Source organism: Bacteroides sp. OM05-12, from assembly GCF_003438995.1.
In the GTDB taxonomy this organism is placed as follows: Bacteria; Bacteroidota; Bacteroidia; order Bacteroidales; family Bacteroidaceae; genus Bacteroides.
The window spans coordinates 403,699-461,369 of the sequence record NZ_QSUN01000001.1 but is presented as its reverse complement, the minus strand read 5'-3'; the positions used below and the strand labels follow the sequence as shown (position 1 = coordinate 461,369).

The window sequence follows — 57,671 nt, the reverse complement described above, 5'->3', positions numbered from 1 at the left end:
TGTCGAGAATTTTGCAGTATCAGTAAATAATTTCATGGCACTTTCCATCTGCTCTTTACTCGCAATACCTGTCCAAAAAGGTATATATGCTTCACTTCCTTCCTCTTCTACAAACTTTCCATTTAATTTTCTATCAAAGAAGAATCCCAAATCTTTATCATAAAAATAAGCACTGATCTCTTGTGTATAGTCAGGTTCATTGAAAGGTTGCTCCGCAATCACTGCCAAATCTCTCAAGATCGAATATTCATAAGCAAGAAAGGCATTCAAATCGACAGACTCCTGGTCAAAGCTCCAGGCTGTTTCACTATTCTTCACCATTTCTGCATCATCAAAACGAATCGCATTATCCATCCCACTTTCCCAAGCTGCTGCTTCCAATGTACCATCTACAGAACCAAATTCACAGATTCCATTCGAATCATGGTCACGGTCAGTATACCACCAACGATAATAATTCAGCAACTGAGGATACATTTCTTTAACAAATGACGTATCTGACGTTTCCTTAAATATTTCATTCACTGCCCATGCTGCTAATGGAGGTTTACTGTCGCGTGCATTATTTTCCCGAATATCCGGATAAATACAATCAATGATCATTCCATTATCCAACTGATAGTCAAACATCGCACGAACCTGATTCTTTGCTAACTCCGGAGCAAAACTTGCCAAAGCAACAGCATGCTTCCATGAATCCCAAGCCCAAAAGCCCATAAAATATCCCACAGCATGAGAAGGGACAACACCATCATGCAATAGGCCACCTTTACTACTTCTCCAGTTTGCAATTAGAGTAACAACCGCTTTAACAGCTATTCTATTATATTCTTTCGGCATATCCGGCCTCAAAACATTCTTTAAATAATTATCCCAACATTGATAATGTTTATCAATATATTTAGTTGGCTGTGATTGTATATCTTTAATCGCATTGACATCAAAGACCTGTCCTTTCGGATTGTTCAAAAAAGATATTACCACATAAAAATGCTTTCCTTTCGGAGTAGTGGCTTCATATCCACCATCATAAATACGGATCTTTGTATCTTCAGGAAAAGTAAGTAAACACTGGTCACCGGAAGGTAAAGAAAACGTATATGAATTATTCATAACATTCTGAGAGACCTTATCAGCCAATACTTGACCATAAAAGCACAAAGGTTTATTGTCTTCCGATGTACATTCCAACAATGCATTAGATTTATCTACAAAAAGTAAACGTTGCGCAATTGTACCTGCATCCGAAAATGACTTCATATATAACTCTCCCGGGAAATAGCTTACAGAATCCGGATGAAAAACAGCATCCATATGTCCTGCAAACCCAACAGATACCAATGACGGAGAAAGCCAATACCGACTCTCTAAATTAAATGGTCCGCAAAAGCCATTTACCCATTGTTCTTTCTGAGGAATAGTGAATCCCATCCATGATCCCTGATCAGAGAACCAACCACGACAATAAGTTGAATCACTGGGAGTATAAGATATATCCAATATATCTCCATACTCATGTACTAATGAAGAACGTTCTTTATGACTGCAATCAGAGCAATAATTAAAAAGTGCAATTATTACAACGATTAGACAAGTTGCTACTATATATTTTCTCATAGTTACTATTTTTATAATTAAAACCATCTCTGACGAGCTTGTTCATCTATTCTTTGGGAAGCATTTATCGGTTGTATCGTAAAACTGTATTTCCTGGCTTCAGGGGTAATGGTATATTCAGGATGTACTTGAGCACCCCAACTATTATCTCCTCCAACTCCCATTTGCAACAAATCAATGTTTACCCAAACCAGATCTTCTTTTTCTACACTTCCGCCATGCTTACGTTGCACACTGAAAGGAACATATTCTATGGCATCCATTTTAAAGTTCCATGCGCTTACACTCAACGGTTGCGTACCTACGATGAGTAAACCGCTTCCATCTTTATCACAAAGAGACATCCAACGTGTATCACATTTATTCGCTGTTTCTTGTGCACGGACATACGGATGGAATTGTTCCCAAACGCTTGCCTGATACAGACCTATTGCAGCCGACATCTTACGATCTGCATAATTCTCATGCGGTCCTCGCCCGAACCAAGTCATCCTGTCATATTCTTGCGGCATAATCATACGCATTCCAAAGCGAGGCATTTCCGGCAATTCTTTAGAACCCGGGATGAATGACATTTCCACTTTGATCACTCCACTTCCCAATATCCGGTAGTTCATTTCGAGATAAGCATCTTGCTCATCCAAACGATATTCTGCTATCACATCTGCCGAGAAATTATCAGATGCAGGCAACATATCTATCTTTACCAGTTTTGCTCTATCCATTGTTCCTTTCCATTGAGCACAACGTACCGGGGTGCCATTAGGAACATCATTATCAGTCAAGCCTCTCCAGAAATTAGGTTGGAAACCTGCTTTAAGCATTTCTCTATCACCATATTTTAATGAAGTCATTTCACCCGACTCTGTCGAGAAATTAACAGTGAACAGATTATTTCTAATTACAATCTCATCATTTATACGAGACGTCTCCAATTTCTCCTTTACTACTTGTTTTGCCAATTCAACCTTTTCTATCGGAAGCTCCCACTGATCCATAGCTACCACAAAATCTTTAGAAGTATAAGGCAGATCATGCTTTGTCAGAGTTTCAACCTTCAGAAAATATTCTTTTGAAGAAGGAGCTATTTCCCGGAAAGGAATTGCTATTTCTTTAGAAGTACGCGCAGGAATAAGAGGGAAATCCATTTCACCGGACTGAACCTTTTTCCCATCAGCTTCTATTGTCCATCTCAAATAATAATCTGACAAATCAATAAAGTCATGACGATTCGTGACATTAATTCTATTTTTAGTGAAACCGATCGGTTCGCAATGTACATATTGATATACTTTCTTCACTTCCCAAATATGAGGATGAAGAGAACGATTGGCAGCAACTAATCCATTCGCACAGAAATTAGAATCATTGGGAACACCGACATAACCCATATCTCCACCATAAGCCCAGATATCATGTCCTTTTTCATCTTTCTTAGCAAAAGTCTGATCTACCCAATCCCAAATAAATCCGCCTTGCAGGTTATCATACTTATAAATTAAATCCCAATAATCTTGCAAATTTCCGGTACTGTTACCCATTGAATGAGCATACTCACACATTATCATAGGACGAGGCTGACGTATATTGACAAATTCACGCAACCACCATATCCTTGCATACATCGGACAATAAATATCGGATAATCCTTCCCTACGAGCTGCCTCATATTGAACCGGGCGAGTCGGATCAAAGTTCTTTGCCCAATGATATAGTGTTTCAAAGTTCTTGCCATATCCCGATTCATTTCCCAAAGACCATGTAATGATAGCCGTAAAGTTACGGTCACGCATCACCATTCTGCTCATTCGTTCCATGAACGGATGTTCCCAATCCGGATAGTTTGCTAAAGTTTCATCCTTATGATATTCCATGCCATGCGACTCAATATTGGCCTCATCAACCATATAAAGCCCGTATTCTTCACATAATTCATACCATTCGGGTCTATTCGGATAGTGGCTGCAACGAACGGCATTGATATTAAATTGTTTCATCATCTTAATATCCTTTATCATTGCCTCCAAAGACAAGGTACGTCCGTGATGAGGATCATGTTCCTGACGATTCACTCCCCTGATTAAAACGGGCACATTGTTTACCAGCAATTGTCCGTTGCGCATTTCAACCGTGCGAAATCCTAAACGATGACGGAATGATTCTAAGGTTCTACCCTCTTTATTCTGCACATTCACCACCATTGTGTAAAGATTAGGCACTTCTGCACTCCACGGCCTTACATTTTTTACTAAATAATCGAAATTTAGTAGCGTATCCGATAAAGAAGAGATCACACGTTTATCTGCATATACTGTTTTCTCTCCATCCAACAGTTTCAACTCCACTTGATTCCCAACCGGATCGGCCGACATATCCATCGACAAATCCAATTTAAAATCTCCATCTTTATAATCATTAGCCAGTTGAGCCAGCATTTTGAAGTCTTTTACCTTAAATTGAGGGCGGGCTACTAAATATACACTACGCTCAATTCCACTATATTTCCAATAATCTTGTCCTTCCAAATAAGAACCGTCACTATATCTGAATACCTGAACTGCCAGTTTGTTCTTACCCGGTTTCAACAATGATGTCACATTAAAATGTGCCGGCAGACGGCTATCCTCACTATATCCGGCAAGTTTACCATTTACCCAACAATAATAAGCAGACTCCACTCCTTCAAAATCCAGTGTTACATCCATACCCTTAAATGATTCGGGCACTGTAAACTCTCTTACGTAAGCACCTACCGGATTATAATCAGCCGGGACAAACGGAGGATTCGGTGGGAAAGGATACTTCACATCCGTATAGATAGGAGCATCAAACCCTTGCAACTCCCAGCTTCCCGGTACCTGGATATCTTTCCACTTCTTAACATTAAAACCCGGTTTATAAAAATCCGTTGGACAAGCCTCAATATTCTTCGAATAAAGGAATTTCCAAGTTCCATCTAACGAAACTCGTCTTTCATTCCCGGAAAGATCATTTGACAATGCCTTTGCTTCTGAAGAAAACGGGATAAAATGAGCACAAGCCGGTTCTCTATTGATTCCATTAACCGATGGGTCTTGCCATGGCACTTGTTGGTCTGCAAATAACGATGCGGAGCACAACAAACCACCGGTTATCAGATATAAAATTTGTCTTTTCATATATATTAGTTTTTTACAATAATACTACCTAAATAGAACACAGCAACGTTACCAGGAATGGTACTGAAAAATCTACCAAACAGCCGTGAAATATGGATATAACTATAAATTCTTTTCCGGAACAACGAGTTATAATCGGTAAAGTAGTGTCCATCGTTGTAGCTCCTCCTACAGAAATCGGAGCCAACTTCCCAAACCACTTGACCAATAGAGGTGCAGCAAGCAGTGCTATAATTTCCCTCATTATATTAGAAAGCAGAGCGATTGTTCCTAATTCCGCTCCTTTATATTCGGTAATGATTATACTTGATAGAGAATAATATCCGAATCCTGCTCCTACTGCCATACAATCAGTTGCAGAATGTCCTTTTAAAAAGAAACTAACTACAAAACATCCGGTTAAAGTTCCGACTATAGTCAAAACCGGAAGTAAAAAGAATCTAGGATTTATCCGACGAAAACTCAGCAAAGTTTTAGAATCACTCCCCACACTGATACCTACGCAAAACATTAAGGCGCAGAGTGCATAAAAGCTCAAGTTATATTCTTGCGGATCAAATGGGAATAAACCATACAAACTTACGAGAATTCCCAAGACGAAGAATGAAACAATAATTATACTACCTTTCATCACTTCCTCCTTCCATCTTTTTCCCGGAAATAACAGCCCATAATCCCCAAGCACCCAATACGCTGCCCACTACTGCTGCCAACGTAATTATTAATGCTTCAAGTCCAATGGTGTGAAGTCCTTTTATAATTGCCTCATTGTTACCGACCTCCACTCCTAGAAGAAATAGAAGAATCCATATCAATAAAGTGATTATCCGATGTACGAAACTTAACTTACGATTACGCATAAGATAGCCGACAGCAACCCCACTAACCATTAATCCTATAATAACGAATATGAACATATTATATCTTGCTACAAATTACTGAACCATTACTTTATGATATTCCGTTGTTTCCAAATCTCCCTGTCCGAAGTTTATTTTAAGAACATAACTTCCACGCGGATAGGAACTCATATTTATCTTTTCTACGTTACCCGACTGTTTTAACAGTATACTTCCATCCATCTTGTAAAGAGTACACCCATTTACATTCTGATAATCTTTAATGTATAGATAATCAACCACCGGATTCGGGAAAACAGAAACTTTCATCTCCTGCTTACCGACCGATACAATATCAGAAATACCATACTCACGATAAAGCATCAACAAATGCGCTGCAGACCAACTGAAGTTAGGAGATTTCAAGCGTCTTCCCGTCTTCGTGTCATAGTTTTCATGAATAGGGGCATCCGCTTTTAATCCGTTCAAACGGTCAAATACTTGTGTTGTATAAAGGTCTGCCAGTTCATTGTAACCGTAATTTCTTAAACCACGAATGCCAAAGTATACCTGATCCAACCAAATAGGCCCTCTCCAATAACCATTCGGAGAGAAAGAAGGATGATCTGCCGTAACAGTCGGGAAAGGTATATAAGTAGCAAACTTTGCAGGATCAATAAAATAGTCTAATGCCTGTTCTGCCTGTTCAGGAGTTGCAATACGTGCCCAAAATGGGATATAGGCTTCACACCCCTCTACCGTAACGAAACTACGATCGCTAAGTCTCTTGTCATAAAAGAATCCTTTCTCTTTATCAAAGAAATAGTCCGCCACATTCGCACTCTTATCCGGTTCATCAAACTCATTACCTGACACTTTTGCCAGTTCTTTTAACAATACATACTCATAAGCCAGATAGGCATTCAGATCGACAGATTCCTGATCAACGCTCCATGCTTTATTCTGATTCTTCACCATAGATGCATTGTCAAAACGAATGGCATTATCCATTCCGCTTTCCCAAGCCGCAGCTTCCAATGTTCCGTCTACTGATCCGAACTCACAAATACCATTACCATCATGATCTCTATATTGATACCACCAACGGTAATATTTCAGTAACTTAGGATATATCTCTTTCACGAATTCAACGTCCGCAGTTGCTCTATAAATCTCACTGACAGCCCAAGCAGCCAACGGCGGTTTACTGTCACGTGTATTATTCTCTCTTTTATTTGTATAAATGCAATCGATTACCATTCCTTCCGGCGTTTGATAATCAAACATGGCACGTACTTGATTCTTTGCAAGTTCGGGTTCAAAAACGCTGAGTGCAACTGCATGTTTCCATGAGTCCCATCCCCAGAAACCTATAAAATAATCCATTGCATGAGAAGGAATGACTCCATCGTGCAATAAGTCTCCTCTGGATGCACGCCAGTTCGTTAGTAACGTAACCACAGCTTTGACTGCGATACGATTATATTCTGCCGACATATCCGGACGCAATACCGATCTCAAATATTGCTGCCAATGTTCTGTATGCGCTGTTGTGTATACATCCGGGTGTAATAATATATCTTGAACCGATTCTATATAGTTGACCGGTTGTTTATTTTCATTTTCATATAAATAGGATATTGTCGCATATCCTTTAGTCCCTTCAGGAACTATTGCTTGAAACTTGGAATTTTCATAAGATAACTGTATTCCGGCAGAGAACGATATTCTATAAGTTTCTCCCGTTGAAGTTTCCATTACCCATGAGTTATTTTCCAGTTTCGATGTTTTCATACCTCTTATTGAACCTGTAACGACGTACAAAGCACGTTGCGCACTTGTTTCGCAACTCCATAAAGCGGTATATTTATCTACAAAAAAGAGCTTTTGTTGTATATTCCCCAAATCGGAAGAAGAAGAAATAAATAACTCTCCCGGATTATACGTAGTGTTATCAGGAGTAAACTTTTCAGTCCTGACATCAGAAGTAAAACCAACCTGCAATATAGCGTTTGTCACCCATTGCCGGCGATCCAATTCAAACGGTCCGCAAAAACCGTTTACCCAATCATTATTTGAAGGTAAGGTAAAACACATCCATGATCCCCGGTCGGAGAAACCTCCGGTAAAATCATCATAACCAAACGGGGTACAGTGAATATTTAGTATATTTTCGTAAGTATTTGTGTCATAAATATCTTGAGCTGCAACCGATACTGACATAGAGAAACAGCCTGTGCACAACACAAGTAATAATTTCATGATTTGTACTTTAAGATTTTTCATGGATATATCAGTATTGTTGTTTTAACTATGAATTAAAATTATTGCTGTAGGAATAAGAAAAATAAAGCTGTCCGACTTTCAATTCAGTTCTCCGGTCAATCGATTCGTTTGCCCTAGGTGATCCTTGCGTTTCACCTAGGCTAAACGACTGGCTTCCTTTGGGGAAACGCAAGGCTTCCTCCGGTGAAACGATTCAATCGTAAATAAGAACCTGATCAATCACTCCTGTCTTCTAGCCAAGACAGCTTTACATCGAGAGATAAGGAATTAATTACTTAATAACAACAGTTGTTTGTTTTACTCCGTTGCCAGTTTGTACTTTCAAGATATACATTCCCGGTTGATTAGCAGCTACATTGATAGCTCCACCCATTACCATACCTTTTTGAACCATTTTTCCATCAACGCTGTAAAGCATATATTCACCTGCTTCTTCTGCATTAACATATAAAGTTCCTTCTGTTGGGTTCGGATATACAGAGAAAGATTCTGAAGATACGTTTGCGATAGAGATAGGAGCATCACCTGTTACGACTTTGTAGTCTTTCAACATACCACCGTCTTGATCACAGCAAGGATCATTTTCATCATAAGGAACAGCAGGTGTTTTATAATGTAAGTAAACACGCATAGTAGAAGTTGCAGCAGCATCTGCCGGAACCTGAACTTTTATACTCTTAGCAATGAAAGAATTTTGACCCGGAGCCGAAAGAGTCAGAGTCTCTTGATAGATAGTCTCTGCTTTTGTAAGTTCATAGTCACCATTCCAATCAAAATAAACAGTTAAATAATAAAGGTCACCTTCACCAGAAGAGAAATTACAAACTGTTACATTCAAATCATATTCTTCACCCGGTTTCAAATTAACAACTTTACTAGCGTCAGCTGTAAGATCACCATATTGAGTAGGTTCATCATATGAATTACTACCTATCTTACCATTCCATCCGTCAGGTGTAGTAGAAAATTCACTTACCATACCATTGATCTCAACTTTTGAGATACATGCATAAAATCCCCATTCCAAGAAAGGCTGACATAACTGAGATTGAGCCATTGCTTGACTACCCATTAGAAGAGCGAACAAGCCAAAAAGTAATTGCTTTTTCATAATTGTAAAAATTAAAAATTAATAAAATGTTAAACTATTGATCAATCAATAGAGAACTTTCATTCTCTATTGATTACTTTTTCTATTTATTCTAATATTATTATTTCCCGTGAAGAACCTGTTTCAGTTTCTATCTGCAAAATATACATACCCTTTGCATTCGCAGTAATATCTATTTGATCTACCGATGCATCAGAATGTTGTACCAATTGTCCGTCAATGGTGTACAAAGAATATCCGGTCATAGAACTCTGATTGCCGATTGATAAAATCCCTTTTGTCGGATTCGGATATACAACAGGAGCATTAACCTTATTAGATTCTATATTCGTTCCATCTCCTACGTACGCATAATATTCTTCTATTTGTCCGTTCTCTACCGTGCCACAAGGTAACTCGCCGGCCATACTATTTATCTTTCCAAAGTGCAAGAACACACGCATATGAATAGGAGTATTTTCTACCGCATCATCAGGAACGACTACCGTAAACTCTGCCAAATATGGATTTCCCGGTTCTCCGATATGTTCTATATTCACAAGTTGGGCTTCGTTCTTTTCCAATATTTTATTATTATTCCAGTCAAAATAAACACGAGCTTTATACGGGTCATCTTTATGTGAATCTAGATTGCTACATAAAACTTTCATTTTGTATGTGCCACCTTTGTCTAAGAAAACATGCAATTTTTCTACATCTCTAAAATCTTCAACTATATTCGTTTTGCTAACACTGGCAGTAGTCTCATTAACCATTCCATTCAACTCAACTTTACTGATATGAACATTAGATCTATAAGAGAATATAGGTGTACAAACGTCTTCCGGTTCCGGAATTACAGGCTTTTCGATATGACCTTTTCCTATAACTGCACCATAATCCTCCACATCACCACCGTCTATAACTCCACAAGGATCATCACCGTCGGTTGCAGGAACATCTTTGCCTGCATAGTGAAGCATTACACGGAAACTAAATTCATGATCCTTATTCACAGTTTCCGGAACTGTAAAGTCAAACGTTACTTGGTTAGTTGCTCCAGGATTTCCTATACGACTTATGGTACGTGTACCTACCAATTCGTCATCCTGCAATATATAATCTCCATTCCAATCAATCCAAAGACGCACTTTATAGCGATCATTTGCTCCGGATGACCAATTCTGAACAGTTGCTGTTAACTGACAGGTTTCTCCAACAGCCAAACCAACTACTTGCGTCTTAGAAAAGTCTTTCCATTGTTGCCCGTCAAACTCCGTCTCATTATCAAGTTCTTTAAATACAATTCTGGAAATATGTGCACATGGTCCAAATCTCGGACTGAAAGAACAAAGACTTGTATATTCATCTCTAAAACTAATATCGAAAACAAAATCCGCATCTTTTACTGTTGTTCCAGCAGCTTTCAGACAGGTAGATTTAAGTACTGCCTTAATCCCTTTCTTGCTGTTTATTGACTCATGCTCTTTTGCCTTACCTGTCAATTTTAGGACTGCAGAAGTTGAAGTTATTACTGAGAACTCAGGAGTCAGTCCTTCCGGTATAGCTGTTAATGTATAATCTGTACCAAGAGTTAAATTACCGGTCTTAGCAAATTCCATTCCGTAATATGCCTCAACTTTAATTTCACCGGCCAAAACACCTTGATTCTCTATCGTTTCAGAAAGAACTCTTCCACTTGCTATAATAGCAGGTTGAGTAACATACCCATCATTCGTACCTGTTGCTGTCAAATTAGATTCCTGCCATAAAGTGCTACGAGCTGATTCATGCAAGTATTGCTCCATAAGATCCACCTGTCCTTTTGTAAAGTGACGATAATGATCCGTATAATTCATGAAGTTTTCCCAATCCGTATACTCATCATAACAGTTCTTTGTATCCTTATCCCAATGAGACTTCTCTACAGCGGGAGTATCCTCTACGCCATCATTAGGCATAGAACAACCTCCTTCAAAAGTATGATGCAAGCCCATGAAGTGCCCGAACTCATGTGTCAAAATACGACGGAAATTATCATTACTGCGTTGAGTTACATCTGCATTATCTCCTAAATAGCTTCCGTTATAGACAACACGTGCCAAGTTGTTATTAGTCATCCAATCAAGAGGCAACCAAGATACACCGGAGTTATATAAATCACCATCAGCATATAAATCATTCATAATATAAACATTCATATACTTTTTATTATCCCAAGCATATTTCTGTATTTCCGTATCAAAAGCACTGGCATCACCAAAACCGGATTTGTCTTCAAAGAACTGAACACCTGTCGTCGGACGGCCATCCGGATCAATTTGTGCCAATCGGAATTCAATATTCAAAGGCTTTTTTATCAATTCAAACCTACTACTTGGATCACTTTGATTATAGTCTGCAGTTAATCCTTTAAAATCCTCATTTGTTCTTTTTAGTGCATCCTTTACTAATGCTAGATCGACAGTTGTATTCCCATTAAATTTTGTTCCAAAAACATGAAATACAACAGGAATAATATATCTATCCTCATGTTGAACTGCCGCTTTAGTCATCCTTTTTTGAACTTTCATGTGGCTAGCCTCTGCTTGGGGATGAGCTTTAAAAAAAGCTTCTTGTTGATGTTCAAAGCCACAATGATCTTGCTGAGCATAAGTATTGCCCATTCCAAACAAGAATAAAGAGCTCAAAAAAATCGAAATTATCTTCTTCATAATTTATATTTAAAAAGTATCTTAATCATCAAATCTACAGGTATAAGAATGGCTTTATCATAAGGACTTTTATCCATTTTAACATAAAATACCTCGTGATAAAATTTCTATTATAAGGAGCTTGCCTAATTACAAGCTCCTTTTATAAATACCTATGAATCAATCTATTTCATTATTAGCTTGCACCTCCATTAATGGAATTGGGTAGAAAGAATTTCTCTCTTCATTGAAATTTATACGACCTGCCGCCTTCATTGCTGCATCCAGTTTTCCCCAGCGACGCAAATCATACCAACGAAGGTTTTCCATTGAGAACTCCATCAAACGCTCATGCTCTATCTGTGCACGTACATCATCCTGTGATGTTCCTACCATTGCCGGCATATCACCATGCACTTCTCTAATTTCATTGATTAATGGAATAGCCTGTTCCGGATGGCCCAGTTCATTTAAAGCCTCGGCTTTCATTAACATTACATTTGCATAACGCATTAAAGGAACATTCGTTGAACATAAGTCATTTCTAAGTGCAGTATTATTATCCGGTAAATACTTACGGAAACAAGTATAAGATGTTCCTGTCTTTTTATCTACCAATATCTGACTATAGTTGTAATTATAAACTTTCTTACCTGTTTCAAAATATGGATCAGCAAAAAAAGCAGTTGCATAAGCACGAGAATCTAAGAAATCTCCGGTTGTAGCAATACGTCCTTCTTTCTTTAATTCATTCAAGATCATTTCACTCGGACGTATTTCATCCCATCCACCTAACTTATATCCTGATGCGATCCATTTATGTAAAACATGCTTATGACGAGTCCCATCGGCAGTTGTTTCTATAAATTGAACTTCAAAAATAGATTCTTTACAATTCTTGTTTGTACCATTGAACATACTTAGGAAGTCTTTCTCCAAACCGTAATCTTTTATTTCATCAAATGCTTTAACAGCAGCATCCAAATATTCATTTTTCTTTTCCGGAGTTTCATAAGCACGTGTTAAATATGCCCATCCAAGATATGCATATGCTGCAGCCGAGGTAGCACGTCCCACTTCTTCCGGTTTACGAACAGAAGGAAGCGCCGTTGCTTTTTTAAATTCAGAGATAATAAAATCCCATGCATCTTCACGAGTAGAGAGTGCTTTGTGTGTCTGCTCTTCTGTTGTCATATATGCATCTCTAATAACAATCTTCTCCCAATTGAGAATTAACTTCATGTGATAATAACCACGCAAGAAAGAAGCCTCTCCAAAAAGCATATCATGAGTCTCTTTTGTCATCGGATGTTCTGATTGCTGTACCTTATTAATGCCAAACAATACGTTATTCACATAATTGATACCATTATAATTGTTCATCCAATATAGTTTTATCTGAGAATTACCGTTGTTATAAGAAAACTTTGCTAATTCTCCCCAGTTAGGATAGTTTGCAACATCGGCACCCGTAACCATTACATCTTCACGGAATGCTTCAACAGGAAATTTTATTTCTGCCATGTCATAAGTACTGGTTCTATTTTCCAACTGACCATAAGCAGCAGATAACCCCATTTCAATATCCAATGAATCTCTCCAAAATCTATCAGCTGAAAAATCAGGAGACTCCAATGTTAGGAAATCATCACATCCGGCAAACAAGGATGCACAGAATAGAGATGCTATATATATATACTTTTTCATTGTAATTTAGTATTAAAAGTTAATGATTAGAATGTTACTTGTACTCCAACTACATAAGAACGAGTAAACGGATAGATGAATGAGTCAACACCTGTATCCAAAATATTGCTTCTGGAGAATTCCGGATCTACACCTGAATATTTCGTCCAAGTAAGCAAATTCTCACCACTTACATAGAATCGACATCTGTCTACATAAACCTTCTTCATCCATTTAGCCGGTAAAGTGTAACCAATCTGCAATTGGCGCAAGCGAATAAAATCACCATCTTCCAAGAAACGATCGGATTCACGGCTATTGCCATTAAAATCATCCATTACCGCACGCGGAACATTCGTGTTTCTATGTTCCGGAGTCCATGCATCTAAAGCAGATTTCAAGAAATTAGAACCGGAATTCATTGCTTCGTAATTATATCTATTAGCATTATAGAGCTTATTACCCCAAGCACTACCAATCAAGAAAGACAAATCGATTCCTTTGTAAGATCCACCAAATGAAAGATTCGCTTCTACTTTAGGAATACCTGAGCCACAATACTCTTTATCATTTTCATCCAAAACGCCATCACCATTTACGTCCTTAAACTTAATATCTCCGGCAAACGCATCCGGTTGCATTTTATTACCATTCTTATCTAGATAAGAATCAGCTTCCTCTTGTGTCTGGAATATACCATCTGTTCTATAAAGGAAGAAACTTGCTACCGGATTTCCCTTCAATGTCTGAGTCGGGAAATGTTCTGTTCCATATTTTAGTCCTGTACCATATAATACTTGATTATCATCAGCTTTCAACATCTTATTACTCGTTGTCGTTAAATTGAAACCAATATTATATTCAAATCCTCTATAATTATCACTCCAGTTAATGTCGAACTCTACACCTGTATTTCTCATTTTCCCCACATTAACAATAGAATTGTATACACCTGCAGAAGGAGCGATGACTTTTTCAATCAACAAATCTGTCGTAGTATTATAATAATAGTTAATAGAACCGGAAAGCTTATTATTAAAGAAGCCATAATCAATACCGACGTTTTTAGTATCAGTCGTTTCCCAACGTAAATCATTATTCAATAAATACAAATTCATATAACCCAACCAAGGATTGCCACCCTGTACATAACTTAACCATTGTGTATTACTTGAGCTCATAACCGGGTTGTAATCATAATATCCCAATGCATCTTCATTACCTAAACGTCCCCAGCTAGCTCTAAGCTTCAAATTACTAACGGCAGAATTTTTAGGGAAGAAGTTTTCCTCATTGATTCTCCAACCTAAAGCTACAGATGGGAATACTCCCCAGTGATTATTCTGTCCAAATTTAGAAGATCCATCGGCACGTACAGTTGCCTGAAATAAATATTTACTTGCATAAGAATAATTTGCGCGTCCAAAGAATGAAGCTCTATGATATTCCCAATATGTTCCATCACCCGTAAATGTACCACCTTTACCGGCATTAATAGTTGGTGAAGTAGGATCCGCAAATCCAGAAGGAACTTCTGTGCCTATAATCTGACCATTTTCAACAGAATAAATTGTTTTTTTACCCTCAACGCCAACTCCAGCATTGTCTTTGCGGGCTGCAGTTATAGAACTACCGACCATTACCGTTAAAGAATTCTTTTTAAATTGCTTATCAAAAGTCAAAACATTATCAAAAACCTGTTGATACCAATAAGAATTATTACTAGAATTATAAGGATACTTAGTAGGAACCTTTGGATCAGCGGTATAGGCTTCTGCATGATACTTTTCATTTTCATAATATCCATTATAGGAATAAGCTGTCTTAAATTTCAACCAAGGTGCAAGATTCAAAGTCAAACCAATATTACCAATTAAATCATATCCATTTACTTTGTCGGATACAAAATGATTATCAGCCATCACATTTCTATTGTTCGGTAATTGCAAACTCACTCCATCAACTTCCATGTCAGTCAATCCATAGCCTGATACTTGTGATTTGTCATAAACAGGAACCAACGGAGACATCATATACATTTCTTTTAAAGAATATTGAGGTTGCTGACTTTGAGTTACCTTTAAGCCAAGATTTGCATCAAACTCAAAGATGTATTTTTTAATGTTTACTTTTGCACGGGCATTATCCTGAACATATTTATTGCCTTTGAATATACCATTCTCATCAGAGTGGTTATAAGAAATAGAATAATTTGCAACATCAGAACCTCCTCTGACACTAACATTATAATTTTGAGCAAAACCATTGCCAATCATCTCATCCTGCCAATTCGTGTCAAAACCTGTTGGATTCAGAACTTTTCCATCAGCATCTCTAAAAGACAAGTATCCCGGTTTCTGATAATAATCAGGAACAACCGAGTTCCAATCATCTATTGCATTTTGATACATACGATCATGCATTTCCAAATATTCCTGAGCATTTAGCATTTCTAATTTCTTTGCAGCACCAGTAAATGTAACGAAAGCAGAGAAATCTACTTTCACTTCACCTTTCTTACCAGTCTTTGTAGAAACAATAACAACGCCGTTTGCTGCACGAGAACCGTAAATAGCAGCAGCAGCACCATCCTTTAAGATTTCCATTGAAGCAATGTCTGAAGGATTTATCGTTTTAATGTCACCTTCAAAACCATCAATGATATATAGCGGTTCATTGCTTCCCATAGATTTCACACCACGGATTCTAACCTGTATTCCTGCACCGGCATTACCTCCTGATTTCAAGATATTAACACCTGCAACCTTACCCTGTAAAGCCTCAGCCGGATTCGTGGTAGCACGGCTTGCCAAGTCATCACCATTTACAGAAGAAATAGCTCCGGTCATGTCGCTTTTCTTCATTGTACCATAACCGATAACCACCGTTTCGTCTAACATCTGGCTGTCTTCTTTCAAAATAACTTTGATTGTCTTCTGCCCTTTTAAAGGAATTGTTTGCTTAATGTACCCCATATAAGATACTTCAAGCTTAGCTTGAGGAGATACCTCCAAAGAAAAATTACCGTCAATGTCCGTAACTGTTCCATTTGTAGTTCCGGCTACAATTACATTTGCTCCGATTAACGGTTCGTTATTTCCGTCCAACACACTACCGGTTAATTGGTAGTTTTGTGCGTAAGCGGAAAATGGGATAAAAAATAGGAACGACATTATTACATATAATAATATGTTTCCCGAATGAGTACTTTGCTTCATTGCATTAATTTTTAAGGTTAATAAAAATGCGTCTTTCAAACATGCAACGAAGTAAGACATTCCGATAGATAGCGCCTAATATTTCACACCTACACAAACCCTACAAAATGGAAATTTAGACGTTTTCAAACACTACAAACATAAATTATATATATCTAATAATCAATTATTTAATTTTATAACAAACCCTACAAAATGGGAAAATCAGATATTACGCAAATAAACCGAAATATCTTCTTTTGGATCCAATTCAAGCGTTTTTCTTAAACGATATCTCGACATACCGATGGCTTTTATCGATATTCCGGTTAGCAAAGAGATCTCTTTTGTGGATAAATTGATGCGTAAAAAGGTTGCCAGCTTCTTTTCTCCCTGTGTCAGATTCGGATGTTTCTCACATAAGCGATTCAGAAAATCCTGGTTTTGTTCCTCAATATCTTTAGTCAGGCCGTTGTTCTCTTCTTCCATCTTCTTAAATTGAAAGATAAAAGTGTTTATATTTTTAAGGTGAGACAGTATTTCTTTATACTCCATCTTATAAGCCTCCTTTATCATTTCTCTAATTTTATCCAGAAGTTCATTCCTGCTATTGACAAAAAGCACAAAATTAGTCAGTTCCGACTGAGTAGATTCCAGTTTCTTTGATTGCATTTCCAATTCTATCGCTTGCTGTTGCAACTTCAAATCTGTTATAATCTTATCTTTAGACAATAATTCGGCTTGAGCCTCCGCTATCTGCAAGTTTTTCTTCCTCTTAAACTGCTTTACCGAGAAGAAAACGAATAAAAAGACGCATAAAGCCAAAATAATAACAATGAAAATATTCCGTCTCAAGAGTTCTATCTGATGCATCTGCTCTTGAATCTCAGCTTCTTTCTTCTGATCCTGCATCCTCTGATTAGCAACTTTACGTTCGATATTAATCAATCTTCTTTCTTGCAGCAACTGATTTCGTTTCTGTTCAAAATTTACCAGATTCTCATACGCCTGTTTATAATCATTCTGTGCCGAATATACTTGGGAGAAGTACTCATAATTGTCACATATCAACTCTTGTGCATTGACTTCCAGCGCATATTCGTGAGCGGCTTTCAAAGCGACGATCGCCTCATTATACTTTTTAGCATAATACAATTGGAGACCCATATTATTATAATTCTCCGCTAGTGACCAAATCGAGTTCTTACGTTTATTAATCTGTATAGCCTCTTTCAGCAAATCAATTTTCTCTTCCGTATTTCCCTCATAAAGGCACATATTATTTATATTGGCAGCCATATTCTTTTCATCTTTCAAAGCCTTATTTATACGTAACGCATCTTTAAAGAATTTATCGGCAATCGCATACTCTCCCATATAAACATGAATCAGACCACGAGAATTATAGGCATTGGCTATACCGGAAGAATCATTCAACGCCTTATAAGTAGAGGCTGCATTATCAATTAATTCCACTGCCTTGGAAAAATCTTTTAAAGATCCGTACAGTGTTCCCAAATTTACTTTAATTTGTGCCCTTGTTCTATTATCCTTTAAAGGGCAATAAGATAGAGCCTCATAATAAGTATTCACGCTCAAGTCAAAGTTACCCTGTAACATATAAGCACGGCCACCCATTATAAGCGTGGAGACTATCAAGGCTGAATCTGTTGTATGCTTTAATATTTCAAAAGCCTGCAAAGTATAATCAGCAGACAACTCCGGATTCGAAAGAAGCGACTTTTGGGATTTATCCAACAGTTTCCAAACATCGTTCTGATATGACTCCGAATTAATATTAATAAAAGGTACGAGAAGGAATAACAAAAATATAGATACGTGTTTCATAATAACTTGGTTGATTACTGACATTAGCAACGCAAATATATTTCATTAATACGACTTTACATATAAAAAACACCTATTTTTGTTTAACAAAAGGTGTATCTCTTAACATTATTCTCGTTTTTAGGGCTACTTATAAGAATTTGCACCCATCCATTATCCGGTTCATTTGTAATGGATTCCGTCTTCTTGCATACGGTCGATTGATCACAAACGATAGGAGTTTATCATCAATCGACCGCATGTTTGTCTGCAATCGTCCGTATGTTTATAAAAGACAGTCGGGTCATTTATATAAATCGCTCAAGGGAGCGTTGACTATCACTCAAGGGGGCGACGGCTAACGCTCAAGGGAGCGATAGCTTACATCTACTGGAGCGTTAGCCATCGCTCCCTTAGGCGTTTTTAGTCTGCTTATTTTACCTGTTTTGCTGTTATTCAACTTTTACTTTGACTTGCCTTCACTTATCACTATTTGCTTATTTACACTTGATTTCCAATAAATTACGGTGAAAGTAACTTTCTCCCGGCAATGGAAAACGGAAAGCCGGAAGTTTTCATAGCAGCGAAGGAGAAGTTTGGATGGAAATTCTAACTCTCAATAAAAAAAGCCAATGGTTTACGAATGACACTCTCAATTCTCAACTATACCCGGTTAATATGACTTAGGCGCGAAACCCTAAGACCACTGAGTCTTAGAATTTCGCGCCTAAAATAAAGAATGTATAGGCTTTTTAAACAGCCTATCCTATAACTTAACTTCTAAATTATTCTGCCTGTTTTGCTTCTTCAGCCGGAACAGAAGCTTTTACTCCTTTTTTGTTCATCAGCAGATAAGCAATAGGAGAAGCTACGAACAATGAAGACAATGTACCAATAACAACACCGAGAATCATTGCGAATGCAAAACTACGGATGGAGTCACCACCAAGTATGAATATACACAGCAACACGATCAAGGTACTTAATGAAGTATTGATGGTACGAGCCAATGTCGTATTCAATGAATCATTAAACAGTTGTCTACGATTACGCTTCGGATACAAACCGAAGAACTCACGTACACGGTCGAAGATTACCACCTTATCATTGATAGAATAACCGATAGCCGTAAGGATAGCACCGATAAACGTCTGGTCAATTTCCAGTGAGAAAGGAACAATTCCCCATAACAACGAATATGCACCGATAATTATAATAGTATCTGTTGTCAATGCTATCACAGAACCGATACTATAAGCAATATTTCTAAATCTCAGCAAGATATAAAGACCGATTGCAACCAATGATAATAAGACTGACCAGATAGCAGAATATTTAATGTCATCAGCTATACTTGGACCTACCTTTTGTGAACTGATAATACTACCACCTGTATAGTTATCGCGGTCGATGAATACTTCCAACGGAATATTCTCTGTCAACAACGGTTTCAATGCTGTATAAAGGAATTCTTCGATTTCAGAATCTACGGTGTTAGAGTCATCATTGATACGATAGTTCGTACTGATACGGACTGTTTTACCATCTGTTCCTAAAGCGATTGCAGATACTGATACTTTTTCATCCGTCAAGCCGCTGATTTTTTCCATAATCAACTTCTCTGCTTGTTCCGGCTCTACCTTCTGCTCGAATTGTACCACGAAGTTACGTCCACCGGTAAAGTCAATACTCTGACTCAAACCACGAATACCGAACGATGCCAAACATGCAACAACAATCACAGCCAATATAATAAAGTATTGTTTGATGTGACCCATGAAATCAAAATGGGTATTTACAAAAATCTTCTTAGAGATACCGGATGTAAATGTCAGGTTCAACAGCTTATCCTTATTCATAAAGTATTCATAAACCAGACGAGTCATAAACACGGCTGTAAAGAATGAACACAAGATACCGATAATCAAAGTAGTTGCGAAACCACGGATAGGACCGGTACCGAAGTTGAATAGGATAACACCTGTAATGATAGATGTCAAGTTGGAGTCGAAGATAGCCGAGAACGCATTTGAATAACCGTCTGCCAACGCTTTCTTCACATTCTTACCCGCTCTGAGTTCTTCCTTCGTACGTTCGTAAATAAGCACATTAGCATCCACTGCCATACCCAATGACAATACCATACCGGCGATACCGGACATTGTCAATGCTGCCTGGAATGAAGAAAGGATTCCTAAAGTAAAGAAGAAGTTGATAATCAACGCACCGTTAGCAATCATTCCCGGAACAAGTCCGTACATTGCACACATATAAATCATCAATAATATCAAAGCCACAATAAATGACATGATACCTTGATTAATAGAAGCCTGTCCGAGTGACGGACCGATAATATCTTCCTGAACAATGTGGGCAGGAGCCGGCATCTTACCGGACTTCAACACATTTGCCAAGTCTTTTGCTTCTTCCGGAGTGAAGTTACCTGTGATCTGTGAGTTACCACCTGTGATTTCACCGTTTACGTTCGGAGCAGAATATACATATCCATCCAAAACAATAGCAATGGATTTACCAACATTCTGTTTAGTCAATAAAGCCCATCTTCTGGAACCGTCTGAGTTCATAGACATACTTACTGACGGGTGTCCATATTGATCGTAATCATCTTTTGCAGTAGTAATCACATCACCTTCCAACGGAGCTTTACCGTTACGTTCAGTAGATTTGATAGCGTACAATTCAAATATCTGAGCCTTCTTATCGAATTCGGCAGCTTTTACTCCCCATTTCAATCTTAAATCTTTCGGAAGTTCTTCTGCGATTTCTTTCATAGCAAGATATCTGTTCACATCTGCCGTATCTTTATAATGTGCATAACCTACAATAGAACCGGCTCCACTGGTATTGAACTGAAGAATGGAAGCAAGCGGATGTTCTTTTTTGGCTTGTGCCATCATCGCTTCATTATTAACTTCCGGTTTGTCTCCTCTCAATGCAGCAGCTATACTGTCGGTAGCATTCATTGCCGGAGCTTCGGCTACAACTGTAGTATCAGTCACAGCTACTTCTTCTACAGCAGTAGAATCCGTCGTTGCAGATTGATTTAATATTGTACGAAGTTTCGCATCAGCAGAAGATAGATAAGGAACGATTTCTTTTGCCGTGTAAGTTTCCCAAAATTCCAGATTTGCAGAACCTTGAAGCAACTTTCTCACACGTTCCGGTTCTTTAATACCCGGTAGTTCCACCATGATACGTCCCATCTTGTCTTCCAAGCTTTGGATATTCGGCTGAACCACACCAAAACGGTCAATACGTGTACGAAGTACGTTATATGAATTCTCAACCGCTGCCTTAACTTCATCTCTTAAGACTTTTTCTACTTCTTTATCTGAAGATTTTTGGTTGATTCTGTCTTTCAACTGTTGTGTAGCAAACAGCTCTGAAAGTCTTGCACCCGGAGCTTCTTTATGATACTCATTGACAAAAAGGGTAATAAAATCATCCTGGCTTGTAGCTTGAAGTTTCGCTGCAGAAGCAATCGCTTTATTAAAAGCCTCATCCGGCTTATTGTCAGCCAACGCTTTAACTACATCCGGAACAGACACCTCAAGAATGACATTCATACCACCTTTCAGGTCAAGACCCAAACCAATCTCCATCTCACGACATTGTTTCAGCGTATAGTTACCCAACCACACTTTTTCATTCATCACGGAATCCAAATAGTGCGTTTCACCTTGCGGATCCTCTTTTGCCTTATTCATGTGATAGCGAGTCACAAAAGAGAAAGAGAGATAGAACACACATACCAGTGTGAGTAATATCGCAAAAACTTTTACAAATCCTTTGTTTTGCATTTTACTTGAAATTTATATTACTTATTTAATTAATTATCATCTGCTATAAGGCTGCAAATATAGCTTTTTTTTCACTTTTAAATATAAAGTAGAACAAATATTTAAAGGCGAAAACACATTTTAGGCTGCAAAACAGTCTTTTGCAGCCTAAAATCCACTCTTTATGAAGGTTAATTTATTGCAAACCGCGATCTTTCAGCATCGGTTCCATCTTCGGTTCTGCTCCTCGGAAATTCTTATAGAGTACCATCGGATCATCACTGTTTCCTTTTTCCAAGATATTTTCACGGAAAGAAGTAGCCGTCTTCTTATCAAACAATCCGTTTTCCTTGAAAGCCTCAAATGCATCGGAATCCAACACATTAGCCCATAGGTAACTATAATATCCGGCATCATAGCCTCCTACGATATGATTGAAATAAGTAGCTCTGTATCGGGGTGCGATTTGCGGTATCAAACCAAGTTTATCTGTCAAGTTCTTTTCAAACTCTACAACATTCAAATCTTTTTCTTTTATCTGCTCGGCTGTTATCTTATGCAGCTCCATATCAAGGATAGCGGCAGCTAACAGTTCCGTAGTCATGAATCCCTGATTGAACGTACCCACCGACTGGATTTTCTCGATTAGTGAATCCGGAATCGTTTCACCTGTCCGGTAGTGTTTCGCATACATCTTCAAGACCTCCGGAGCAGTAGCCCAATGTTCCATGATTTGTGAAGGAAGTTCAACAAAATCACGCGTCACATTCGTACCGGAAATACCCGCATAATTACATTTGCTCAACATTCCGTGCATCGCATGTCCAAACTCATGGAAAGTGGTTTCCACCTCATCCAACGTCAAGAGAGAAGGTGTATCGCCTGTCGGTTTCGTAAAGCTGGCCACATTACAAATAAGCGGACGAACATCGCCTTGCTGTTCACGGTAATTACTCATCCATGCTCCGCCTCTCTTACCTGCACGAGGGAAATAATCCGTATAGAACAAGCCTAAGAAGGAACCGTCTGCATCTTTCACCTCAAAGACTTTTACGTCCGGATGATAAACCGGTATTCCCGTCAGTTCCGTCAAAGTTATTCCATATAGTTTGTTTGCAACAGCAAACACTCCATCTCTGACATTCTCCTGCTTAAAGTAAGGTTTCAACTCATCCTCATTCAAATCATATTTCTCCTGACGAAGTTTTTCTGCATAATACCACCAGTCCCACGCTTCAAGTTGTTCACCTTTTCCTTCTTTATCCATCATTTTCTGGAGTTCTGAAGCCTCTTTTTTAGCATTAGGCAAAGAATATTTCCATAACTCATCAAGGAAAGAAGTGACCACTTCCGAGTTCTTGGCCATATTCTCATCCAATACGAAATCCGCATAGTTATTAAATCCCAGTAGATTGGCTTTCTCCAGACGAAGTTTGACTATCTGTTTCAAAACCTCTTTGTTATCGGTCTCACCACCATTGTTACATCTGTTTGTATAAGCCTTATACAGCTGCTCACGTATGTTCCGGTTGGCTGCATATTGCATAGCCGGAATAAAACTGGAGTTACGCAATGTGAACATCCATTTTCCATCCATACCGGCTTGTTTGGCTTCTTCTGCCGCACCGGCTTTCACCCATTCCGGCAACCCGATCAAATCATTCTCATCTTCAATTACCAACTGAAAAGCATTTGTCTCGTTAAGGACGTTATTGCTGAACTTTATTTCAAGCGTTGACAGTTCTTTGTTTATTTCTCTCAACCGCGCTTGTTTCGCTTCATCCAAAGCCGCACCCGAACGTACAAACTTTTTATAATATTTATCAAGCAACCGTTGTTGTTCTTTTGTAAGAAGGGTAGAATCATCCATAAACTGCTGATGAACGGCATTTACACGTTCAAAAAGTTGTTGATTCAAATAAATATTATCCTGATGTTCCGATAATACCGGGGCCATACGCATGGACAATGCCGTAAGCGAATCAGTTGTTTCCGCTTCCGTCAAATTAAACAGGACACCTCCCACTCTCGACAGGATCTTCCCACTATTGTCCAAAGCAACAATCGTATTCTCAAAAGTCGGGGTTTCAGCATTATTAATGATTGATTCGATATCATTATTCTGCTCCTCTATTCCTTTTAAGATAGCAGGCTCATAATGCTCCAGCTTTATCTTATCAAAAGGCGGAACACCATACTCGGTTTGGAACTCTGCAAAAAACGGATTATCTTCCGTCTTTGTCGTACATGAATAAGCCATACAACATGTAACTAAAATTAATAACGAATTTCTGATTTTCATAAGTGCATTAAATTAAGAGGTATAATAAATTAGGTTTTCCTTTTCGCTATATAGCACCAGATAGGATAATGGTCCGAATCTTTAATATGATTATCTACCGTACAGTCAAAAGACTTCAAATCCTTACTTATCAATATATTATCTATCCTAAAATAAAATCCGTTCTGATTATAGGATATACCTATTCCATTACCGGACTGTACAAAAGCATCGTCAAGATTCTGCGATATTACCCGATGAGTATATGAAATCGGAGTATCATTGAAATCTCCGCAAACGATAATCGACCGTCCTTTATTATTCAACGAATCAATTACATGGGCAATAGCGTTAGCCTGACGGGCACGAATAGCAGTTGCTTCCGCCAGTTTAGAGATTAACAGGCGTGCTCCATGCTCCACTTTATCCTTTTCGGGTGATTTAATCATCTCCACATACACTTTCTTATCTTCATAAGTCAGCTTATTAGATTCAAGATGATTATTTATCAGCACAACTGTGTCCCCGTTAATATTCAACTGATACATTATCGTTCCGTTATACAGGCTTTCATAAGGCAGTTGTTCCTGTGACAGGATCGGATAACGCGAGTAGCAAGCCAAGCCATTCCCACTCTTCCCCGCCGCATGATATTGTTTATAAGGATAATCTTTCAATGCCTCATCCACATCTGCTTTCTGAAGATGATGTTTATCCGCTCCCATAATAAACTCCTGCAAGCAGACAATATCCGCATCACTGTTTTTAATATACATTACAATCGGGTTTGGACTATCTTGCGTATGTTTTTTATCCTCATCAAACGCCATCACATTATATGACAACAGCTTAAAAGCATCTTTGGGAATATTTTTTGTCGGAAAGTTAACAGGAATATACGTCCTTATCGAACCGATGCAAACGATAAATGCCAATAAAGGTAAGAGCACATATTTCCGATGGAAAAACAACCAGAACAGGAAAAACAACAAATTCATAACTAGAAAAGCCGGAAATGCCAAGCCGAAACAAGATACCACCGGATGAATTTCAGGATTGATGTGCGGACTATACGCACTGAACAAAAGGAGTCCGGCAAATAAGCCATTGATTCCCAGTATAAGATATCCCAGATATTTACTTATCCATTTCATGGCTATTTCTTACTTGCGTCGAATAGGCTTTTCTTTTCATCTGCCGTCAGACTGTCATAACCGGATTTTTTCAGTTTATCGAGTATCCGGTCTATCTCTTCGGATTGTGCTTTCTTACGGGCGTTATAGTCATAATCGTCGACACGGGAACCATAATGAACTTTCATCTTCGGCTTTTTTGATTTTCTGCGTTTGCTACCATCAAAAATACCGGTAAACCAATCCAATACAATATTAATCCACGAGGTCATATCACGTCCCTTATTCAGCTCCATAGCAAACCACAGTCCTGCCAACGCTCCGCCTAAATGGGCTATATGCCCTCCGGCATTCCCTCCGGTCATCATCAACAGATCAGACAACACCATGAACAAGGCAATGTATTTCAAACGAACCGCACCCAAGAACAAAAGGTTCACAGTAAAATTCGGTTCACGATAAGCCGTAGCAACTACAATCGCCAATACAGAAGCCGAAGCTCCCAATAAGAAAGAGAATTCCACAGAAAAACGGAAATAAGGAAAGATATTGTAAGCCAGCATATAAAGCAAACCTCCACACACTCCCCCTAATATATATAATCCACGAAAATGCTTAGCCGAAAAGAAATGAAGGAACAGACTACCGAACCAATACAACCAAAGCATATTAAACAGGATATGCATAAAGTTCGCATGCATAAACATATAAGTAAACAAGCTCCACGGCTGAATCAGGAAACGGGATACCGAAGCCGGCAATTCAAAATACTGCAAAATAAGACCACTATTCCTGTTAAACAAAACCAGAAACACAGAAAGCAGAGTAGTAAGAATAAAAACTCCTACATTAATATATATATACTGAAGATGTATATCACCTCTTCTAAATGTCTCTTTTAAATCAGTAAGAATACGTCCCATTGTTATTATTACCTTTTTTCCTCCAATACATAATCAATATAAACCCGAACAACATACCTCCCAAGTGTGCAAAATGTGCAACATTATCACTTGCATTGTTACTGATGCCAAGGAACAGTTCCAAAGCTGCATACCCGATTACAAAGTATTTCGCCTTGATAGGCATAGGCAACGGGAATATGAAAAGACTTTGATTCGGGAAAAGCATACCAAAAGCAAGAAGAATGGCATAAATGGCACCGGAAGCACCAACCGTTATCATCAGATTCAGGTATTGCGCCATCGGCATAATCATACCGCCTATATTCACACTGTCATAAGCTGAAAGCTCCATCGAATAATGAATGTACTGTACTAACTCCTGAATCAAACCCGCTCCTACTCCACACACGATATAATAGAAGAGAAAACGTCTCGGCCCCCAAACTTGCTCAAGTATACGCCCGAACATAAACAAGGCAAACATATTGAAGAAAATATGTGTAAAACCTCCGTGCATGAACATATAGGTAAACAACTGGGCAAGATTAAAATCATCGGCAAGAAAAAAATGCAGACCGAGATATTGGTCCAGGTTTATTCCATATTTTGCTGCGACAATCCCTCCGAAAAAGAGTAATATATTGATTATTATTAAATTCTTAGTTACAACTGGCATATCTAATCTTCATTATTTGTCTTTACAACATTCGTAAACTTATAAGGTTGCAAATTTACTAATAAATTCTGTTTTAAAGCATAAAAAGCTGATTCTCTTACATTTTTTTCAAAATAGACCATACATTTTTTAAGTTTTATGTTTGATATGTTGTTTTGTTCTCCTATATTTGTGAGAAATTTAGATTTTTCGTTTGTGTTATTACTAATAATTAATCATTTACGTTATGAATAAGGGAGAACTTATTAATGCGATCGCAGAAGAATCCGGCTTGAACAAAGCTGATTCTAAAAAAGCACTCGATGCTTTTATTTCCAGTGTTACCAAAGCTTTAAAAGAAGGCAATAAAGTTGCTTTAGTTGGTTTCGGAACATTCGCTGTATCAGAAAGAGCAGCAAGAACTGGTATCAATCCTTCTACTAAAGCCCCGATCAGAATTCCAGCAAAAAAAGTAGCTAGGTTCAAAGCTGGTGCAGAACTATCTGATGCAATAAAATAAACTCTTTTTAAGAAAATCAGAAAAGATTGCGTTAATAACATGTTAATTGAATCAGTATACCGATTTAGAACCAGCATACGGGATTCAATTAAGATGTTATTTTATTGTAGACACAACACCGGTAAGCCAATAAGAACTTCATAATAAGTCTTACCCCAATAACGGTTCCATACTTACCCCCAAAACAGAACATTCAACTCCGGCACAACAGGTATATCCATCACTTTAACTGTCAACTCCAACTCGCTTTACCCGTGAAATTTCTCGTCAGGGGATGGATAACTATCATTTTTATCCTTATCTTTGCAGCCCAATAATGTAATATTCAGAAACATACTTATACAATGAAGATAGAAAATATTATTGCCCAATCTGTTGTTAAGGGTATAAAAGCGCTCTACGGACAAGATGTTCCTGCCGCACAGGTACAGTTGCAAAAAACGAAGAAAGAGTTTGAAGGTCACCTCACACTGGTTGTTTTTCCGTTTCTAAGGACCTCAAAGAAGTCACCGGAACAGACAGCACAGGAAATCGGGGAATACTTATCACAGAACGAACCGGCTGTAGCGGCATTCAATGTTATCAAAGGCTTCCTGAACCTGACTATATCATCCGCCTGCTGGATTGACTTGCTGAACGAAATCAATGCGGAAGAAAACTACGGTATCAAAACAGCCGATGAATCTTCTCCGCTGGTGATGATCGAATATTCTTCACCCAACACCAACAAACCGCTCCATCTGGGACATATACGTAACAACCTTCTGGGTAACGCACTTGCCAATATCGTTGCTGCCAACGGTAATAAGGTTGTGAAAACCAATATCGTAAATGACCGTGGCATCCATATTTGCAAATCCATGCTGGCATGGCAAAAGTATGGTAACGGCGAAACTCCCGAATCATCCGGTAAAAAAGGCGATCATTTGGTAGGCGACTATTACGTGGCTTTCGACAAGCATTATAAAGCAGAGGTTGCCGAACTGGAAAAACAGGGCATGACAAAAGAAGAGGCAGAAGCTAAATCTCCATTGATGAACGAAGCACGCGAAATGCTGGTTAAATGGGAAGCGGGCGATCCGGAAGTCAGAGCTTTATGGGCAATGATGAACAACTGGGTATATGACGGTTTCGACGAGACTTACAAACGCTTGGGTGTTAGTTTCGACAAGATATACTATGAATCCAATACCTATCTGGAAGGGAAAGAGAAAGTAATGGAAGGACTCGAAAAGGGATTCTTCTATAAGAAAGAGGACGGTTCCGTATGGGCCGACCTGACTGCCGAAGGTCTTGACCATAAACTACTGCTACGCGCAGACGGCACATCCGTCTATATGACTCAGGACATTGGTACCGCCAAACTCCGTTTCGCCGATTATCCCATCAATAAGATGATTTATGTAGTGGGTAACGAACAAAATTACCATTTCCAAGTGCTCTCCATCCTGCTGGACAAACTTGGTTTTGAATGGGGAAAGAGTCTTGTACACTTCTCCTACGGAATGGTGGAACTGCCGGAAGGTAAAATGAAGTCGCGTGAAGGTACGGTGGTAGATGCCGACGACCTTATGGACGAAATGATCAACACCGCCAAAGAAACTTCCGGCGAGTTGGGCAAACTGGACGGATGCACAGAGGAAGAGGCAAACAACATTGCACGCATCGTGGGTCTAGGTGCTTTGAAATACTTCATCCTGAAAGTGGATGCACGCAAGAACATGACCTTCAACCCGAAAGAGTCTATCGACTTCAACGGGAATACAGGACCTTTCATCCAATATACCTACGCACGTATCCAGTCCATCCTGCGTAAGGCTGCCGAAGCAGGTATCAGCGTTCCGTCAACACTGCCGAAAGATGTGGAATTGAGCGAAAAGGAAGAAGGACTCATCCAAATGCTTGCCGACTTTGCCGGAGTCGTAAAACAAGCAGGAGAGGATTACAGTCCGTCTGTCATCGCTAATTACACGTATGATTTGGTGAAAGAATACAACCAGTTCTATCACGATTTCAGCATCCTGCGTGAAGAAAATGAACATCTGAAACTATTCCGCCTCGCCCTTTCCGCCAATGTCGGCAGAATCGTGAAGTCGGCTATGGGATTATTAGGCATCGAAGTTCCGGAAAGAATGTAAACCATAATTCAACTTCTTCATATCAGCCCCTCTCTTTTCGGGAACCAGTTTTCCAGCAAAAGAGAGGGGCTGACTAACATTATATTCACAAAATCTTTTCATAAATGAAAGATTTATGTATTTTTGCGTCATTAACTAACAATCTTTAATACCGACATTATGGATGCAACAAAAATCGTAGGAGAGAAAATCAAGTCACTCCGCGAAACAAAAGGAATAACCATAGAAGAACTTTCCGACCGTTCAGGGTTGGCAATAGAACAGATAGAACGTATAGAAGATAATATCGACCTACCGTCATTGGCTCCGCTAATCAAGATAGCCCGTGTGCTCGGAGTACGTCTCGGTACATTCCTCGATGACCAGAACGAACTGGGTCCCGTAGTTTGCCGGAAGTCCGACTCTTCGGATACAATCAGCTTCTCAAACAATGCCATCCATTCACGTCGTCACATGCAGTATCATTCACTGTCCAAATCAAAGGCAGACCGTCACATGGAGCCGTTCATCATTGATGTGGAAGCGACGAACGATACCGATTTCGTGCTTTCATCCCATGAGGGAGAAGAATTTATCATGGTAATGGAAGGTGTTATGGAGATCAGCTACGGCAAAAATACGTATGTGTTGGAAGAAGGTGACAGTATTTACTACGATTCCATCGTACCTCACCATGTACACGCATACGAGGGGCAGGCTGCCAAGATACTGGCGGTTATCTATACTCCTATTTAAACAACTATAAAAAGACAAATGCAACTTTTCGAGAAAACTTTAGGTGACTGGCTTGAACAATGGGCAGAGCAGACACCCGATAAGGAATATATTGTTTATTCCGACCGTAATCTGCGCTTTACGTGGAAAGAGTTCAATGAACGGGTAGACAAGATGGCTAAAGGACTTCTTGCCATCGGGATCAAGAAAGACACACATGTGGGCATCTGGGCGGCAAACGTTCCGGACTGGCTCACATTTCTGTATGCCTGTGCCAAAATCGGTGCGGTCTACGTTACGGTAAACACCAATTACCGTCAGTCGGAGCTGGAGTACCTATGTGAAAACTCGGATATGCATACCTTGTGTATCGTCAACGGGGAACGTGACACGGATTTTGTGGAAATGACCTACAAGATGCTGCCGGAACTGAAAACCTGCCAGCGCGGACACCTCGAAAGCAAGCGTTTCCCACACATGAAGAATGTGATCTACGTAGGACAGGAAAAGTTCAGAGGTATGTACAACACACCCGAAATCCTGTTATTGGGAGACAATATCGAAGATAGCACACTGACGGAAGCCAAAAAGAAAGTCTCCTGCCATGATGTGGTTAATATGCAATACACATCCGGCACTACCGGATTTCCCAAAGGAGTGATGCTTTCTCACCATAACATTACGAACAACGGATTCCTCACGGGAGAACACATGAAGTTCACCGCCGACGACAAGCTCTGCTGCTGTGTACCCCTATTCCACTGCTTCGGCGTGGTACTTGCCACCATGAACTGTCTTACGCACGGTTGCACACAAGTGATAGTGGAACGCTTTGACCCGCTTGTCGTACTCGCCTCCATACACAAAGAACGGTGCACGGCACTTTACGGAGTACCGACCATGTTCATTGCCGAACTCAACCATCCGATGTTCGACATGTTCGATATGTCCAGCCTCCGCACCGGCATCATGGCAGGTTCGCTCTGTCCGGTGGAACTGATGAAGAGAGTGGAAGAAAAGATGTTCATGAAAGTAACAAGCGTTTACGGCCTCACCGAAGCCTCTCCGGGTATGACCGCTTCCCGCATCGACGACTCTTTCGATGTGCGTTGCAATACCGTAGGACGAGATTTCGAGTTTACCGAAGTAAAAGTCATCGATCCCGAAACCGGAGAAGAATGCCCGGTAGGAGTTCAGGGAGAAATGTGCAACCGGGGCTATAACACGATGAAAGGTTATTATAAAAATCCGGAAGCTACTGCCGAGGTTATCGACAAGAACGGTTTTCTTCATTCGGGAGACTTAGGCATCAAGGATGAAGACGGAAACTATCGTATCACCGGACGCATCAAAGACATGATTATCCGGGGCGGTGAAAATATCTATCCGAGAGAAATCGAAGAATTTCTCTATAAGCTGGAAGGAGTGAAAGACGTGCAGGTAGCCGGCATCCCGTCCAAGAGATACGGAGAAGCGGTCGGAGCATTCATTATCCTGCGTGAAGGAGTGGATATGCATGAGTCTGATGTCCGTGAGTTTTGCAAGAACAAAATAGCACGTTATAAAATCCCCAAATACATTTTCTTCATTAAAGAATTCCCGATGACCGGAAGCGGAAAGATACAGAAGTTCAAGCTCAAAGATTTAGGACTGGAACTCTGTGAGCAACAAGGTATCGAAATTATATAAGACACCCCGCCTCCTGATATAAAATAGAAGAGTGAGCGAAATGATATCTTCTCCTCATAATTTATAAGGTAGTCCGGGAAGTCTTTCTTCATTCTTTCTTAGGTGCGTATCTCGCGAATTACATGGATTCTGTATAAACTTAATCTGTGAAGTTCGCGAGATACGCACCTAAATTATACTCACACCTTTTCGGATACCCTCTGAAAACTATCATGTTTCTCTACACAGTATATCCGCTGAATATCAACTCATTATAAATATAGGACAAGTTCTTTCCCTGAAATTGGACAACGTTTAGGCTTCTTTGGGTTGACCGAGCAAGTTTAGCTCATATATTGCAAATGTAACGCAAACGACAATCTATCTCTATTACTCACTTAATAAATTTAAATTATGAAGAAAAACAAACTCTTTTTAGTGCTGGTAGGCCTATTAGCTGTATGTTCAGCTATTGCCCAACAAAATCCGACGTGGAAAACAAACCGGATGACGACATGGAAAATCCAATATTTGGCCAATGAGGAGACACAAACAATCGACAGTATTGGTGAAGAGAACCTTTATAGGAATAGCTATTATTACGATAAATCTGGCAATCTGATAAGCAATATAACTTATAATGCAGCAGACAATACCATACGCGAACAATATACATATACTTATAATGAACACAACAAAGTATTGTCCGAATCATGTATTTCGAGCTACAATAACTATCAAACAGACTATGAATATGACGATACAGGATTGAAACTGCTTAAAACCACGAAAATCAATCCCGTATATAACACATTCATAGAATCCTGCGAATACACTTATGAAGGCGAATTATTAGCGAAAGAAGTCTATAAAAACAATAAAAACATCGAGACAAAAAGATATGAATATCATTATACAAACGGAGTCCTGAGTTCTAAAGATCTTTATAGTGATGCCGACTACACCGGAACTATCAAGCTAGCAGAAACCACTTCTTATGTCTTTGACAATATGGGTAATGAATTAAAGAACTCTACCGTAAAACATCTCAGTGATGGCAGCACAAGAGAAATCGACAGAAAATGTTATGCCTATGACGCAGAAGGCAAATTAGTGTCAGATTCACTATACCGTCAACATTTGATGGCACCAATATTAGTTCCATCTGCAAAACATATCTATCAGTATGACAAAAACGGTGCATTGGTCAAAGTGTTAAAATATGGAGGAGATTCCGATAAAAGCGATCTCGACAAACCCGGTAATTTCCCGATGCTTAGCCAATATTATGTACATACCCTACAATTGTACGGCAGTGACTATGCTCCCCAAAATGTGAACATCCAACAAGGTGAAGCTATCGGTACGATTAAAATCACATTCAAAGCACCTACTGTTACAACAGGGCTGGAAGGCTATAAAGTAATGGTTGATAATGAACTCCTGAATGAAATATTTACCGGAACAGAACTAACAGTCAAAAAGCAAAAGAAAGGGACACATGTTTACCGCATCTTCCCTATTTATAATAAAGAAGTTGCCAATGCTTCCGATCCTGTTACTTTCAATATCGAGATCGATTGTCCACCTGTTACCAATTTACAAGTAGCAGCCTATGAATATTATTCATACGAATGGCATCTGAACTTACAATGGGACGCACCTGCTAAAAACAGCCTGACATTCAAAAATTACAGATATATAGTAGATACTTCCAAAGGTACTTCTGTCTTCAATACGGCGGCAGCTTCTACCTATAGCAAGAAAGAAGAAACAATCATCACCGTATATGCCGTATACGAAGAAGGAGAATCCGATCCTTGTACCATCACATTCGACCTTTCCGATATCACAAAATCAAAGGTGGCACACTGGAATAACTCCGGCTACACGGTAAAAGATGCATACGGCAACATCAAAGGAAGCGGGAATTATTATTATAAAGAATACTCCGGCAGCGAACAATTACTGTTTGAAGTAGAGTATGACGCACAAAACAACCCATTGAGAAAAACCGTTAAGGCAGCTCCATCCTCGTACTCCAAAATTTCCGTAGATACTCAATACGGATGGAACAAAGAAGAATGGACATGGAAGAGAGACGGTACCATCACTTCCACTTCGAATATGTATTATCAGGTAGTGGAAAAAAGGACAAAAACAATCGGTCAAAGCGGCAAACTGGAAGATAGTTCAAAAGAGACTTACACGTATGCCACTGAAAACACGCAAGATAAATTGCCGATACAGACCGAATACTGGACGATAGCCGGAAAGGATTCCAGCATTGTATCGATCAAAAAGCATAGTTACGAAGGAAACGGCAGAGTGGATATGGTTTATAAGGCAGACGGAGAAACAATCACCGGAAAAGAAGAATATTTCTACCTGGACCCTGCCAAAGTGGATTCAATAAAAGTATATACTTACGACGGAACTAATTATACACCAACCGCAAGAACCGTATTCGACTATCTGTCGGGCACAAAACTCGTATCTGCCGAAAAAACAGACAAGTATACCGGCGGGAAATGGGTAAAAGAAACAGAAAAGGTTTATACCGCTTCTTCTGCTTACCACAAATCTCACGCTGTCTCCGAACTTGCAGCCGAAGAGGGTGACAACCTCGTTAAACTGACTTGGAAAGCTCCCGAAGGTGCAGACGGTTTAAGTGGTTATAAAGTTTACGCCAATGATGTGTTGTGCAAAAAGACACCGGTTCCGGCTTCCGCTACATCCTACGATGTCAAAGGTCTCCCAACCGGAAACTTTACTTTCAGCATCGTTGCCGTCTATACTGATAATCAGGAAGCCAATTACGTTTCCACTATCGGAATAAACCATACGGACATGACCGTTGCTTATGATAATCTGAAGAATATGATTGCAGCCGGCGTTTCCGCCAAAGGATACAGCTACCGTGTGACAGGGGAAATCTTGGTAACAGGTGTCTTAGATCCTAAGGCTTTTGGCGAGAACTATTTTGTGGGAGATGCCACAGGTGCTGTCAATGTTGTTCCTGCCGACAATGACGATGCAGCTGCATTTACATTCAGATCGGGCGATAAGATTAAGAGCCTGAAAGGTCAGTTGAAAGAAGAAAACGGTACGCATTACTTTATTTACGAATCTGCAGAACTGGTTTCACGAAACAACAATGTGACTCCTACCGCCATGACGATAGAAGATTTTGTAAAAAATCCGTCAAGCGTTGAAGCGAAATATATCAAGTTTGAGAAAGTAACCTTCTCAGATGAGGTAAGTGCGGACGACAAGCTGTTACCGGCAGTTTGCCACATGGTTCAGGGAGATAAGAGCGCCAATCTGATGTTGGGTAACAGTCAGATAAAGAAACCCGATGCAGCTAATGTTGCCGGATTTGTAATAAAGGCGGAAGATACTTGGGCAGTGGTTTTGAACGGTACAAGAGACTTTTATGCAATCTATACTCCGAAAGAATTCGCGAACCTGAAAGAAATGCTGAATGCAGGCGTGGACGAAGACGGCAGAGCTTACGTCGTGAAAGGAGAGGTCTTGGTTACAGGAGCCGTCGCTTCCTTCATCCAGACGAATTACTTTGTAAAAGATGCAACGGCAGCACTGTGCCTGTCGGCAGACGAGATGTCACAATTCAGCGTGAAAGCCGGTGACAAGATAAAAGACCTCAAAGGTACTTTGGACGAATTCAATGGCGCACATAGTTTCTTTGTCGAATCTGCAACACAAGTAAGTACCGGAAACACGGTGACTCCTGAAGTCTTGACCATTGCCGTCCTCAATGCGAATCCGGGGGATTATGAAGCTCAATACGTTAAATTTGAAGAAGTTACTTTCAACGGCGTATCCGGTGAGACTACTTTCCCGGCAATAACAGAAATGGCACAAGGAAACAGCACCGTAAGTTTAATCTTCGGACAAGAACAAATAAATGTAGTGGAATGCGCCAATATTTCCGGATTCGTTTCCTTAGTAGGCGGAGAGACTCAAATATTACTGAATGGCAAAGAAGGATTTGAACAAGCATCCGGCATTACCGACATAATTGTTTCGGACGTTTATTATGAGAACGGAACGATTGTGGCAGAGGGTGCCTCATCCATCACAGTCTTTGATATGACCGGGCGTCAACTGGTGTATTCAGCAAGCGAACGGGCTGATATAGCTGCTGCCTATTCCGGCATTGTAGCCGCCAAAGTAACTTACACGAACGGTAATGTCAGAATTGTAAAATTGATTGTTAAATAATAATAGGAATAGGATTATCCGGCCAACCTAAACCGCTATAAACATAACAGGGTAATCCAATAGCAAAGAGTAGAAATAAAAGCCGACAAATTCGTGATGAATGAGTCGGCTTTTAATATCTTATATATTTACATACATTTCACTTGTGGAACTCCCGTTATCACCCCCTTGAGCGTTCGATAACGCCTAAGGGAGCGTTAGGTAACGCTCAAGGGAGCGTTGGGCAACACCTAAGGGAGCGTTTAGCATCATCTACCGGGGCGTTGAACAACTCTTTTCAGGGTGTTACAACTCATTCGCTTAAACGAATCTTCCTCCCAAAAATGTCATTTAGCGGGAGATAATGTATACATTTTGCCGCATTGGGGGAGAAAAGGAAAGGAGAAGAGAAGAGAGATATAGAGAGTTAAGATAAGAAAAGAAAAAGAGAGGAAAGGAAAGTAGAAGAAAGAAGAATAAAAGAATCTCCTTACGGAGATAAGAAAAAAGAAGAAAGAAGATAAATCTTCTTCATGCCCGCTCGTGCCATTGCCGATTTATCCAAGAACATCCCCCTACCGCCAAACAAAAAAACCGATAAACATTCCCGGCATCCGAACAGACTGCCGATAAACGTTTCCGGTTTCCAAAAGCTAAAGCATCCCCGCCGTTCCGAAGCACGGCAGGGAGAAAGCGTATTATTTCTGCGGATATTCCAGATTGGCATCCGTCAGCTGTTCCAACACTTCGTGCAGATACTTCGCCGATTCCCACTTAGCCATAGGCAGGTCATGGAGCAGGTAGTTACCGCAATCTTTCGGTGCGGCTCCGGGTATCTCTCCCTCATAATCCGCCACGAAACGGAAAGTGTCACGCATCAGCTGCGCGATGTCTTTCGGCTGCAAGTCGCCTTTCATCAGGAGATAATTCCCCGTAAGGCATCCCATAGGGCCCCAATAGATGATTTTGTCTGCCCAAACGGGATCATTGCGCAAGTAAGTGGCAGCCAGATGTTCGATGGTGTGCAAAGCGCCTTGTCCGAGAGCCGGCTCACGGTTGGGCTCTTTCATGCGGATATCGAACGTCGTAACGGTTTCTCCTCCCACTTCGTCCTTGCGGGAGACGTAAATTCCGCGCAACAAGCGGATATGGTCGATTGTAAAGCTCGGTATTGTTTTCATATAACTGTTTGTTTTATAATTTGTTAGGCAATGCGGAGAGGAAAGCGTGCGTCACTCCGAAGGAACGGTCCGCCATCTCTCCCCAGAAATTCAGATACTGCTCGAAGTGATGGTCCACTCCCGGCGTATCGCTGATAATGCGGAAGCTAATAAACGATATTTTGTTGAGATAGCAGACATGTGCGATGGCACCGGACTCCATGTCGACCGCCAGTCCGTCAGGAAACTGCTTTTTAATCTCGTTCAGCTCCGTGCGGTCGGTTATGAATTTATCTCCCGTGCAGATAAGCCCGTCGTGAATACGTGTTTCGGAAGCAAGCCCCAGAGCGCAGTCCAGCAGCGTGCGGTTTCCCTCGAAATAGAGCGGCAAGCCCTGTACCTGACCGTAAGCGTTGCCTTCTCCGCACCACACGTCGTGGTAAACGATACGGCTGCTCACCACCACTTCCATCACTTTCAGGCACTTGTCTATACCGCCTGCCACCCCCGTGCTGATGATGCAATCCGGATGGTGGGCATGAATCAAATCTGCCGTACCCGCCGCCGCGTTCACCTTCCCGATTCCGCACTGCATCAAGACCAGTTCATTATCGCCCAAATGTCCGGTTATGTACTGATGACGCCCCTCGTTCTGCTCCACCTTATCGGCCAACAACTGTGCCAATTGGTCATATTCAGAACCCATAGCTGTAATAATTCCTAATTTCATACCATTTTGTCCATTTTGTGGGGCAAATGTACAATATTTCACGGAGAATAGTGGGAAATTTATTATCTTTGTGGCTTAAAGCATTAACAAAACAAGTTATGAAACTCATAAAGCGTATTCTTCCCGATCTGATTGCCATACTGGCATTCATCATCATCCCGACTATCTACTTCGCTCCGGCAGCGTTTGAAGGCAGAATACTTGCACAGCACGACTCTGTGGCAGGTATCGGTAACGGTCAGGAGTCAAGAGAATATCACGAAAGAACCGGCAAAACAACCCGTTGGAGCAACTCCATTTTCGGCGGTATGCCCACTTACCAAAGTGCGCCAAGCTATGATTCTACGAATATTTTGAAAACCATCGGAAACATCTACCGTCTTTACCTTCCGGGAGATATATGGCTCGTATTCATCATGTTGCTCGGATTTTACATTCTGCTCCGGGCATTCGACTTCTCCGTATGGTTGTCCTCGCTGGGAGCTATCCTATGGGCTTTTTCCTCGTATTATTTCATCATCATCGCAGCCGGACACATCTGGAAGTTTGTCACGCTGGCTTACATACCGCCCACGATAGCCGGAATCGTACTGGCATACAAGGGCAAATATCTTTGGGGAGGAATCGTGACCGCACTTTTCATCGCGCTTCAGATTCTATCCAACCACATCCAAATGACCTACTACTTCCTGTTTGTCATCCTGTTCATGGTCATCGCCTTTTTTGTGGACGCTTACCGCAAGAAAGAACTCCCGGGCTTCTTCAAAGCCAGCGCGGTGCTGATAGTGGCAGCGTTGATAGGTGCATCCGTCAACATTTCCAACCTCTACCACACTTACGAATACAGCAAAGAGACCATACGCGGAAAATCCGAGTTGGTAAAACAAAACTCTGACGACCAGACCAAAAGCGGACTGGATCGCAGTTATATTACCCAATGGAGCTATGGCATCGGAGAGACCTTCTCCCTGTTCATCCCCAACGTAAAGGGCGGGGCTTCCGTTCCGTTGGCAGCCAATGAAAAGGCGATGGAAAAGGCAAACCCGATGTACTCCGGCCTGTACAGCCAAATCGGTCAATATTGGGGAGAACAGCCGGGCACTTCCGGTCCGGTGTATGTGGGAGCTTTCGTCATGATGCTTTTCATCCTTGGGCTCTTCATCGTGAAAGGACCGATGAAATGGGCACTCCTCGCAGCGACCGTGCTCTCCATCCTGCTTTCATGGGGCAAGAACTTCATGGGATTCACGGACTTTTTCCTCGACTACATCCCGATGTACGACAAGTTCCGTGCGGTATCGTCCATTCTTGTCATCGCCGAATTTACCATTCCTTTGCTTGCCATCATGGCACTGAAAGAGATTGTAACCCGGCCTCAGCTACTGAAAGAAAACATCAAGTACGTTTACATCAGTTTCGGACTGACCGGCGGAATAGCCTTGCTGTTTGCCGTATTGCCCAAACTTTTCTTCCCGTCTTACATTTCCTCGATGGAAATGCAGGCCTTGCAAAACGGTATCCCGGCAGACCAGTTGGCGCCGATCGTTGCCAATCTGGAAGAGATGCGCATTCATCTTTTCACATCCGACGCATGGCGCAGCTTCTTCATCATCCTCATCGGTACGGGGCTTTTGCTCACTTACAACATGGGTAAACTGAAAGCCCAATGGATGATAGCAACCATCGCCGTGCTCTGTCTGGGCGATATGTGGATGGTCAACAAGCGTTATCTGAACGATGAAATGTATGTGGATGAAGTACAGAAAACGATCTCTTACCAAAAGACCCCGACGGATGAGTTCATCCTGCAAGACAAAGCGTTGGATTATCGTGTGCTGAATCTCGCAACGAATACTTTCAACGAAAACAATACAGCTTACTGGCACAAGAGCATCGGAGGCTACCACCCTGCCAAGCTGCGCCGCTATCAGGAAATGATAGATTACCACATCGGCAAGGAGATGAATACGCTCCGTAAAGACGTGGTACAAGCGGGAGGAGACATGGGCAAAGTATCGCCGGAAGGTTTCCCTGCACTGAATATGCTGAATACGAAATATATCATCTTCCCCGGTGCGGAGAACCGTACCATCCCGGTGGAAAACCCTTACGCATTCGGCAACGCATGGTTTGTGAACAATGTGAAATATGTGGACAATGCAAACGAGGAGATTGAAGCGATCGACAAAGTGGATTTGCAGGAGACTGCCCTCGTGGATGCAAAATTCAAGAGTGAGCTGAACAACGTCGAGAATGCATACAAAGATTCGCTGTCGTCCATCACACTGACTTCCTACGAACCTAACCACCTGATTTACAAAACGTCATTGACAAAAGACGGTGTGGCGGTGTTCTCCGAAATCTATTATCCGGGTTGGGAAGCATACATCGACGGCAAAGAGGTTCCTCACGGACGTGCCGATTATATTCTCCGGGTAATGAACATCCCGGCAGGCGAGCACACGGTAGAGTTCACTTTCGATCCGAAGTCTTTGCACATGACCGAAACAATCGCCTACATCGCCCTGGCAATCTTATTGATCGGTGCACTGATCGGTATTGCCCTGTCATTCAGGGGGAAGAAGGGCGGAAAGAAAAATTAGAATCAGATACAGATTTATCTCTGATGATAGAACATAGCCTGTCGATTCGACAGGCTATGTTGATATATGTACCTGATAAAAGAAAAGTCTTCAAAAAACAGTCTCTTAACTAAACACCATAAATAGTATTTATTTACCTTTGTAGAGATCAGATTAAAAATCATCAAGATTAATATAATGATATGGAATCAAACTATAATTCTTATAACAAAATATTGACCACAAGTTTGTAATAGTTTGATTGAATCTATCAGGAACAAAAAATAAAGAATGATGGACAAAACTTATAATGAAGATAAAATAGAAGTTGTCTGCTGCTTTTGTGGAAAGCCTCTTTCTTATCACGACGCAATGGTAATAAATGTACAGAGTAATATAAAGAGTGAAGAAGTACAGCAGTTGTTTTGTCATAAAGAACATTTCATAGAAAAACTTGATAAGTCAGTTCCATTGTATATAGACAATTAACATTATGCACTAGATAAGGATGTACCAATTGGTATTGTAGCCTCACCTATCTGAAATATTCCTTCTTTTGCAGCTAAAAATATGCTTTTACTTCTCCGGTTTCAAAATAAGACGGATGGCAAACCATGCATGGTGAGCAACCGTACCGATCCATCCGTAGTATTTTGCCATAATGCGGAAACGTTCTTTCAGGGATGCTTTACGGTTATGGGTAGTCATGCCCTCATCCAAATAATCAATAATCGTCAGATGAGTATTGTGCAGCGTCCGTGCTTTCTTCATCATACGGATGCACCAGTCAAAATCGGCAGAGAAACGGAAACGAAGGTCGTAGGGTTCCAGCAGTGTATGCCGGGCAAAGAATGCCTGATGGCAAACCAACATTCCTTGCTTGAAGCTCTTCCAAGTGAGATGTTCCGGTGCGGAAAGCCGTCGCATGTGAAGGAAATGTCCGTCAGCATCGACAATCGCCGTTTCCCCATAAAGAATATCCGGCAATTCATTGCCTGTAATGGAATGTACCATCAACTGGAGTGTATCGTCCTCATGAAAGCTGTCCCCGGCATTGAGGAAACAGAGATAATCACCCGTAGCGAGCTTCATACCCTTATTCATGGCATCATACAAACCTTTATCCGGCTCACTGACCACCTTATGAATATGGTGTCCGTATTTCTCCACAATCTGTAAAGTGTTGTCCGTCGACGCACCATCCACAACGATATACTCTATATTCTTATACGTCTGCGTCACAATGCTTTGAATGGTATCTTCCAGAACTTTCCCGGCATTGTACGTCACCGTGATGATGGAAAAACGGGGATTGAGCTTGCTATGCATGGCTGCCGGTTACCTTATTGTAAATATCAATATAATGTTTCGCAATAATACGCTCGGAATAGTTGGAGACCACTTTACGGCAGGCTTCCTCACTCAGATTGGGATATTCACTCTCTGTAAGTGCCCAATGGATACCGTTGGCGAAATCTTCGGACGATTTATACCGGGCTACATAGCCGTTATGCAAATGATCTATCATCTGGGGGATACCGCCTACATTGAAACCGATGCAGGGAATACCGCACGCCATCGCCTCCATAATCGTATTCGGCAGGTTATCCTCGAGCGACGGAGTGACATACAGATCCACAGCATTATAAATATCCACAATCTCCTTTTCGCTGCTTACATAGTTCATGGAGTAGACAGGAAAAGGTATCATGCTTTCCAACTGCGAAGATTGCTGTCCGAACACAACGACCCCGACGGTATCTTTCATTTCCGGATATTTCTCTACCAACATTTTACAGGCCTCAACGAAATATGTCAAGCCTTTACGCTTATCGGTAATCTTTACCGAACCGAAAAGCAACAGTTTCTTATCCTGCGGAAGATGGCATTTTTCACGCGCTTCCGCTTTATCATGGGGTTTGAAAAGATTCGTATTGATTGCATTAGGGATATTGGTTACCGTCTGCCCCTTCAACAGGCTGCTTTTCTTCGCCATCGACTCCAGCCAACGGCTACAAGCCACAAAGGTGATATGTACCCCGCTATAAAGTTTTTGTTTCTTCCGGAATGTACGATAGGACAAGTCTTTCTTTCCACCGCCTCCGTACAGCAACGGACAGTGATGGCACTGTTCCATATACCGTTCGCACTCTCCGGCATAATGGCACATTCCGGTGAAAGTCCACATATCATGCATCGTCCAGACCACCGGTTTGCCCGAAATCATAATCTTATTCAAATCCTTAAAGGAAAGCATACCTTGATTGATCCAGTGAAGATGAATCACATCAGCCTGCTTAAACTCGGGCAGAGAGGTTATATCCGTCCCCGTATTGGCTACATCAACTAAAAAAAGATTATTCTTCTTGAAATGGTTCGCTTTCCAAATCACAAGCCTCTCCCATACAAAACGCCAGATATTCTTCCACGTTCTCTGCAACTCCACTACGCTGATTTGGTCTGTCTGCTTGTCGCGTACAAGCATTTTCGCTTTTATCCCGTTATTCTTCAGGGCTTCCATTAACCGGTTTGCGGCAACGGCTGCTCCTCCAATTCGTTCAGATGTATTGATTATTAAAACTCTCATAAGCCGAATGTTTGGACAAAGGTAGGGAAAATATAATTATTGCTTAGATTGTGGAAAGCATTTTTTATAGACATAACGTACGATTTTACCAAAAAGATTATACCTCATCCCATGGTCTTTCAGTGCAAAGGCATACATTTCCTCTATTTTCGGATTCTCCCGGACGGGAATATCCGGTAAACAAATTTCTTCCGTCCTAAAGGGACGGTCATAATCATACCATCCGAACAAACGGCTGTTATTAAAATGCGTGCCATTACCTATACCTATGTTTTTCACAAGCGTATGGGTAGGTGTCAGACACAGTCCTTTCTGTTTGTGGATGATTACTTCCCAACAGATATCCCAAGGGATAGGAGATTTGTCGAGCGACTTCAGACATCTGAAATTTCCACCGTATTCTATCTTGAGAAGATCTGCCTGAGTCAATCCCGCAAGCGCATCCGCCCGTGAGGTATAATGCGTGAACAGTTGCCATCTGTCTTTCCAGGTAGCCCATCCCCAACCGGACATGTGAGGCGTAAAATAAACATCACCCAGTTCCAAAACATCCAGATTGGAAAAGCCTGCTATATGCATCACCTTTTTTTCTTCCCGGTACTTATCCAACGCATCATTCATGTATTTCAGGAAAACGGGAGAAGTGCAAATATCATCTTCCAACACAATAACCGTATCATGTTCAGACAAAACATATTGAATACCTCCCGTAATATTTCTTTCCAGATAATAGTTCTCCGGACGTTCTACAATATGTACTTCCTTAAATCCCGTCACCGTATGCAGATACGCCCTGACTTCATTGACTGCTTTCCATGACGCTTCATTCTTTCCTCCATCACTGAAAATGTACAAGGAACTCTCCGAAGCGAGTTCGTTACGCTTCAAATATTCTATGGTCGTTCTCGTATTATCCAAACGATTATAGACGAACATAGCGATTGGAGAAACAGACTTAAAAGAATAATCCGGAGCCATAACCTTCTGCTATTTAGTGAAACGAATCTCTTTATAGTGCGGACTTATTTTGTCTAAATCCGGCAATTTCATATAATCCCCATATATTTTCGTGAGATAGGCATGCGTATCATGCGGAGCAGGAAACAATTCACCTTCGAATTCAATCCGGTTCAATGGAAAAAGATCCTCGGCAAATCGCGGAGAAAAATAAGCTGTGCCAAAAGAGTGACGTATCGTTTTGACCGGAAACATTTTTGAAAAGAATCTCAAGACGGGGAATCCTATTCGGGTATTAAACCGATAAATACGATTGATATTCCTCTGTATCGTCGTTTCATTTAGCGATTTCCTGTTTAATTGCTTGTAAATTTGCCCTTGCATATGCCCTGCAATCCATGCAAGCCTGTACGGGATATATTCCATAGGAAAAATATCAATGTATATGCCTTGATAGGTAAAGTTACGGTCATAATCATTGGTCTCCGCCAAAAAAGAATCCGTATCTCTCAACTTGCCGAAAATAAAGATATAATTAGGGTCCGTCTCATGTGTTTGCAAAGCTAAATTATCAGGAAGTTCCTCCGGTAATATTTTAATGAGACGCAAATAATCCTCCCGCATCATTTCTATATCCAAATCGTCATCCCAAGGGATAAACCCTTTATGGCGAGCCGCACCAATCAACGTCCCGGAACTCAGCCAATACGGTATATCATGCTTCTTACAAATGCAATCGATTACTTTCAAAAGCTCGAGCATACGCAACTGATGCTGTCTTAGCACAGAGCCTTCGGGATTAAAGCGTTGTCGCAGGTCTCCTTCCATTACAACCAGAATTTATTATTATTTGTAGATAGAACAACTTGCATCGATTCATTTGTAACCAAATCATAAATCTTTGAAGCAAAATAAATGTCATGCAAGGAAATTCCAATATTGTATACCAATATTCTTTCCTGCTCAGATGCTCTTCCGACACTCTTCTTCAATAAAACCTTAGAAACCTCATCGAATTGCTTGAAAGATTTAAAATATTTGAAATCTTTCACATGATCTGTATCATCGGCAAAAACTTTATCAAAAAACAAATCACAATTTTGGAAACCACGAGTATGCACAGGAATTACCGTCACTCCGGGCTTAAACTCTTCATCCGTTGCAATCTGCCCCGAAGCTGATGTAATACAGGAAATAACTACATCTGATCCACTAATTAAAGTCTTAGTATTATCACAAACCGAGAAATGCAAATTAGAATACATCTCAAATCTTTTGATAAAATCCCTTTCCTGATTTTTATAGGCCAGAACTTTAATATACAAATCTTTATTCCTAAATAGTTCAGCCAGACACACTAATGTTGCACGAGCCGTATTTCCCAATCCCATAAAAGCATATTGATTTGCACCCGATTTCTGAAATGTTTGAGCAGACAAAGCAGCGACTGCTCCAGTTCTCATAGCCGTAATCCACGTTCCATCCATGAAAGCAAGAGTTTCCCCACTTATCGAATCATATAAAAGAATTTCACTGACCAATGCAGGCATTCGTTGAGGATAACGTGACACTACCTTTACTCCATGCCTATTTATCTCAGGGATACATGAAGGCATTGTATTCACAAATATATCCCCTTTCATTTTTAGACTTATTTTAGGAGGAAGACTACATTCATATTTGTTCAATAGCATATGCTTTGCCCATTCGATGCATTGTGCCGGAGCTATATGCAAATCAGAGATCGTATCGAAACCTATAATCTTCATTTCTCTAAACTTTTAAATGCTTCAATCAAATAATCATTATCCCCTTCATCTCTAACAGCAATACGAATATAGTTTTTATCCTTGAAAGCCGATTTCGTACCACAATCCTTTATCAGCAGATTGAATCGTTTCAATAAAAGAGCAGCCAATTCCGAGGAAGTAAAGCGTGAAGTAACTTCACACAAGAAATAATTCGCCTGCGAAGGGATCACTCTTAGAAAGGATATTTGCTGCAACTCATGATAAAACCGTTCTCTCTCTGTTATAAACAATTCGCAAGCCTGCTTGTAATCACTATCATATTTACCATAGATTTGCATGTAGAACTCAGCAAAGGAGTTGATATTCCATATTGCCACGTCTTTCTTTAAATCGGCAATCAGTTCCTTGCCGGAACAAGCAGCCAAACCCAACCGTAACCCGGGTACTCCATAAGATTTTGATATACTTTTTACAACGATCAGGTTAGGATATTTTTCAAGTATTTCATTTACCAGCAACGTATTACGGTAAGACAACGAAGAGAAGTCCACGAATGACTCATCGACAATGAGCGTGATATCTTTCTTGGCCGTCCAAGCCGCCAATCGGAGAATGTCTTCCTTGGGAATAAAGTTACCGGAAGGATTATCCGGATTGATCAGCAATAGGGTGCTAATCTCTTTTCCCTCATAAAAACGTTGCAAATCATCCGCTGTATAAGCAAAATCGGCATTCTGAGGAACAAACGGTATTATTTCCGCTTCAAACTTTCTGTTAGGATATTCTTCGAATGTAGGATAAACGACTCCAATATTGCCCTCCAATTTATTCATCAAGCTCTTAATCAACTCCGCAGCTCCATTTCCTACCACCACATATTCTTGATTAACAGCAAAGTTTTTAGCCATAATCAGGCTATTGACAAACATTCCCGAAGGATATTCGGTCAACAGGGTATCGAAATTCGCCTTCATCTCTTCTTTCATTTTAGCCGGAGGAAAATAAGGATTGACTAAGTAGCAAAAATCTTTCAGTGCAGGAAATCGCCAATATCCCCCATATCTCTTTTGGTATAAATGTAATTGATTATCCTCGGCAAAAAGAGCTTCCGCAATATCAAGATCCTGTATATCATCTATTTCATACCATTTCTCTCCATTCAAAGGCAAAGCCTTCAATTCGCATCTGTCCAACAAAGTAATCACCCTGAGAACCTGTTCATAATATTCATTATTTCCCAATGCCCTACTATATGCCTCAAGAAAAGGGACATAATTTGTTCGCAGAAATTCTTTACTGAACTTATACAGGTTGACGGTCTTGTAATATGTATCTATCTCATCATAACGGAAAGCCTTCTTTGAGATAAAATTTACAATATCAAGATTTTCATTCAGCTGTACCATTGTACCGTCCATCCATGTTTCATAACGGGCTACCATAGCTAAATTGGGATATGGTTCGGATAGTATTTTATGAAACAGTGAGTTTTCAAAGATTAAATCGGATTCGATCAATAACGTATCATCTTTTTGTAACTCCTCTTTAGCCAGATAAAGCGAATAAATATTGTTAGTCTTGTCGTATATCGGATTTTCTACATACTCGATAGGAATTTGACCAGCCTTATCACCTACATACTGTCTCAACTTTTGTCCTTGGTAACCTACAACAAGAATAATGCGCGTTAGAGGTAGTGAGGATAACTGATTAAGGAGGCGGTCTATCAAACAGACTCCGTTGACTTTGACCATACATTTCGTATTCTCTTTGGTCAAATCTCCCAGTCGTTTTCCCATTCCGGCAGCTAAAATAATTGCTTGCATTCCTTTACTCTATTAAACGGTTCATGCAACAAAGATAGAGATTTTAATATGAAAGGGAGTAAAATCGACCTATTTTCTCATTAACAGACAACAAAAACGCACCTTCCATTTAATTCATGCCAACCAAACATTATCTATGGGTAATCCATCGTTTCACCAACTTCAGCTTCGCTTTTAATGCCATCAAAGACAAATAGATCAAGTCATCCAACCTTTCAGCACGTGTATAAACTTTCTCTTGTTCTCTTTTCTCATTAAGGCAATTTACAAGCGACATCAAAGGTTTCTCAAAGAACAAGTCGGAAACAAGCTGTTTCTGTTTAAGCAGCAAGGTCTGATATTTCTGTTCGTCGGCATCCAATTCTTTTAACAATCGAAGGATATCGTCCATTGATTTCACATCACATTCTTCTATAATCAGCTCTTTGTGAATAACCTCGTCACTATTCATGATAGCCAACGAACCGGCAGAAACAGCCTCAGCTACAGAATTTCCCCGAATACACCTTCCTCCATATTTAATAAAGTACTTAGAATCATATAATCGCGTAAGATTTTCTTTAATCGACTGATGATGAAGTAATATTTTATATCCGGCATCTTCCAAAGGCTTAAAATGTTCCGGCACATGCCTGACCGGCCGTTCCGTAGTAGAATTGATTTCCATAAAGACGCCTTCTTTTTTCGAATCCCTTTTCAGAACACTTTTCATGATATTTTGTAAAGAGTAACCATTCAGGAAGGTATATGGGAAATCTACTTCACCACAATGTTTGCCGACAATTCCTCTTGCCATCTGGTTTAAAGAGACATCATACCCGAAACGGGGTTTGGAGACAGCCATGTTTGCCTCACCGATCATATAAGCGAAAAGAGTGGATTTATATGGTCGGATCACTTCAGTCGGCAAAGAAACATTAATGGAAATAACAATATCATAATTGCCCCAGTTGATTTCCCGGCAATCGACTGAAAAATCACCATTGGGATGCTCACTCCCCGGACAATAACCGGAATGTCCCGGTATGCTATTCAATGTCTGTGTTTTCAGCAGTCTCAACATCTTCGTTTTATGCGGAATCACATATCTGTATATCCGGGTCTCCGGAGCCATTTCCTCTTTCACGATATAAAAGTCACAATGGCAATCGGAGAAAAGCCCTACCGGACCTACCCGCATTTGTGAGGACATCAATATCGCTCCTGCATCCTTTTCAGAAGAAGGACATACATATAAATCTTGATATACATCCTGTTTGACCAATGCTATTTTCAGATTCTTCATATAACTGTCTTTAGCAAAAAGATTCTTCTACAACTACTTTTGATAATGTTTACTATATGCACGAAAATATATGCTGGATGATATGGGAAAATAAATAGCCCTAAGAACAGCTATGATCCCCCTGTTTCCCGCTATATAAAATATTTTATCTCTGTTTCTTATACAGAAAACAGATAACCTGCACAGATCCATAAAAGAGGAAGAACTTTGCAACTTAGACATATAGATGGCGTCTTGCAATTCTTTTTCCGGAGAGTCAATTCGTTCTAAAAAACGTAATGTACATTTAAAGCGTTCTTTGATGATTGGTTTTAATTCTCTATAAAGTTTTAATGAATTAAAAATATACTTTATAACAGAACCCAAAGTGATTTTATCATCTGTCGGTATCGTGTAAGTTGCTGCGGTTATGTACCTTCTTTGATTGACCAATACTTGATTGATATATACAATGTCATTGAAAGCCCCTGCCACTATTGACAAAATAGCGTCATAACAACGAGCTGAAATAATATCGGAAAAATCCGGTAACTTTTCCAACAATCTCCTTGAAAAAAGGAATGTGTGTCCTGCAAACGGACCTAAATATAATAATCGCAAAAGATGATAATTAGGAATACGGGCATCAAACTTTATAGGAGAACCATCTTCTGAAAAAGGTTTAGTCAATCCCGCACAAAACAAATGGTCACCAATACAATCAATCTGTTTCTCTATTTTATTTAATTCCCAGATATCATCTTGATCAGAAATGGCGATATATTCGCCCGTGGCACGAGAGATAGCTGAGAAGAAATTCAAATTGATACCTTTGTTCGTTTCATTCTTTACAAATTTAATAAACGGGAACTTCTCCACGTACTCTTTTGCAATGGATTCGGTTGAATCTGTAGAACAATCATCTTGAATAATCAATTCATAAATAGGATAGGTTTGGTTTACAATAGAATCAAGCTGTTCTCTTAAAAACCTTGCTCCATTATAAGTACATAATATGATTGATACGTTTTTCGTCTTTTTATCTATGTCTGACATATTGCATACTTTCTTTAAACGTTATAGAACCACTACACCACATAATTATCATATAAAGTGATGAAGCTATTATAACTTTACTCACAAAAAGCAGATAAATATTTTGCATGAAGAGTGTTATATAATATGTGGCAATCATTATCCCACCGGATATTACCGCAAACGGCATAATATCCTTCAATGCCTGGAATAATCTCAACCGTATTTCCCTCCACACAAAATAGTGCCACACCAACAGCCAAACTATATTAATCAATACATATACAAGAACCATCGTATGTATACCATACGGATATAATAATAGCATGACCAACAATTGAGTCATTCCCAAACAAATCGTATTCCACATGTAAACGTTCGACTTTCCTTTGCTTATCAACAAGTTGGAATAGAGAGTAATAATGGGAATGAAAGCTCCACTGATACAGAGTAGACGAAGGATTTCCGCACTGGCAGCCCATTTGTCCGTAATGGCTATCGTAATTAATTCCGGAGCAACCAACGATAAACCAAACATAGCCGGGAAAGAGATAAAAGCGGTAAAACGCAACATTTTACGGAAAACACGCGATTGCCTTTCTTTATCATCCGATACTTGTGCAAGTACCGGCTGCGCCACACCATTTACCATACCGGTAATCAGGGAATGCCCCATCATATTCCATTTATTGGCCTGCCCGAAATAACCGACTTCTGTTTCCGAATAGAATTTTCCCAATATAACGGAAAACAGATTATTATTGATATGCCCGAAGATATTAGTCAGGAGCAACTTACTGCTAAATGACAGCATTCCTTTCAAAGGAGTAAAGTCCAAATGAAAAGTAGGACGCCACGAGGAAAAGCACCAATAACAAACCGTAACCGTAGCAACGTATACCAGATTTTGAGTGGCAATTCCCCAATAAGCAAAACCTAAAGAAGCCAATAACACCCCAACAATCCCGGAAAAGATGAGTGCAATCACAGAAGACATCGCTTTCTGTTTTACCATCAAGTTCCTAAATAGGAATGCACTTTGCGCTGTTCCAAGGCTGGCAATGAAAAAGCCTAAAAAGGAATAACGTGATAAAGCCGTCAACTCCGGCACATGATAAAAATCAGCAATTAACGGAGCACAAAAGAAAAGAATGATATACAGACAGAAACTTAACCCGGTACTAAACCAAAATACAGCATTATAGTCTTTATGAACAACCTCTTTCTTGTTAGCCAAAGCAGCAATAAAACCGCTTTCCTGCAATGAACCCGCAATAAGGGAAAAGATAGTGAGCATCCCTATCATCCCATAGTCGGCAGGAGTAAGAATACGTGCAAGAAATACACCGAAAAAAAGATTCAGGAATTGCAGCAAACCATTGCTAAGCCCTCCCCAAAATAATCCTTTTGCCGTCTTATCCTTCAGCGATTGTTCTGCCATTTCATTTTTCCAACTTGGACATTTCTTCGTGTTCCCGCATCAATTCATCACGAAGCTGAAAAGAGTTCCACACAATATTATAAGGGGTCAGTCCTGCTTTTAAAGCAACCTTTTCAATGCCTGACTGACGGTAACGACGTAAAAAGTCCTCAAGAACCTTATCGCTAAAGTTCTTGAAAACAATCATTTCGTCGGTGAAAGCCTGCCCTTCAAACGGGATGTTCTTCCTCTCTACACCCTTGATTCCGGCAATAGCTCCGATTGGCTCTAGATAGTCCACACGAGACACTGACTTAAAACGAATCTTCATCAAAGCGCAAAGCTGTTTGATACGATTTCCTTTCTCATTATCAAGATTATAAAGAAGAACCTCTTCCATCTTATTCCTGTTTTTATTATTTCACTTCACTTCCCGGCTTTACTTCCTTCATGGTAGTCACAACAGAAAGAGTACCGTCAACATTTTCCGCGCTGAGAATCATACCTTCGCTCATAATGCCTTTCAGCTTGCGAGGTGCAAGATTGGCTATAAAACAAACTTGTTTGCCCACCAGCTCTTCAGGTTGATAATACTTCGCGATTCCCGAAACAATAGTACGGGTTTCCAAACCATCGTCAATCTTAAACTGAAGTAATTTATCAGCCTTAGGCACTTTTTGGCATTCCAAGACGGTTCCGACACGGATATCCAATTTCATGAATTCATCGAATTCTATGTTCTCACGAATTGGATTTGCCTTGTAATTAGCCGCCTCATTCGCTTTTTTCGTATCCAACAATTTCTGAACCTGTGCCTGGATAACATCGTCTTCTATTTTTTCAAACAGTAACTCTGCCTTGTTCAACTGATGACCTGCCGACAACAAATTGGTATGTCCCAACTGATCCCAGTCGAAACTGTTCATGTTCAACATAGCTCTCAGTTTACCGGAGCTGAACGGCAAGAACGGTTCAAAAGCAATAGCCAAATTGGCAACCAGTTGCAAAGCGATATTCAAGATAGTTGCAACGCGATCCATATCGGTCTTCGCCAGCTTCCAAGGCTCTGTATCCGCCAGATACTTATTACCGATACGTGCCAGATTCATTGCTTCTTTCTGTGCATCACGGAATTTAAATACATTGAGCAGTTTTTCCACTTCCGCCTTTACGTCGGCAAATTCTTTCAATGTTTCGCGGTCATAATCCGTCAGTTCTCCGCATGCAGGAACTTTACCGTCAAAATATTTTTGAGTGAGTACCAAAGCGCGGTTCACAAAGTTTCCATAGACAGCAACCAACTCATTATTGTTTCTAGCCTGAAAATCTTTCCAGGTAAAGTCATTATCTTTTGTTTCGGGAGCATTAGCAGTCAGCACATAGCGCAACACGTCCTGTTTTCCCGGAAAGTCCTGTAAATACTCATGCAACCAAACAGCCCAATTACGGGATGTCGAAATCTTGTCACCTTCCAGATTCAGGAACTCGTTGCTGGGAACATTGTCCGGCAAGATATAACTGCCTTCCGCTTTCAACATAGCCGGGAATACAATACAATGGAAAACAATATTATCTTTTCCGATAAAATGAATCAAACGGGTTTCCTCATCTTTCCACCATTTTTCCCAAGAATCCGGCAACAGTTCTTTTGTATTCGAGATATATCCGATAGGAGCATCAAACCAAACGTAAAGAACTTTTCCTTCCGCACCCTCAACGGGAACGGGAATACCCCAATCCAAATCACGGCTCACAGCACGCGGTTGCAATCCCATATCAAGCCATGATTTACATTGTCCGTAAACATTAGGACGCCACTCTTTGTGATCTTCCAAAATCCATTTACGCAACCAGCCTTCATGCTTATCCAACGGCAGATACCAATGCTTCGTCTCACGCATTACAGGTTTACTACCACTAATAGCACTCTTGGGATTAATCAAATCTGTCGGAGAAAGTGATGTACCGCACTTCTCGCACTGGTCACCATAAGCACCTTCCGAATGACAATGCGGACATTCTCCGGTGATATAACGGTCTGCAAGAAATTGTTTCGCTTCCTCGTCATAATATTGTTCGGAAGTCTTTTCCAAAAATTCGCCCTTATCATAAAGCGTTTTAAAGAACTCAGATGCCGTATCATGGTGTGTCTTGGAAGACGTACGGGAATAAATATCAAAAGAAATTCCAAATTCCTCAAAAGACTTTTTAATAAGGCTATGATATCTATCTACAATATCCTGCGGAGTTACTCCTTCTTTACGCGCACGAATGGTAATGGGCACTCCATGTTCATCAGAACCTCCGATAAAAAGGACATCTTCTTTTTTCAAACGGAGATAGCGGACATAGATATCAGCCGGAACATACACACCGGCAAGATGACCAATATGCACAGGACCATTAGCGTAAGGCAGTGCAGAAGTCACAGTCGTTCTTTTAAATTTCTTTTCCATATAGAATGTTGAATTATATTCTTTTTGTAACGTGCAAAGATAATGGTTTTTAGGCTAATTGCCGGTAATATTATCAGAAAACTTATAAAACCCCGGTGCATTACCGCCATTCTGAAATTTATTACGGTAGAATTGAGTACAACCGCCCGGTCATCCGTCTTAAATAAAAGAGTATAAGATTCTATAAGGATTTCTTAAAAACTTAACCAATCCGATTATAGAACAAGATATTTCCATAACTTTGTTACTATCAAACAAACATAACAACAGAAGTATGAATAATTTATTTAGCGTTAAAGATAAGATCGTTGTCATTACGGGCGGATGCGGAATACTTGGCAGCAGAATCGGTTCCTATCTGGCTTCAGAAGGTGCAAAAATCGTCATATTAGGACGCAAGGAAGAAGTGGGTAACCAACTTGTCAAAGAAATAAAAGAGAATGGCGGTGAAGCCATGTTCCTGACTTGCGATGTATTGAAGAAAGAAATGCTGGAACAGAATCGCGCCGATATTATGAAAGCATACGGACGTATCGATGTGTTGCTCAATGCAGCAGGAGGCAACATGAAAGGAGCAACCATCGCTCCGGACCAGACAATTCTGGATTTGCAATTAGACGCATTTAAAGAGGTGGTCGACTTAAACTTAACCGGAACGGTGCTTCCCACGATGGTATTTGTCGAAGAAATGGCAAAACAAGGAAAAGGAGTTATCGTAAACTTCTGCTCGGAATCCGCTTTCCGGCCGTTGACACGTGTAGTAGGTTACGGATGCTCAAAGGCAGCCATCGCCAACTTTACGAAATACATGGCAGGAGAACTGGCGATGAAATTCAGCCCCGAACTTCGCGTAAACGCCATTGCCCCCGGATTTTTCATCACACATCAGAACCATGATTTGTTATTGAATCCGGACGGCAGCTATACCGACCGTGCGAAATCAATCTTAGGACATACGCCTTTCAACCGTTTCGGCAAACCGGAAGAATTATTCGGTACTATACAATATCTGATCAGCGACGCTTCAAGTTTCGTAACGGGAACAGTAGCAGTCGTTGACGGAGGTTTTGACGCATTTTCTATTTAACCAATTAAATATCAAATATATGTATCTTTGCGAACAAACATGGAGATGGTACGGTCCTAATGATCCCGTCAGCTTATGGGACATCAAACAAGCCGGTGCCACAGGCATTGTCAATGCATTGCACCACATCCCGAACGGAGAAGTGTGGACTGTAGAAGAAATCATGAAACGGAAACAGATGATTGAAGAGGTAGGACTCACATGGTCTGTTGTAGAAAGTGTTCCCGTACATGAACATATTAAAACACAAACAGGAGACTACCTGAAATACATCGAGAACTATAAACAAAGTATCCGTAATCTGGCTGCCTGCGGCATTAAGATAATCACCTATAATTTTATGCCTGTACTGGATTGGACACGTACGGATTTAGCTTACACACTACCCGACGGTTCCAAAGCGTTACGTTTTGAAAAAGCGGCTTATATGGCTTTTGATCTATTTATCCTAAAACGTCCGAATGCAGAAAAAGACTATAACAGTGAAGAGATAGCTAAAGCAAAACAACGCTTTGACAGCATGAGCGAAGAAGAAAAACAGCTTTTGTCTCATAACATGATCGCAGGCCTTCCCGGATCAGAAGAAAGTTTCACTCTGGAACAATTCCAGCGAGAACTGGACCGCTACCAGGACATCACTCCTGATAAACTTCGTGCAAACCTGATTTATTTCTTAAAGGAAATCACCCCTGTCGCCGATGAAGTAGGAGCACTTTTGGTCATTCATCCGGACGATCCGCCCTGTTCCATACTAGGATTACCACGCATCATGAGTAGTGCAGCCGACTTTCAGGCATTAATAGACGCCGTTCCCAATCCTTCAAACGGACTTTGCCTGTGCACGGGGTCGTTAGGAGTAAGCGCCACCAATGATTTGGTAAATATGTTCAAACGTTTCGGTGAACGTATCAACTTCGTCCATTTCCGCAGTACGCAACGCGATAGCGAAGGGAATTTCTACGAAGCCAACCACTTGGAGGGAGATGTAGATATGTATCATGTAATGAAAGCACTTCTCGAACTGATGCAAAACAGACAAACATCCATCCCCATGCGCCCGGATCACGGACATCAGATGATAGACGACCTGAGAAAGAAAACCAATCCGGGATATTCCTGCATCGGTCGCCTAAGAGGATTGGCAGAACTAAGAGGATTGGAAATGGGAATTGCCAAATCATGCTTCAAATAAGGTGTTCATATAAAAAAACGCCCAAACACTTATTGTACTGCAACCCATCTTTAAAGAGACAAGCTAAAGCAGTGGTTACAGTACAATAAGTATCTATTTAAACATTCTACTTCACTCCATCAATCCGACTGATAAACAAGCCCTTATAGTAATTGTAGCAAATACGATTACCCTGACTATATACGACACACTAATACATATTGTATCATAAACAATAACACCACTTATCATATTGTATAATATACGATATTGTATTCAGTTGATAAATAGTGTTTTATAACATATACAAGTCTAGCATAAATAAGCATTCGCTTCATATATTTGTAACATAAAAGAAGGCAATATGCAATATAAATCAGAAAAAGAAGCATTGATAAATCCTCATGTATCTGTCGATTGTGTTATAGTAGGCTTCGACGGAGAGGACATCAGAGTACTACTTGTAAAACAGGTTGGGAAAGAATCCAATGGAGAATTCAACGACATGAAATTGCCGGGAAGCCTGATATATGACGATGAGGACTTGGACGAAGCAGCTCAGCGCGTTCTTTATGAGCTGACAGGTATCAAGAACCTGAATCTGATACAATTCCGGGCTTTCGGTTCTAAAAACCGCACGCATAATCCGAAGGATGTGAACTGGCTGGAACGTTTCCATCGGCTGGATACCAAAGTAGGACGCATTGTAACCATCGCTTATCTTTCCATGGTTAAGATAGACAAAAAGCTGACTCAGCTATCCGATAAGTACGAAGCATGTTGGGTAAAGGTAAAAGAGATAGGAGAACTGGCCTTTGACCATAATCAGATTATCAACGAAGCCCTGCTGTTTATCCGCCAGTATGTAGACACGAATCCATCTGTCCTGTTTGATTTATTATCACGTAAATTCACCGCTGCACAGCTACGCACATTATATGAATTAGTGTACGATAAAATCTTCGACGTACGAAACTTCCACAAGAAAATCGCCATGATGGAATATGTAGTACAATTGGATGAAAAACAAACCGGAGTACCCCATCGGGCAGCACGCTACTATAAGTTCGATAAAAAAATATATAACAAGATTCATGGCGTCAGCAAATCTTTCAACAAATAAGCAGTAATATGTTTCTATTAGGATATGATATAGGCAGCTCGTCAGTAAAAGCGAGTTTGGTAAATGCAGAAACCGGTAAATGTATTTCTTC

General features: G+C 40.2%; 41 protein-coding genes (2 of these 41 only partly in view). 11 read left to right on the top strand and 30 right to left on the bottom strand.

The window, feature by feature from the left end; all coding sequences use genetic code 11:
- The 15 genes from DXB63_RS01705 to DXB63_RS01635 all read right to left on the bottom strand — a co-directional run.
- Window positions 1–1,617 carry the 5' portion of a trehalase family glycosidase gene (locus DXB63_RS01705; protein WP_122124633.1) on the bottom strand. Its footprint begins 303 nt before the window's first position, so only the first 1,617 of its 1,920 coding nucleotides appear in the window; its start codon is at window positions 1,615–1,617; the stop codon falls past the left edge of the window.
- Window positions 1,618–1,634: 17 nt separating this feature from the next.
- Complete coding sequence (locus tag DXB63_RS01700; RefSeq protein WP_122124632.1) at window positions 1,635–4,775, bottom strand: glycoside hydrolase family 2 TIM barrel-domain containing protein; 3,141 nt, start codon at window positions 4,773–4,775, stop codon at window positions 1,635–1,637.
- Window positions 4,776–4,803: 28 nt separating this feature from the next.
- Window positions 4,804–5,406, bottom strand: coding sequence for a lysine exporter LysO family protein (locus DXB63_RS01695; protein WP_122124631.1), 603 nt, complete (start codon window positions 5,404–5,406; stop codon window positions 4,804–4,806).
- A complete protein-coding gene (locus DXB63_RS01690) occupies window positions 5,396–5,686 on the bottom strand; it encodes a LysO family transporter (RefSeq protein ID WP_122124694.1) in 291 nt (96 codons plus the stop codon). Before DXB63_RS01690 ends, DXB63_RS01695 begins: the two co-directional genes overlap by 11 nt.
- 24 nt (window positions 5,687–5,710) lie before the next feature.
- Window positions 5,711–7,876 carry a trehalase family glycosidase gene (locus tag DXB63_RS01685; RefSeq protein WP_233522721.1) on the bottom strand — a complete coding sequence of 722 codons (2,166 nt, stop codon included), beginning with the start codon at window positions 7,874–7,876 and terminating at the stop codon, window positions 5,711–5,713.
- Between the two features lie 295 nt (window positions 7,877–8,171).
- Window positions 8,172–9,011, bottom strand: coding sequence for a T9SS type A sorting domain-containing protein (locus tag DXB63_RS01680; RefSeq protein ID WP_122124629.1), 840 nt, complete (start codon window positions 9,009–9,011; stop codon window positions 8,172–8,174).
- An 86-nt stretch (window positions 9,012–9,097) separates the two neighbouring features.
- Entirely contained in the window at window positions 9,098–11,704 is a 2,607-nt protein-coding gene (locus DXB63_RS01675; protein WP_122124628.1) for a M43 family zinc metalloprotease, read from the bottom strand.
- A gap of 159 nt (window positions 11,705–11,863) precedes the next feature.
- Window positions 11,864–13,390, bottom strand: a complete 1,527-nt coding sequence (locus DXB63_RS01670) for a RagB/SusD family nutrient uptake outer membrane protein (RefSeq protein ID WP_122124627.1) — start codon at window positions 13,388–13,390, stop codon at window positions 11,864–11,866.
- Between the two features lie 26 nt (window positions 13,391–13,416).
- Window positions 13,417–16,587, bottom strand: coding sequence for a TonB-dependent receptor (locus tag DXB63_RS01665; RefSeq protein WP_122124693.1), 3,171 nt, complete (start codon window positions 16,585–16,587; stop codon window positions 13,417–13,419).
- A gap of 204 nt (window positions 16,588–16,791) precedes the next feature.
- The gene (locus DXB63_RS01660) at window positions 16,792–18,414 is read right to left on the bottom strand and encodes a tetratricopeptide repeat protein (protein WP_122124626.1); all 1,623 of its coding nucleotides are present in this window, start codon (window positions 18,412–18,414) and stop codon (window positions 16,792–16,794) included.
- A gap of 764 nt (window positions 18,415–19,178) precedes the next feature.
- Complete coding sequence (gene secDF, locus DXB63_RS01655) at window positions 19,179–22,214, bottom strand: protein translocase subunit SecDF (protein ID WP_122124625.1); 3,036 nt, start codon at window positions 22,212–22,214, stop codon at window positions 19,179–19,181.
- Between the two features lie 175 nt (window positions 22,215–22,389).
- Window positions 22,390–24,495 carry a M3 family metallopeptidase gene (locus DXB63_RS01650; protein WP_122124624.1) on the bottom strand — a complete coding sequence of 702 codons (2,106 nt, stop codon included), beginning with the start codon at window positions 24,493–24,495 and terminating at the stop codon, window positions 22,390–22,392.
- A 29-nt stretch (window positions 24,496–24,524) separates the two neighbouring features.
- Window positions 24,525–25,628: an endonuclease/exonuclease/phosphatase family protein gene (locus DXB63_RS01645; RefSeq protein WP_122124623.1), complete on the bottom strand. Its 1,104-nt coding sequence runs from the start codon at window positions 25,626–25,628 to the stop codon at window positions 24,525–24,527.
- A gap of 2 nt (window positions 25,629–25,630) precedes the next feature.
- Entirely contained in the window at window positions 25,631–26,530 is a 900-nt protein-coding gene (locus tag DXB63_RS01640) for a rhomboid family intramembrane serine protease (protein ID WP_122124622.1), read from the bottom strand.
- Window positions 26,511–27,188, bottom strand: coding sequence for a rhomboid family intramembrane serine protease (locus tag DXB63_RS01635; RefSeq protein WP_122124621.1), 678 nt, complete (start codon window positions 27,186–27,188; stop codon window positions 26,511–26,513). Before DXB63_RS01635 ends, DXB63_RS01640 begins: the two co-directional genes overlap by 20 nt.
- 226 nt (window positions 27,189–27,414) lie before the next feature.
- On the opposite strand from DXB63_RS01635, the gene DXB63_RS01630 reads away from it, so the two are divergent.
- Both DXB63_RS01630 and argS read left to right on the top strand, forming a co-directional pair.
- Window positions 27,415–27,687 carry an HU family DNA-binding protein gene (locus DXB63_RS01630; protein WP_122124620.1) on the top strand — a complete coding sequence of 91 codons (273 nt, stop codon included), beginning with the start codon at window positions 27,415–27,417 and terminating at the stop codon, window positions 27,685–27,687.
- A gap of 344 nt (window positions 27,688–28,031) precedes the next feature.
- A complete protein-coding gene (gene argS, locus DXB63_RS01625) occupies window positions 28,032–29,825 on the top strand; it encodes an arginine--tRNA ligase (protein ID WP_122124619.1) in 1,794 nt (597 codons plus the stop codon).
- Here argS and DXB63_RS18335 read toward each other — a convergent pair.
- The gene (locus DXB63_RS18335) at window positions 29,796–29,927 is read right to left on the bottom strand and encodes a hypothetical protein (RefSeq protein WP_255419982.1); all 132 of its coding nucleotides are present in this window, start codon (window positions 29,925–29,927) and stop codon (window positions 29,796–29,798) included. The two genes, argS and DXB63_RS18335, sit on opposite strands and share 30 nt — an antisense overlap.
- Window positions 29,928–29,984: 57 nt before the next feature.
- Between DXB63_RS18335 and DXB63_RS01620 the strand changes: the two genes are divergently transcribed.
- From DXB63_RS01620 to DXB63_RS01610, 3 genes are all read left to right on the top strand, one after another.
- The gene (locus tag DXB63_RS01620; protein WP_122124618.1) at window positions 29,985–30,560 is read left to right on the top strand and encodes a helix-turn-helix domain-containing protein; all 576 of its coding nucleotides are present in this window, start codon (window positions 29,985–29,987) and stop codon (window positions 30,558–30,560) included.
- A gap of 18 nt (window positions 30,561–30,578) precedes the next feature.
- A complete protein-coding gene (locus DXB63_RS01615; protein ID WP_122124617.1) occupies window positions 30,579–32,228 on the top strand; it encodes an AMP-binding protein in 1,650 nt (549 codons plus the stop codon).
- Between the two features lie 393 nt (window positions 32,229–32,621).
- Complete coding sequence (locus tag DXB63_RS01610) at window positions 32,622–36,452, top strand: hypothetical protein (RefSeq protein ID WP_122124616.1); 3,831 nt, start codon at window positions 32,622–32,624, stop codon at window positions 36,450–36,452.
- 469 nt (window positions 36,453–36,921) lie between these two features.
- Here the strand turns inward: DXB63_RS01610 and DXB63_RS01605 are convergent, their stop codons facing one another.
- Genes DXB63_RS01605 through DXB63_RS01595 form a run of 3 tightly spaced genes read right to left on the bottom strand, consistent with a single transcriptional unit; the run spans window position 36,922 to window position 38,321 of the window.
- Complete coding sequence (locus tag DXB63_RS01605) at window positions 36,922–37,158, bottom strand: hypothetical protein (RefSeq protein WP_122124615.1); 237 nt, start codon at window positions 37,156–37,158, stop codon at window positions 36,922–36,924.
- On the bottom strand, window positions 37,130–37,612 hold the full coding sequence (locus DXB63_RS01600; RefSeq protein WP_122124614.1) for an S-ribosylhomocysteine lyase: 483 nt from the start codon (window positions 37,610–37,612) through the stop codon (window positions 37,130–37,132). Before DXB63_RS01600 ends, DXB63_RS01605 begins: the two co-directional genes overlap by 29 nt.
- A 13-nt stretch (window positions 37,613–37,625) precedes the next feature.
- Window positions 37,626–38,321 carry a 5'-methylthioadenosine/adenosylhomocysteine nucleosidase gene (locus DXB63_RS01595; protein WP_122124613.1) on the bottom strand — a complete coding sequence of 232 codons (696 nt, stop codon included), beginning with the start codon at window positions 38,319–38,321 and terminating at the stop codon, window positions 37,626–37,628.
- Between the two features lie 98 nt (window positions 38,322–38,419).
- On the opposite strand from DXB63_RS01595, the gene DXB63_RS01590 reads away from it, so the two are divergent.
- Together DXB63_RS01590 and DXB63_RS01585 are read left to right on the top strand one after the other, a co-directional pair.
- A complete protein-coding gene (locus DXB63_RS01590) occupies window positions 38,420–40,924 on the top strand; it encodes a YfhO family protein (protein ID WP_122124612.1) in 2,505 nt (834 codons plus the stop codon).
- Between the two features lie 270 nt (window positions 40,925–41,194).
- A complete protein-coding gene (locus DXB63_RS01585; RefSeq protein ID WP_122124611.1) occupies window positions 41,195–41,392 on the top strand; it encodes a hypothetical protein in 198 nt (65 codons plus the stop codon).
- Window positions 41,393–41,479: 87 nt separating this feature from the next.
- Here DXB63_RS01585 and DXB63_RS01580 read toward each other — a convergent pair whose 3' ends face one another.
- The 11 genes from DXB63_RS01580 to metG form a co-directional block, all read right to left on the bottom strand.
- Window positions 41,480–42,232 (bottom strand): glycosyltransferase family 2 protein, encoded by a 753-nt coding sequence (locus DXB63_RS01580; protein ID WP_122124610.1) that lies wholly within the window; start codon window positions 42,230–42,232, stop codon window positions 41,480–41,482.
- Window positions 42,225–43,490 (bottom strand): glycosyltransferase family 4 protein, encoded by a 1,266-nt coding sequence (locus tag DXB63_RS01575; RefSeq protein ID WP_122124609.1) that lies wholly within the window; start codon window positions 43,488–43,490, stop codon window positions 42,225–42,227. The genes DXB63_RS01580 and DXB63_RS01575 overlap by 8 nt, the downstream gene beginning before the upstream one ends.
- Before the next feature lie 36 nt (window positions 43,491–43,526).
- Window positions 43,527–44,468, bottom strand: coding sequence for a glycosyltransferase (locus tag DXB63_RS01570; protein ID WP_122124608.1), 942 nt, complete (start codon window positions 44,466–44,468; stop codon window positions 43,527–43,529).
- Window positions 44,469–44,477: 9 nt separating this feature from the next.
- Window positions 44,478–45,275, bottom strand: a complete 798-nt coding sequence (locus DXB63_RS01565) for a phosphorylcholine transferase LicD (protein ID WP_122124607.1) — start codon at window positions 45,273–45,275, stop codon at window positions 44,478–44,480.
- A complete protein-coding gene (locus DXB63_RS01560) occupies window positions 45,275–46,216 on the bottom strand; it encodes an ornithine cyclodeaminase (protein WP_122124606.1) in 942 nt (313 codons plus the stop codon). Before DXB63_RS01560 ends, DXB63_RS01565 begins: the two co-directional genes overlap by 1 nt.
- The gene (locus DXB63_RS01555; RefSeq protein ID WP_122124605.1) at window positions 46,213–48,024 is read right to left on the bottom strand and encodes an aminotransferase class I/II-fold pyridoxal phosphate-dependent enzyme; all 1,812 of its coding nucleotides are present in this window, start codon (window positions 48,022–48,024) and stop codon (window positions 46,213–46,215) included. Before DXB63_RS01555 ends, DXB63_RS01560 begins: the two co-directional genes overlap by 4 nt.
- 130 nt (window positions 48,025–48,154) lie before the next feature.
- The gene (locus tag DXB63_RS01550; protein ID WP_122124604.1) at window positions 48,155–49,309 is read right to left on the bottom strand and encodes a hypothetical protein; all 1,155 of its coding nucleotides are present in this window, start codon (window positions 49,307–49,309) and stop codon (window positions 48,155–48,157) included.
- Window positions 49,310–49,342: 33 nt separating this feature from the next.
- Window positions 49,343–50,344, bottom strand: a complete 1,002-nt coding sequence (locus tag DXB63_RS01545; protein ID WP_122124603.1) for a glycosyltransferase — start codon at window positions 50,342–50,344, stop codon at window positions 49,343–49,345.
- On the bottom strand, window positions 50,328–51,764 hold the full coding sequence (locus tag DXB63_RS01540) for a lipopolysaccharide biosynthesis protein (RefSeq protein WP_122124602.1): 1,437 nt from the start codon (window positions 51,762–51,764) through the stop codon (window positions 50,328–50,330). Before DXB63_RS01540 ends, DXB63_RS01545 begins: the two co-directional genes overlap by 17 nt.
- A 1-nt stretch (window position 51,765) precedes the next feature.
- Window positions 51,766–52,143, bottom strand: coding sequence for a DUF3783 domain-containing protein (locus DXB63_RS01535; RefSeq protein WP_122124601.1), 378 nt, complete (start codon window positions 52,141–52,143; stop codon window positions 51,766–51,768).
- A gap of 16 nt (window positions 52,144–52,159) precedes the next feature.
- The gene (metG, locus tag DXB63_RS01530) at window positions 52,160–54,199 is read right to left on the bottom strand and encodes a methionine--tRNA ligase (protein ID WP_122124600.1); all 2,040 of its coding nucleotides are present in this window, start codon (window positions 54,197–54,199) and stop codon (window positions 52,160–52,162) included.
- Between the two features lie 274 nt (window positions 54,200–54,473).
- On the opposite strand from metG, the gene DXB63_RS01525 reads away from it, so the two are divergent.
- The 4 genes from DXB63_RS01525 to DXB63_RS01510 all read left to right on the top strand — a co-directional run.
- Window positions 54,474–55,286, top strand: coding sequence for an SDR family oxidoreductase (locus DXB63_RS01525; RefSeq protein ID WP_122124599.1), 813 nt, complete (start codon window positions 54,474–54,476; stop codon window positions 55,284–55,286).
- A gap of 19 nt (window positions 55,287–55,305) precedes the next feature.
- Complete coding sequence (uxuA, locus tag DXB63_RS01520) at window positions 55,306–56,478, top strand: mannonate dehydratase (RefSeq protein ID WP_122124598.1); 1,173 nt, start codon at window positions 55,306–55,308, stop codon at window positions 56,476–56,478.
- A gap of 343 nt (window positions 56,479–56,821) precedes the next feature.
- The gene (locus tag DXB63_RS01515) at window positions 56,822–57,580 is read left to right on the top strand and encodes an NUDIX domain-containing protein (RefSeq protein ID WP_122124597.1); all 759 of its coding nucleotides are present in this window, start codon (window positions 56,822–56,824) and stop codon (window positions 57,578–57,580) included.
- A gap of 8 nt (window positions 57,581–57,588) precedes the next feature.
- Window positions 57,589–57,671, top strand: the 5' portion of a protein-coding gene (locus tag DXB63_RS01510; protein ID WP_122124596.1) for a xylulokinase. The gene runs 1,405 nt beyond the window's last position; 83 of the gene's 1,488 nt are visible here — the first part of the coding sequence; its start codon is at window positions 57,589–57,591; its stop codon lies off the right edge, out of view.

Coding starts and splice junctions, on each gene's coding strand:
- DXB63_RS01675 (WP_122124628.1), bottom strand. CDS start 11,704: ATGAAGAAGATAATTTCGATTTTTTTGAGCTCTTTATTCTTGTTTGGA.
- DXB63_RS01620 (WP_122124618.1), top strand. CDS start 29,985: ATGGATGCAACAAAAATCGTAGGAGAGAAAATCAAGTCACTCCGCGAA.
- argS (WP_122124619.1), top strand. CDS start 28,032: ATGAAGATAGAAAATATTATTGCCCAATCTGTTGTTAAGGGTATAAAA.
- DXB63_RS01595 (WP_122124613.1), bottom strand. CDS start 38,321: ATGAAATTAGGAATTATTACAGCTATGGGTTCTGAATATGACCAATTG.
- DXB63_RS01665 (WP_122124693.1), bottom strand. CDS start 16,587: ATGAAGCAAAGTACTCATTCGGGAAACATATTATTATATGTAATAATG.
- DXB63_RS01590 (WP_122124612.1), top strand. CDS start 38,420: ATGAAACTCATAAAGCGTATTCTTCCCGATCTGATTGCCATACTGGCA.
- DXB63_RS01635 (WP_122124621.1), bottom strand. CDS start 27,188: ATGCCAGTTGTAACTAAGAATTTAATAATAATCAATATATTACTCTTT.
- DXB63_RS01535 (WP_122124601.1), bottom strand. CDS start 52,143: ATGGAAGAGGTTCTTCTTTATAATCTTGATAATGAGAAAGGAAATCGT.
- DXB63_RS01660 (WP_122124626.1), bottom strand. CDS start 18,414: ATGAAACACGTATCTATATTTTTGTTATTCCTTCTCGTACCTTTTATT.
- DXB63_RS01610 (WP_122124616.1), top strand. CDS start 32,622: ATGAAGAAAAACAAACTCTTTTTAGTGCTGGTAGGCCTATTAGCTGTA.
- DXB63_RS01555 (WP_122124605.1), bottom strand. CDS start 48,024: ATGCAAGCAATTATTTTAGCTGCCGGAATGGGAAAACGACTGGGAGAT.
- DXB63_RS01540 (WP_122124602.1), bottom strand. CDS start 51,764: ATGGCAGAACAATCGCTGAAGGATAAGACGGCAAAAGGATTATTTTGG.
- DXB63_RS01685 (WP_233522721.1), bottom strand. CDS start 7,876: ATGAAATTATTACTTGTGTTGTGCACAGGCTGTTTCTCTATGTCAGTA.
- DXB63_RS01515 (WP_122124597.1), top strand. CDS start 56,822: ATGCAATATAAATCAGAAAAAGAAGCATTGATAAATCCTCATGTATCT.
- DXB63_RS01560 (WP_122124606.1), bottom strand. CDS start 46,216: ATGAAGATTATAGGTTTCGATACGATCTCTGATTTGCATATAGCTCCG.
- DXB63_RS01650 (WP_122124624.1), bottom strand. CDS start 24,495: ATGAAAATCAGAAATTCGTTATTAATTTTAGTTACATGTTGTATGGCT.
- DXB63_RS01585 (WP_122124611.1), top strand. CDS start 41,195: ATGATGGACAAAACTTATAATGAAGATAAAATAGAAGTTGTCTGCTGC.
- DXB63_RS18335 (WP_255419982.1), bottom strand. CDS start 29,927: ATGAAAAGATTTTGTGAATATAATGTTAGTCAGCCCCTCTCTTTTGCT.
- uxuA (WP_122124598.1), top strand. CDS start 55,306: ATGTATCTTTGCGAACAAACATGGAGATGGTACGGTCCTAATGATCCC.
- DXB63_RS01605 (WP_122124615.1), bottom strand. CDS start 37,158: ATGCCAATCTGGAATATCCGCAGAAATAATACGCTTTCTCCCTGCCGT.
- DXB63_RS01615 (WP_122124617.1), top strand. CDS start 30,579: ATGCAACTTTTCGAGAAAACTTTAGGTGACTGGCTTGAACAATGGGCA.
- DXB63_RS01640 (WP_122124622.1), bottom strand. CDS start 26,530: ATGGGACGTATTCTTACTGATTTAAAAGAGACATTTAGAAGAGGTGAT.
- DXB63_RS01565 (WP_122124607.1), bottom strand. CDS start 45,275: ATGGAAGGAGACCTGCGACAACGCTTTAATCCCGAAGGCTCTGTGCTA.
- DXB63_RS01680 (WP_122124629.1), bottom strand. CDS start 9,011: ATGAAAAAGCAATTACTTTTTGGCTTGTTCGCTCTTCTAATGGGTAGT.
- secDF (WP_122124625.1), bottom strand. CDS start 22,214: ATGCAAAACAAAGGATTTGTAAAAGTTTTTGCGATATTACTCACACTG.
- DXB63_RS01550 (WP_122124604.1), bottom strand. CDS start 49,309: ATGAAGAATCTGAAAATAGCATTGGTCAAACAGGATGTATATCAAGAT.
- DXB63_RS01695 (WP_122124631.1), bottom strand. CDS start 5,406: ATGAAAGGTAGTATAATTATTGTTTCATTCTTCGTCTTGGGAATTCTC.
- DXB63_RS01645 (WP_122124623.1), bottom strand. CDS start 25,628: ATGAAATGGATAAGTAAATATCTGGGATATCTTATACTGGGAATCAAT.
- DXB63_RS01700 (WP_122124632.1), bottom strand. CDS start 4,775: ATGAAAAGACAAATTTTATATCTGATAACCGGTGGTTTGTTGTGCTCC.
- DXB63_RS01580 (WP_122124610.1), bottom strand. CDS start 42,232: ATGCATAGCAAGCTCAATCCCCGTTTTTCCATCATCACGGTGACGTAC.
- DXB63_RS01525 (WP_122124599.1), top strand. CDS start 54,474: ATGAATAATTTATTTAGCGTTAAAGATAAGATCGTTGTCATTACGGGC.
- DXB63_RS01545 (WP_122124603.1), bottom strand. CDS start 50,344: ATGTCAGACATAGATAAAAAGACGAAAAACGTATCAATCATATTATGT.
- DXB63_RS01570 (WP_122124608.1), bottom strand. CDS start 44,468: ATGGCTCCGGATTATTCTTTTAAGTCTGTTTCTCCAATCGCTATGTTC.
- metG (WP_122124600.1), bottom strand. CDS start 54,199: ATGGAAAAGAAATTTAAAAGAACGACTGTGACTTCTGCACTGCCTTAC.
- DXB63_RS01575 (WP_122124609.1), bottom strand. CDS start 43,490: ATGAGAGTTTTAATAATCAATACATCTGAACGAATTGGAGGAGCAGCC.
- DXB63_RS01600 (WP_122124614.1), bottom strand. CDS start 37,612: ATGAAAACAATACCGAGCTTTACAATCGACCATATCCGCTTGTTGCGC.
- DXB63_RS01670 (WP_122124627.1), bottom strand. CDS start 13,390: ATGAAAAAGTATATATATATAGCATCTCTATTCTGTGCATCCTTGTTT.
- DXB63_RS01630 (WP_122124620.1), top strand. CDS start 27,415: ATGAATAAGGGAGAACTTATTAATGCGATCGCAGAAGAATCCGGCTTG.